56 protein-coding genes (2 of these 56 running past the window's edge) are annotated in these 54145 nt (G+C 66.5%); 24 read left to right on the top strand and 32 right to left on the bottom strand.

Annotated elements, in window-relative coordinates:
• The 3 genes in view from ACK6C6_RS16755 to ACK6C6_RS16745 are tightly spaced (each overlapping or abutting the next) and all read left to right on the top strand, a layout consistent with a single transcriptional unit that may run on beyond the window.
• Positions 1-877, top strand: partial view of a M24 family metallopeptidase gene (locus ACK6C6_RS16755; protein WP_409268259.1) — the 3' portion only. Its footprint begins 236 nt before the window's first position; the window shows 877 of its 1113 coding nt (coding positions 237-1113); its start codon lies beyond the left edge, outside the window; its stop codon occupies positions 875-877.
• On the top strand, positions 874-1959 hold the full coding sequence (gene galK, locus ACK6C6_RS16750; protein WP_409268258.1) for a galactokinase: 1086 nt from the start codon (positions 874-876) through the stop codon (positions 1957-1959). Before ACK6C6_RS16755 ends, galK begins: the two co-directional genes overlap by 4 nt.
• Positions 1959-3785 carry a glycoside hydrolase family 2 TIM barrel-domain containing protein gene (locus ACK6C6_RS16745; RefSeq protein ID WP_209588103.1) on the top strand — a complete coding sequence of 609 codons (1827 nt, stop codon included), beginning with the start codon at positions 1959-1961 and terminating at the stop codon, positions 3783-3785. The genes galK and ACK6C6_RS16745 overlap by 1 nt, the downstream gene beginning before the upstream one ends.
• A gap of 119 nt (positions 3786-3904) precedes the next feature.
• On the opposite strand, the gene ACK6C6_RS16740 is transcribed toward ACK6C6_RS16745, so the two are convergent.
• From ACK6C6_RS16740 to ACK6C6_RS16705, 8 genes are all read right to left on the bottom strand, one after another.
• The gene (locus ACK6C6_RS16740; RefSeq protein WP_409268257.1) at positions 3905-4549 is read right to left on the bottom strand and encodes a hypothetical protein; all 645 of its coding nucleotides are present in this window, start codon (positions 4547-4549) and stop codon (positions 3905-3907) included.
• Positions 4550-4712: 163 nt separating this feature from the next.
• Positions 4713-5114 carry a VanZ family protein gene (locus tag ACK6C6_RS16735; RefSeq protein WP_209588105.1) on the bottom strand — a complete coding sequence of 134 codons (402 nt, stop codon included), beginning with the start codon at positions 5112-5114 and terminating at the stop codon, positions 4713-4715.
• 105 nt (positions 5115-5219) lie between these two features.
• Positions 5220-5534: a hypothetical protein gene (locus ACK6C6_RS16730; protein ID WP_209588106.1), complete on the bottom strand. Its 315-nt coding sequence runs from the start codon at positions 5532-5534 to the stop codon at positions 5220-5222.
• Positions 5535-6120: 586 nt separating this feature from the next.
• Positions 6121-6885 carry an SDR family NAD(P)-dependent oxidoreductase gene (locus ACK6C6_RS16725; RefSeq protein ID WP_409268256.1) on the bottom strand — a complete coding sequence of 255 codons (765 nt, stop codon included), beginning with the start codon at positions 6883-6885 and terminating at the stop codon, positions 6121-6123.
• 72 nt (positions 6886-6957) lie between these two features.
• Positions 6958-7503, bottom strand: coding sequence for a type II CAAX prenyl endopeptidase Rce1 family protein (locus tag ACK6C6_RS16720; protein WP_409268254.1), 546 nt, complete (start codon positions 7501-7503; stop codon positions 6958-6960).
• 78 nt (positions 7504-7581) lie between these two features.
• Positions 7582-8091 (bottom strand): TPM domain-containing protein, encoded by a 510-nt coding sequence (locus ACK6C6_RS16715; RefSeq protein ID WP_313032534.1) that lies wholly within the window; start codon positions 8089-8091, stop codon positions 7582-7584.
• Positions 8091-8954: a TPM domain-containing protein gene (locus tag ACK6C6_RS16710; protein WP_409268252.1), complete on the bottom strand. Its 864-nt coding sequence runs from the start codon at positions 8952-8954 to the stop codon at positions 8091-8093. The genes ACK6C6_RS16715 and ACK6C6_RS16710 overlap by 1 nt, the downstream gene beginning before the upstream one ends.
• Before the next feature lie 13 nt (positions 8955-8967).
• Positions 8968-9579 (bottom strand): LemA family protein, encoded by a 612-nt coding sequence (locus tag ACK6C6_RS16705; protein ID WP_027866839.1) that lies wholly within the window; start codon positions 9577-9579, stop codon positions 8968-8970.
• A 154-nt stretch (positions 9580-9733) separates the two neighbouring features.
• Here ACK6C6_RS16705 and pyrF point away from each other — a divergent pair, with 154 nt between their 5' ends.
• Positions 9734-10555: an orotidine-5'-phosphate decarboxylase gene (gene pyrF / locus ACK6C6_RS16700; RefSeq protein ID WP_409268251.1), complete on the top strand. Its 822-nt coding sequence runs from the start codon at positions 9734-9736 to the stop codon at positions 10553-10555.
• 15 nt (positions 10556-10570) lie between these two features.
• Here the strand turns inward: pyrF and sbcB are convergent, their stop codons facing one another.
• Both sbcB and ACK6C6_RS16690 read right to left on the bottom strand, forming a co-directional pair.
• Entirely contained in the window at positions 10571-12019 is a 1449-nt protein-coding gene (gene sbcB, locus ACK6C6_RS16695; RefSeq protein WP_409268249.1) for an exodeoxyribonuclease I, read from the bottom strand.
• A gap of 98 nt (positions 12020-12117) precedes the next feature.
• Positions 12118-13083 carry a GGDEF domain-containing protein gene (locus ACK6C6_RS16690; protein WP_209588113.1) on the bottom strand — a complete coding sequence of 322 codons (966 nt, stop codon included), beginning with the start codon at positions 13081-13083 and terminating at the stop codon, positions 12118-12120.
• 121 nt (positions 13084-13204) lie between these two features.
• Here ACK6C6_RS16690 and ACK6C6_RS16685 point away from each other — a divergent pair, with 121 nt between their 5' ends.
• A complete protein-coding gene (locus tag ACK6C6_RS16685) occupies positions 13205-14011 on the top strand; it encodes a helical backbone metal receptor (protein ID WP_209588114.1) in 807 nt (268 codons plus the stop codon).
• Positions 14012-14060: 49 nt separating this feature from the next.
• Here ACK6C6_RS16685 and ACK6C6_RS16680 read toward each other — a convergent pair whose 3' ends face one another.
• The 6 genes from ACK6C6_RS16680 to ACK6C6_RS16655 form a co-directional block, all read right to left on the bottom strand.
• Positions 14061-14438: an HPF/RaiA family ribosome-associated protein gene (locus ACK6C6_RS16680; protein ID WP_036215500.1), complete on the bottom strand. Its 378-nt coding sequence runs from the start codon at positions 14436-14438 to the stop codon at positions 14061-14063.
• Positions 14439-14554: 116 nt separating this feature from the next.
• Positions 14555-15433 carry an alpha/beta hydrolase family esterase gene (locus ACK6C6_RS16675; RefSeq protein ID WP_409268247.1) on the bottom strand — a complete coding sequence of 293 codons (879 nt, stop codon included), beginning with the start codon at positions 15431-15433 and terminating at the stop codon, positions 14555-14557.
• Between the two features lie 75 nt (positions 15434-15508).
• Entirely contained in the window at positions 15509-16735 is a 1227-nt protein-coding gene (locus tag ACK6C6_RS16670) for a sensor histidine kinase (protein WP_409268246.1), read from the bottom strand.
• Between the two features lie 4 nt (positions 16736-16739).
• Positions 16740-17429 (bottom strand): response regulator transcription factor, encoded by a 690-nt coding sequence (locus tag ACK6C6_RS16665; protein ID WP_409268245.1) that lies wholly within the window; start codon positions 17427-17429, stop codon positions 16740-16742.
• Positions 17426-18685 carry an MFS transporter gene (locus ACK6C6_RS16660; protein ID WP_409268244.1) on the bottom strand — a complete coding sequence of 420 codons (1260 nt, stop codon included), beginning with the start codon at positions 18683-18685 and terminating at the stop codon, positions 17426-17428. Before ACK6C6_RS16660 ends, ACK6C6_RS16665 begins: the two co-directional genes overlap by 4 nt.
• 70 nt (positions 18686-18755) lie before the next feature.
• Positions 18756-19784: a CDP-6-deoxy-delta-3,4-glucoseen reductase gene (locus tag ACK6C6_RS16655; protein WP_409268243.1), complete on the bottom strand. Its 1029-nt coding sequence runs from the start codon at positions 19782-19784 to the stop codon at positions 18756-18758.
• A gap of 117 nt (positions 19785-19901) precedes the next feature.
• Between ACK6C6_RS16655 and ACK6C6_RS16650 the strand changes: the two genes are divergently transcribed.
• The 3 genes from ACK6C6_RS16650 to ACK6C6_RS16640 all read left to right on the top strand — a co-directional run bounded on the left by ACK6C6_RS16650 (position 19902) and on the right by ACK6C6_RS16640 (position 21554).
• Positions 19902-20822: an SDR family oxidoreductase gene (locus ACK6C6_RS16650; RefSeq protein ID WP_409268242.1), complete on the top strand. Its 921-nt coding sequence runs from the start codon at positions 19902-19904 to the stop codon at positions 20820-20822.
• Positions 20819-21049: a hypothetical protein gene (locus ACK6C6_RS16645; protein WP_036215950.1), complete on the top strand. Its 231-nt coding sequence runs from the start codon at positions 20819-20821 to the stop codon at positions 21047-21049. The genes ACK6C6_RS16650 and ACK6C6_RS16645 overlap by 4 nt, the downstream gene beginning before the upstream one ends.
• A 235-nt stretch (positions 21050-21284) precedes the next feature.
• Positions 21285-21554 (top strand): hypothetical protein, encoded by a 270-nt coding sequence (locus ACK6C6_RS16640; protein WP_209588121.1) that lies wholly within the window; start codon positions 21285-21287, stop codon positions 21552-21554.
• A gap of 20 nt (positions 21555-21574) precedes the next feature.
• On the opposite strand, the gene ACK6C6_RS16635 is transcribed toward ACK6C6_RS16640, so the two are convergent.
• The 4 genes from ACK6C6_RS16635 to ACK6C6_RS16620 form a co-directional block, all read right to left on the bottom strand.
• A complete protein-coding gene (locus ACK6C6_RS16635; protein WP_409268307.1) occupies positions 21575-22543 on the bottom strand; it encodes an IS1595 family transposase in 969 nt (322 codons plus the stop codon).
• Between the two features lie 147 nt (positions 22544-22690).
• Positions 22691-23635, bottom strand: a complete 945-nt coding sequence (locus ACK6C6_RS16630) for a glycine-rich domain-containing protein (RefSeq protein WP_409268241.1) — start codon at positions 23633-23635, stop codon at positions 22691-22693.
• Positions 23636-23949: 314 nt separating this feature from the next.
• The gene (locus ACK6C6_RS16625; RefSeq protein ID WP_409268240.1) at positions 23950-25779 is read right to left on the bottom strand and encodes a CHASE domain-containing protein; all 1830 of its coding nucleotides are present in this window, start codon (positions 25777-25779) and stop codon (positions 23950-23952) included.
• Positions 25780-26065: 286 nt separating this feature from the next.
• Entirely contained in the window at positions 26066-27823 is a 1758-nt protein-coding gene (locus ACK6C6_RS16620; protein WP_409268238.1) for a glutamine--tRNA ligase/YqeY domain fusion protein, read from the bottom strand.
• Positions 27824-27971: 148 nt separating this feature from the next.
• Here ACK6C6_RS16620 and ACK6C6_RS16615 point away from each other — a divergent pair, with 148 nt between their 5' ends.
• From ACK6C6_RS16615 to ACK6C6_RS16590, 6 genes are all read left to right on the top strand, one after another.
• On the top strand, positions 27972-28103 hold the full coding sequence (locus ACK6C6_RS16615; protein ID WP_267872346.1) for a hypothetical protein: 132 nt from the start codon (positions 27972-27974) through the stop codon (positions 28101-28103).
• A 96-nt stretch (positions 28104-28199) separates the two neighbouring features.
• Positions 28200-28490, top strand: coding sequence for a DnaJ domain-containing protein (locus ACK6C6_RS16610; RefSeq protein WP_027866825.1), 291 nt, complete (start codon positions 28200-28202; stop codon positions 28488-28490).
• A 16-nt stretch (positions 28491-28506) separates the two neighbouring features.
• Positions 28507-29016, top strand: a complete 510-nt coding sequence (locus tag ACK6C6_RS16605) for a hypothetical protein (RefSeq protein ID WP_409268236.1) — start codon at positions 28507-28509, stop codon at positions 29014-29016.
• Positions 29013-29795, top strand: a complete 783-nt coding sequence (locus ACK6C6_RS16600) for a hypothetical protein (RefSeq protein ID WP_209588124.1) — start codon at positions 29013-29015, stop codon at positions 29793-29795. Before ACK6C6_RS16605 ends, ACK6C6_RS16600 begins: the two co-directional genes overlap by 4 nt.
• 17 nt (positions 29796-29812) lie before the next feature.
• Positions 29813-30685, top strand: coding sequence for a hypothetical protein (locus tag ACK6C6_RS16595; protein WP_409268233.1), 873 nt, complete (start codon positions 29813-29815; stop codon positions 30683-30685).
• A 10-nt stretch (positions 30686-30695) separates the two neighbouring features.
• A complete protein-coding gene (locus ACK6C6_RS16590) occupies positions 30696-31910 on the top strand; it encodes an MFS transporter (RefSeq protein WP_409268232.1) in 1215 nt (404 codons plus the stop codon).
• 12 nt (positions 31911-31922) lie between these two features.
• On the opposite strand, the gene ACK6C6_RS16585 is transcribed toward ACK6C6_RS16590, so the two are convergent.
• Positions 31923-32414, bottom strand: a complete 492-nt coding sequence (locus tag ACK6C6_RS16585; protein ID WP_409268231.1) for a hypothetical protein — start codon at positions 32412-32414, stop codon at positions 31923-31925.
• A 168-nt stretch (positions 32415-32582) separates the two neighbouring features.
• Here ACK6C6_RS16585 and ACK6C6_RS16580 point away from each other — a divergent pair, with 168 nt between their 5' ends.
• On the top strand, positions 32583-32906 hold the full coding sequence (locus tag ACK6C6_RS16580) for a hypothetical protein (RefSeq protein WP_209588127.1): 324 nt from the start codon (positions 32583-32585) through the stop codon (positions 32904-32906).
• Here the strand turns inward: ACK6C6_RS16580 and ACK6C6_RS16575 are convergent.
• From ACK6C6_RS16575 to ACK6C6_RS16550, 6 genes are read right to left on the bottom strand one after another with little or no spacing between them, the layout of a single operon-like run.
• Complete coding sequence (locus ACK6C6_RS16575; RefSeq protein ID WP_209588128.1) at positions 32903-34156, bottom strand: CaiB/BaiF CoA-transferase family protein; 1254 nt, start codon at positions 34154-34156, stop codon at positions 32903-32905. The genes ACK6C6_RS16580 and ACK6C6_RS16575 overlap by 4 nt on opposite strands.
• Before the next feature lie 36 nt (positions 34157-34192).
• A complete protein-coding gene (speD, locus tag ACK6C6_RS16570) occupies positions 34193-34552 on the bottom strand; it encodes an adenosylmethionine decarboxylase (RefSeq protein ID WP_409268229.1) in 360 nt (119 codons plus the stop codon).
• Entirely contained in the window at positions 34549-34713 is a 165-nt protein-coding gene (locus ACK6C6_RS16565) for a hypothetical protein (protein ID WP_156923803.1), read from the bottom strand. The genes speD and ACK6C6_RS16565 overlap by 4 nt, the downstream gene beginning before the upstream one ends.
• 10 nt (positions 34714-34723) lie before the next feature.
• The gene (locus ACK6C6_RS16560) at positions 34724-36178 is read right to left on the bottom strand and encodes a DUF4178 domain-containing protein (RefSeq protein ID WP_409268228.1); all 1455 of its coding nucleotides are present in this window, start codon (positions 36176-36178) and stop codon (positions 34724-34726) included.
• Positions 36178-37218 (bottom strand): SPFH domain-containing protein, encoded by a 1041-nt coding sequence (locus ACK6C6_RS16555; RefSeq protein ID WP_209588131.1) that lies wholly within the window; start codon positions 37216-37218, stop codon positions 36178-36180. Before ACK6C6_RS16555 ends, ACK6C6_RS16560 begins: the two co-directional genes overlap by 1 nt.
• Positions 37219-37259: 41 nt before the next feature.
• Positions 37260-37646, bottom strand: a complete 387-nt coding sequence (locus tag ACK6C6_RS16550; RefSeq protein WP_209588132.1) for a DUF350 domain-containing protein — start codon at positions 37644-37646, stop codon at positions 37260-37262.
• 59 nt (positions 37647-37705) lie between these two features.
• Here ACK6C6_RS16550 and ACK6C6_RS16545 point away from each other — a divergent pair, with 59 nt between their 5' ends.
• Positions 37706-39217, top strand: coding sequence for a polyamine aminopropyltransferase (locus tag ACK6C6_RS16545; protein WP_409268226.1), 1512 nt, complete (start codon positions 37706-37708; stop codon positions 39215-39217).
• Positions 39217-40827: an NAD(P)-binding protein gene (locus ACK6C6_RS16540; protein ID WP_409268225.1), complete on the top strand. Its 1611-nt coding sequence runs from the start codon at positions 39217-39219 to the stop codon at positions 40825-40827. Before ACK6C6_RS16545 ends, ACK6C6_RS16540 begins: the two co-directional genes overlap by 1 nt.
• On the opposite strand, the gene ACK6C6_RS16535 is transcribed toward ACK6C6_RS16540, so the two are convergent.
• Positions 40824-41474, bottom strand: a complete 651-nt coding sequence (locus tag ACK6C6_RS16535) for a hypothetical protein (protein WP_409268224.1) — start codon at positions 41472-41474, stop codon at positions 40824-40826. The genes ACK6C6_RS16540 and ACK6C6_RS16535 overlap by 4 nt on opposite strands.
• A 182-nt stretch (positions 41475-41656) precedes the next feature.
• Between ACK6C6_RS16535 and ACK6C6_RS16530 the strand changes: the two genes are divergently transcribed.
• Positions 41657-42250 (top strand): hypothetical protein, encoded by a 594-nt coding sequence (locus ACK6C6_RS16530; protein ID WP_027866810.1) that lies wholly within the window; start codon positions 41657-41659, stop codon positions 42248-42250.
• 9 nt (positions 42251-42259) lie between these two features.
• On the opposite strand, the gene ACK6C6_RS16525 is transcribed toward ACK6C6_RS16530, so the two are convergent.
• Positions 42260-44029 (bottom strand): cation:proton antiporter, encoded by a 1770-nt coding sequence (locus ACK6C6_RS16525; RefSeq protein ID WP_409268222.1) that lies wholly within the window; start codon positions 44027-44029, stop codon positions 42260-42262.
• 136 nt (positions 44030-44165) lie between these two features.
• Positions 44166-46484 carry a family 1 glycosylhydrolase gene (locus tag ACK6C6_RS16520; protein WP_409268221.1) on the bottom strand — a complete coding sequence of 773 codons (2319 nt, stop codon included), beginning with the start codon at positions 46482-46484 and terminating at the stop codon, positions 44166-44168.
• 305 nt (positions 46485-46789) lie between these two features.
• Between ACK6C6_RS16520 and trpS the strand changes: the two genes are divergently transcribed.
• On the top strand, positions 46790-47818 hold the full coding sequence (gene trpS / locus ACK6C6_RS16515; RefSeq protein ID WP_027866807.1) for a tryptophan--tRNA ligase: 1029 nt from the start codon (positions 46790-46792) through the stop codon (positions 47816-47818).
• A 123-nt stretch (positions 47819-47941) separates the two neighbouring features.
• Positions 47942-48991, top strand: coding sequence for a serine endopeptidase (locus tag ACK6C6_RS16510; RefSeq protein WP_409268219.1), 1050 nt, complete (start codon positions 47942-47944; stop codon positions 48989-48991).
• Between the two features lie 133 nt (positions 48992-49124).
• Here ACK6C6_RS16510 and ACK6C6_RS16505 read toward each other — a convergent pair whose 3' ends face one another.
• Both ACK6C6_RS16505 and ACK6C6_RS16500 read right to left on the bottom strand, forming a co-directional pair.
• Positions 49125-49571, bottom strand: a complete 447-nt coding sequence (locus tag ACK6C6_RS16505) for a DUF3597 domain-containing protein (protein ID WP_409268305.1) — start codon at positions 49569-49571, stop codon at positions 49125-49127.
• A 615-nt stretch (positions 49572-50186) separates the two neighbouring features.
• Entirely contained in the window at positions 50187-50735 is a 549-nt protein-coding gene (locus ACK6C6_RS16500) for a hypothetical protein (protein ID WP_051996984.1), read from the bottom strand.
• 146 nt (positions 50736-50881) lie between these two features.
• Here ACK6C6_RS16500 and ACK6C6_RS16495 point away from each other — a divergent pair, with 146 nt between their 5' ends.
• The 4 genes from ACK6C6_RS16495 to alaS all read left to right on the top strand — a co-directional run.
• Complete coding sequence (locus ACK6C6_RS16495) at positions 50882-51232, top strand: DUF1294 domain-containing protein (RefSeq protein ID WP_036215987.1); 351 nt, start codon at positions 50882-50884, stop codon at positions 51230-51232.
• A 21-nt stretch (positions 51233-51253) separates the two neighbouring features.
• Positions 51254-52006 carry a glycerophosphodiester phosphodiesterase gene (gene ugpQ, locus ACK6C6_RS16490; protein WP_209588139.1) on the top strand — a complete coding sequence of 251 codons (753 nt, stop codon included), beginning with the start codon at positions 51254-51256 and terminating at the stop codon, positions 52004-52006.
• Between the two features lie 96 nt (positions 52007-52102).
• A complete protein-coding gene (locus ACK6C6_RS16485) occupies positions 52103-53773 on the top strand; it encodes a flagellinolysin (RefSeq protein WP_409268218.1) in 1671 nt (556 codons plus the stop codon).
• A 99-nt stretch (positions 53774-53872) separates the two neighbouring features.
• Positions 53873-54145: the start of an alanine--tRNA ligase gene (gene alaS, locus ACK6C6_RS16480; protein WP_409268217.1), read on the top strand. The gene runs 2337 nt beyond the window's last position; the window shows 273 of its 2610 coding nt (coding positions 1-273); it begins with the start codon at positions 53873-53875; its stop codon lies beyond the right edge, outside the window.

Below are 54145 nucleotides of genomic sequence, written 5' to 3'. Positions count from 1 at the left end.
GCGCGCCGAGGAACTGCCCGAGGGCTTCACCTTCCACATCGAACCCTGGACCGAGCCGGAGCTGCGCGAACGCTACGTGCAGAATGCCGCGGCCGGCCGCACCATCCTGTCCGACCGCCCCGCGAACGGCGAGCAACCGCTGCCGTACGCGCTGCGCCAGCGCCGCATGGTGCTGGAGCCGAGCGAGCGTGAACGCTACCGGCTGCTCGGCCGCGAGGCCGCCGAGGCGATGAGCGAAACCCTGCGCCGCGCGCGGCCCGACTGGACCGAATTCCAGCTGGCGGGCGCGGGCGCCGAGGCGCTGTGGCGGCGCGGCATCCACCCGGCCCTGGTGCTGGCCGCCGGCGAGCGGCGCCTGCCGGCCTGGCGCCATCCGACCCCGACCGGCGAACCGCTGGGCGCGCGCGCCATGCTGGTGTTCTGCGCCCGGCGCCAAGGCCTGTACGCCAACCTGACGCGCTTCGTCAGTTTCGCGGGCGCGAATTCGGCGCCGCTGGACGAGCAGCGCGCCCTGATGGAAGTCGAGGCCACCGGCCTGGCGGCGATCGAGCCGGGCAAGTCGCTGTCGGCCGTGTACCACGCGCTCGAGGCGGCCTACAAGCACGCCGACCGTGAGGCGGCGATCCGCGAGCACCACCAGGGCGGCATCACCGGCTACCGGGCGCGCGAAGTCGTCACCGGCCCCACCACCGCGACCCTGCTGGAAGAGGGCATGGCGTTCGCATTCAACCCGAGCTTCGCGGGCCTGAAAATCGAAGACACTTTCCTGCTCGGCCCCGACGGGCTCGAGAATCTCACGTTCGACCCCGGCTGGCCGGCGGCGGACGTACATGGCCGCAAGCGGCCCCTTTGGCTGGAGGCGCAAGCATCATCATGACGAACACCGACACCTTCTTCGGCGGCGCGCCGGAGGTGAACGCGTCGGCGCCCGGACGCGTCAACCTGCTCGGCGAGCATACCGACTACAACGACGGCTTCATGCTGCCGGTGGCGACCCCGCAGCGCACCCTGGTGGCGATGAGCCGCAGCGGCGACGACCACTTTCACTTCTATTCGCCGACTTTCGACAACACCGTCACCTTCGCGCAGGGCGGCAGCGCGCCGCAGGGCTACGGCAGCTACATCGAGGGCTGCATCCGGCTAGTACAGGCGCAAGGCGTGGAAGTGCCGCCGCTGCGCGTCTATATCACCACCGACCTGCCGGTCGGCTCGGGCCTGTCCTCGTCCGCCGCGCTCGAGGTGGCCACCCTGCGGGCCATGCGGGCGCTGCTCGGCTTCGAGCTCGACGACGTCAAGCTGGCCCGCATCGCCCAGCGCGCCGAGATCGAATTCGCGCACGTGAACTGCGGGATCATGGACCAGATGGCGTCCAGCCTGGCCGACGAAACGAACATGCTGTTCATCGACGCGCGCACGCTGGAACACCGCCTGGTCAAGATGCCGCCCGACACAGAGCTGATCGTGGTCGACTCCGGGGTGGCGCGCAAGCTCGCGGCCAGCAAGTACAACGAACGGCGCGCCGAGTGCGAAGAGGCCTCGCGCAAGCTGGGCGTGCAGGCCCTGCGCGACGTCACCGACCCATCGTCCGTCGAAAGCCTGCCCTCGCCGATGCGCGAGCGGGCCCGCCACGTGGTGCAGGAAAACCTGCGCGTGCTGGAAGCGGCGGGCGGCGTGAGCGCCGAGCGTTTCGGCGAACTGATGAACGCGTCGCATGTCAGCCTGCGCGACGACTACGAAGTTTCAATCCCCGAGCTGGACGAGCTGTGCGAGCACCTGCGTGCGGCGCCCGGCGTGCTCGGGGCACGCCTCACCGGCGCCGGCTTCGGCGGCGCCTGTGTGGCGCTGTGCCGGGCAGGTCAGGCACAGCAAGCGGCCGCCGCCGCGCTGGCGGCCTACAACAAGAACGGACGACAGGGCCGGATCCTGATTCCGGTTCCGACTGACCAGAAAGGACAATAATGAATCAGTTTGAATATCCCCGTCCCCAATTGGTGCGCGACAACTGGATCAACCTCAACGGGAAATGGCGCTTCACCTTCGACGACGAGCTGCGCTATGCGAAACCGGAAGACGTTGCCGAGTGGACCCATGAAATCAACGTGCCCTTCGCGGTCGAGACCGAACTGAGCGGTATTCAGGACACCGGTTTCCATACCGCCGTCTGGTACCAGCGCGAGTTCGAGCTGGCGCCCAACGACAAGCGCACCATCCTGCACTTCGGCGCGGTCGACTACGCGGCGCGGGTGTGGGTGAACGGCCGCCTGGTGGCCGAGCACGAGGGTGGCCATACGCCTTTCCAGGCCGACATCACCGACGTCATGAATGCGGACGGCAAGCAGGTGGTGACCGTGTTCGTCGAAGACGATCCGGCCGACCTGGCCAAGCCGCGCGGCAAGCAGGACTGGCTGCTGGAGCCGCACTCGATCTGGTACCCGCGCACCACCGGCATCTGGCAGACGGTCTGGGTCGAGCAGGTCGAGGACACCTACATCGCCTCGCTGCGCTGGACCCCGATCTTCGAGACCTACGAGATCGGCTGCGAGGTGTTCGCTACCGGCCACACCCACCAGGAGCTGTTTGTCGAGGTCAAGATCTGGCACGGCGAGCAGCTGCTGGCGGACGACTACTACAAGCTGCTGCAGGGCGAGGCGAACCGCAAGATCGCGCTGTCCGACCCCGGCATCGACGATTCGCGCAACGAGATCCTCTGGAGCCCGGAGCGACCGACCCTGCTGGATGCTGAAGTGACCCTGCGTTGCGGCGACCGCGTGCTCGACCGCATCCGCTCGTACACGGCGCTGCGCTCGGTCTCGATCAACCGCGACCGCTTCATGCTCAACGGCCGTCCCTACCAGCTGCGCCTGGTGCTCGACCAGGGCTACTGGCCCGAGTCCTTCATGACGGCGCCGTCCGACCAGCACCTGAAGCGCGACGTCGAACTGGTCAAGCTGATGGGCTTCAACGGCGTGCGCAAGCACCAGAAGATCGAGGACCCGCGCTTCCTGTACTGGGCCGACAAGCTGGGCCTGCTGGTGTGGGAAGAGATGCCCTCGGCCTACCGCTTCAGCTCGCGCGCGATCACGCGCATGGTGCGCGAATGGACCGAAGCGATCCAGCGCGACTACAGCCACCCCTGCATCATCGTCTGGGTCGCGTTCAACGAATCCTGGGGCGTGCCGAACCTCACGCTCACCCAGGCGCACCGCAACGCGGTCGAGGCCTTGTACCACCTGACCCGCACGCTCGACTCGACCCGGCCGGTGATCGGTAACGACGGCTGGGAAGCCTCGGCCACCGACATCCTCGGCATCCACGACTACGACTGCGACCCGGAGAAGCTGCAGGCGCGCTACGCGGTCACGGATCCGGTGCGCACCCTGTTCGACCAGCGGCGTCCGGGCGGCCGCATCCTGACCCTGGACGGCTTCCCGCACCGCGGCCAGCCGATCGTGCTGACCGAGTTCGGCGGCATCGCCTACGATCCGACCCAGGATCCGGACGCGGACAAGACCACCTGGGGCTATTCGCGCGCACACACGGCCGAGAGCTACCTGTCGCTGTACCGCGATCTCCTGAGGGTGGTGAACGAGACCTTCATGTTCAGCGGCTTCTGCTACACGCAGTTCACCGACACCTTCCAGGAAGCCAACGGCCTGCTCAACGCGGACCGCACGCCGAAGCTGCCGCTGGAGGTGATCAGCGCCGCCACCCGCAACGTGGCGCTGCAGCGCAAGGAGGTCGAAGCGGAAGGCGACGGCATCCCTGGGGGAACCGGCATGCCGTAAGCGCACGCGCAAGCGATAGAGACGCGCACCGGTGACGGTGCGCGTTTTTTTTTCGTGTGGCGGGGGCGGTGGGAACGCTGCAGCAAGTCCGTGCCGCAGCGCGCTCGGAACGAGGCGGCTTAGCGCTGGATGACGCCGCTGGTGACGTTCACGCGGTCGCCGCTGCGGAAGTCGGGCGTGCTGGCATGGTTGACTACCTGGGTGCTGCCGTCGTCCATGCGCACCGTGACGCGGTAGCTGTTGGCGCCGCTGGCCCCGGCTGAGCCGCTCGATCCGGTACTGCCGGCCGTGCCCGAGCTGCCCGAGCTCATGCTTTCGCTCGGGACGACCTCGATAGCGAGCACCGTGCTGTTGGGTGCGGCGCTGCCGGCGGCCGAGGTGCCGGCAGCTGCCGACGAGCCGGACGAGCCGGTGCTGCCCGATGCGCCGCTACTGCCGGACTGGTCCCAGCCCGAGGAGCCGCTGGTGCCCGAGGTGCCAGAGCTGCCCGAGGTGCCGGTGCCCATGGTGCCCTGGCTGCTCGAGCTGCCGCTGCTGCCGGTGGGGTTGCCGGAGGCGTCGGTGGCGCTGCCGGAGCCGTAGCTGCTGGAGCCGCCGGTGCCGGTCGCACCGGAGGTGCCGCTCGAACCACCCGTGGTAGTGCCGCTGCTGCTGGTGCCGCTCGATGACTCGCCGCCGCCGCCGCGCATGCCGGCGCACCCGGCCAGGCCCAGCGATACAGCCAGCAAGCCCGCCAGGAGCATGCTCTGGTGTTTTTGCTTCATGGTCAACTCCTTATGGTGGATGTTCAATCGGATGCGTGACGATGCCACGTGCCACTGGAGTGAGAGGTCGGAAAGCGCGTCAGCGTTCCAGCTGACACGGATTGAGCCTGATCTGTATCAAGCTGCCCATGAGGCTGGTGGATTTTTTTTGCGGTGCGGAAGGTCAGCGTTGGCGCACGCTGCCGTGCTGCGGCACGATCACCGCCAGCAGGGTGCTGGTCAGCAGCGCTGCGCTCACATCGACCATCCAGTCGCGCACGTCGCCGCTGCGGTAGGGCAGGAAGCTCTGCACCAGCTCGTCGGCGGCGCCCATCAGGGCGATCGCCAGTAGTGCCTTTGCGGCGCGCACGGGACCGCTTCCGGTGCTGCCGAAGAACCACAGCATGGTCAGGAAAGCGTAGGTCAGGCCGTGCAGCACCACGCCGGGCGCGAATTCGCCCACTTCGGCGCGCGCCCCCGGGATCGATCCGGCAACGACGACGCCCGCGAACAGGACGAGGGCGGTCTTGATGCGGGCGGAGCGCAGGCGGGGATCGAGCAACAGGAAGGACAGGAAAGCGGGCATGACGACGAAACGCTGGCAAAAGCGAACGATATCACAGCACTTGTCTTTCCTGTCGCACCGACCGGCTCGACGCACCGGTCGCCGGCATCCCGGCGGGTTGCCTGTTCAGATCGTCAGCGCGGGGGCGCCGTTCGTATAGTGGGCGTCGAAACAGCTTTCGCAGTCGGCGCAGAAAAGGTGTGCCATGCGGACGCTGTTCTGCCGCAGCACGAGCTTGAGGTGGGTGTGCTGGCACTTGGGACAGATTTCGCGCACGCTGCCGAAAGTCAGCAGGTTCAGCGGGGCGCTGTCACCGTCGAGCTGGTCGATGACGGCCAGGGGATTCAGTTCGCTCAGCACCAGGTTGCCGTCGGTATGGTGGCGGCGGCAGGCGCTTGCTTCAGGCGGATGCGCGTAGTTCTCGGATACACGTAGATTCATAGGACAAGCTCCCATTATCGTGTTGTCTCCACAAGCCTGCGCAGCAGGAAACGCAGGGCGGGAGCTTCATCATAGCGAAATCCTGCAGGGCTTCAAGCCCAGCGGGGTGATTTTTATGATTGTGTTGCCGATGTGAAGAAAAAAATGCCCGTCAGGAACTGACGGGCACAACCCAAGATCGGGCCAAGAGACGTAAATCGGTTGGTGTGTTGCACGCTTGGTGCAGCACACCTGCTGCCATCACGCATATCGGTTGCGTGTATTGCAGGTGATTCAAAGTATACGGGTTGAATGTGACCACGCTATGACGGCGATCAAACGTGAACCGAGACGACCGAACTGTTCCGGATGTCCGTGATCTCAACAATATCGCGCAGGACGCGCCGATCGGGTGCCCAGTAACCGTAAGCGACGTACGGGCAAAAAAAAGCCCGCTAGAGGCGGGCTTAAAACTATTTTCTTGGAGGAGAATAGTGGAGACAGGTGAGATTATGCTGCGTCGCCAAATATACGTCCAATTTAGAATACGGATACCAGACATTGATATTTCGAATATCTGTTTCATCAAGATGCCGGCGCGGCGCACTTACTCGCGCACGGGTACCGTGTAGTTCAACGCCATGCGGCCACCGTCAGCGTACAGGGTCTGGCCTGTGATGTAAGAAGCGTCGTCGCTCGCCAGGAAGGCGCAGATGGCCGCGACTTCCTCGGGCTCGCCGCAGCGTCCAAGCGGCGTGCGCGACAGGATCGTGTGGCGCGCCTCCGGGCTGCCGAGTACCGCTTTCTTTGCCAGTTCGGTCAGAATCGTGCCAGGGCCGATGGCGTTGACGCGAATGCCGTGCTCGGCCAGGCTGATCGCGGCCACGCGCGTCAGCTGGTTGACGCCGCCTTTCGAGACCACATACGGCACCTGGTTCGGGATGGTCAGCTCGGCATTGACGCTGGACATATTGATGATGCAGCCCGTCTGGCGCTTCACCATCTCGCGCGCCGCCGCCTGGCTGCACAGGAACATCGATTTCAGGTTGATGCGCAGCACGCGGTCGAAGTCTTCCTCCGCCAGCTCGAGGAAGTCCGCCGCATGCGTGACGCCGGCATTGTTGACGAGGATGTCGACCTGTCCGAATGCCTCCAGGGTGGCGGCGATCATCGCATCGACATCGGCCTTCAGGCTGACGTCGGCCTGGTGGAAGCGGGCGGCTTCCCCGAGCCTGGCTGCGGCATCCTGGCCTTCGGGGCGGATGTCGACGAGCATGACGCGTGCGCCTTCCTGTACCAGGCGCGTGGCGCAGGCCAGGCCGATGCCCTGGCTGGCGCCCGTTACGATGGCTGTCTTGTTGGCTAGTCTCATGGCGGCATCCTTGCTTGTAAAGCCGTCATTGTATCCAGCCCGCGAACGGCGCCGGCGTTTTGCCGCTGCCGCCTATGTCCATTCCGGAAACAGGGGCCCGACGACGAACAGGACCGTTCCATTCTGCACGGCGTGTGCCGTCGCCGCAGCCAGGGCGGCCGGCGCGATGCCGGCCCAGCGCATGTTCACGTAGGCGCAGGCAAAGATCATCCCGCCGAAGAAGGTCGTCATCCCGTGGGCGAGCCCGCCGTTCAGGTAGTGGCCGTAGGCGAACACCAGCGCGCTCAGCAGGACACAGGCGACGGGTGGCGCGCCGAGGCGGTGCGCGGCTTCAATCGGCAGGACCTGGCCGAGCATGGTTTCAATGATGGGGGCATAGACGACGGCCGCCAGGAAGATGCCGACCGGAGTGAGCCGGGCGAGACCGGCAGCAGCGGAATGTCCCCATAGCTCCGGAGGGAACAACTGCAGCACGAGCGCGGACACGCAAAGTGCGCACAGCGTTCCCGCAACGCCCAGGCATGTACCGAGCGCGAGCGCACTGCGGTAGCGCCGACGCTCGAGGCTGGCGCGCCAGCAAGCCATTCGTGGCGGGATGGTCGTGATCCGGTGGGCCATGGGGCGCTGCATGAAGTGCGTGGGTGCCCATGATAAGGCCGCGCCGTCGCCGGCGACAGCGCGGCATCAAAAGAATGCTCAAAGCATCAGCGGCTTGTCCGGCAATTCGTTGGCGCGGCTGCCGTTGGCCGGGAAGTGCTGGCGCAGCAGCTCGTTGACCTGCCCGATGGCGGCCAGGGTCGCGTCGTGGAAGCTGCCTTGCCTGAAGCCGTCCGTCATGGTGCGGCACACCCCCTGCCAGGTAGCGCTGTCGATCTTGCGGTCGATGCCGCGGTCGGCCACGATATCCACCTTGTGCTCGGCCAGGTTGATGTAGATGAGCACACCACAATTGTCCTCGGTGTCCCACACGCCGTAGTCGGCGAACAGGGCCAGCGCGCGCTGGCGGTTGCTGACGCCGTCCCAGGCGTCGTCGAAGGGCAGGCCCTTTTCGACGATCAGCCGCACTTCGCCGCGGTGGGTCTGCTCGCCGGCAGTAATCGCCTCGCTGATCGCGCTGAGCGTGGTTTCCGGGAAGGCGCGCTTGGCCTCGCTGTCGCTGCTGCGCAGGTGGCGCCAGGCGCGTTTGATGCGTTGCTTGAATCCCATTACCAGTCTCCCGAGGCGCCGCCGCCGTCGAAGCTGCCCCCGCCGCCGGAAAATCCGCCGCCACCGAATCCGCCTCCGCCGCCGCCGAAGCCGCCGCCGCGTCCCATGCCGCTCATGATGTTACCGAGGATGATGCCGGTCGCGACATCGCCCAGGCCGCTGCTGCGGCGGTGGCCCCAGTGGTGCGGGGAGAGCCGGCTGCGGCGCGGCCGGAAGATCGAACGCAGCACGAAAAAGCCGATCAGCAGAGGAATGATGCCGAACAGCGAAAACCCGGCGCCGCTGTCGACCTGCACTTGACGCTGTGGCGCCGGCTGCGGGTTTTGTTGTTGCGGGGCAGGAAAGCTTTCCTTGTTCAGCAGCGTCGCGATGGCGCCGACGCCGGCCACCAGGCCTTCGTGATAATGGTTCTGGCGGAAGTGCGGCGCGATCACGTCTTGCAGGATGCGTTTCGACTGGGCGTCCGTCAGCACGCCCTGCACGCCGCGCCCGGCCTCGATGCGCAGCCGGCGCAGCGAACTCGGGTTATCGCGCGCCACCATCAGGAGCACGCCGTCGTCGATGCCCTTGCGGCCCAGCTTCCAGGCGTCGGTGACGCGGATGCTGAACTGCTCGATCGCTTCGGGTTCAGTCGATTTGACCAGCAGCACCGCGATCTGGCTTCCGGTGCGCGCCTCGTAGTCGGCCAGTACCGCCGTGAGCCGCTCGCGCTGGCTGGCGTCGAGCATGCCGGCTTCGTCGACCACGCGCCCGCTCAGCGCGGGCACCGGCTTGAGCTGGGCGAAGGCGGGTGCTGCAAGCACAAAGGCCAGCAGCAGGGCCCACAGGCAACGAAGGAAACCGGCTCCGGTCGGCGCGTGCATCGCTGTGTGCCGCTTATTTACCAAAATCGACCGTCGGCGCCGTCGAGATCGCTTTTTCGTTCTCGACCGTGAACGAGGGCTTGGTCTCGTAGCCGAACACCATCGCCGTCAGGTTGGTCGGGAACTTGCGCACGGTGACGTTATAGTCCTGCACCGAGGCGATGTAGCGCTGGCGTGCGACCGTGATGCGGTTTTCGGTGCCTTCCAGCTGCGACTGCAGGTCGCGAAAACTCGTGTCGGCCTTCAGGTCCGGATATTTCTCGGCCACGACCATCAGGCGCGACAGCGCGCCGGACAGCTCGCCCTGCACCTGCTGGAATTTGTTGAACGCGGCCGGGTCGTTCAAGACCTCCGGCGTGATCTGGAAGCTGGTCGCGGCGGCACGGGCCCGGGTCACGGCCTCGAGCGTCTCGCGCTCGTGCGAGGCATAGCCCTTGACCGTGTTGACCAGGTTCGGGATCAGGTCGGCGCGGCGCTGGTACTGGTTGACCACCTCGCCCCAGGCGGCGATGGTTGCCTCGTCCTTGGTCTGGAACTCGTTGTAGCCGCAGCCGGACAGCAGTGTACCGGTCAGGACGGCCACGGCCAGGGTTCGGGTCCAGCGCGAGAAGAGGGTAGATGTCATGTTCGTTCCATGGCTATTGTCGAATGGTCAAAATATACATGATGTAAAGATATTTTGGCGCATCGTCCGGGGTTGAACCCGGGCTGCATCCGTCCAGCGCCACGGCTGGCGGTACAATATTGGGTTCGCAATCACTGACAAACAAGAGGCCCGGATGACTTTCATCGACAAACTTTCCGCAGCATGGACCCGCAACAATTCCCTGCTGTGCGTCGGGCTCGACCCGGACCTGGCGCGTTTCCCCGCGCACCTGCAAGGCCAGCCGGACGGCATCGTCCAGTTCTGCAAGGCGATCATCGACGCGACCGCCGACCTGGCCTGCGCCTTCAAGCCGCAGATCGCCTACTTCGCGGCGCTGGGCGCCGAAGCACAGCTGGAGGAAATCTGCCGCTACCTGCGCGAGCGCTACCCGCACATTCCGCTGGTGCTGGATGCCAAGCGCGGCGACATCGGCGCCACCGCGCACCAGTACGCGCGCGAAGCCTTCGAGCGCTACGGCGCCGACGCGGTCACGGTCAGCCCCTACATGGGCTTCGACTCGGTCGAGCCCTACCTGGAGTGGGCCGACCGCGGCGTGATCGTGCTGTGCCGCACCTCGAATGCGGGCGGCTCGGACCTGCAGTTCCTGGACGTGGGCGGACGCCCGCTGTACCAGCACGTGGCCCAGCTGGTGGCCGAGAAGTGGAACCGCAACGGCCAGCTGGCGCTGGTGGTGGGGGCGACTTTCCCGGAAGAAATCGCGCAGGTGCGCAAGCTGGTGGGCGACATGCCGCTCCTGATCCCGGGCGTGGGCGCGCAGGGTGGAGACGTGGAAGCGACCGTGCAGGCCGGGCGTACGGCGAACGGCACCGGGATGATGATCAATTCCTCGCGCGCGATCCTGTATGCGGCGCCGCAGGCGGGCGAAGATTTCGCCGCCGCGGCAAGGCGGGTGGCCACGGAGACGCGCGACGCGATCAATGCGGCGCGGGGGTAAGGAGGCGCCCCAGCCTCAATACCTGCTCGGCGCAATCGTCTCCGCATAGTCGTACAAGGCGCCGAGGATCTCCTCCGCGCGCTCGTCCGCATTCTCGGACAGCGCATCGATCTCCATGAACAGCTGGTCGACGGTGCGCGCCCCCGCAGCGCCCTCGAACAGCCGTGCCGCCCGGTGCGCCTCCCACAGTTCCCGCTCGTCTGCCGACAGGGTGTCGGGGAAGTTGCGCGCGCGGTAGCGGAAGAACAGCTCGCCCAGGCGCTCGTCCTCGAACGAGGGCCGCATGCCGGCCAGCGCCTGCGGCTTTTCGTGGCGCAGCGACTCCAGCTTGCGGCGGTCGCCGTTGCCGACAAAACCGCCGTACAAGTCCTCGTCGACGTCCACCACGCCGCCCGCGGCCGGCTTCTTGAACACCTCGGCCCAGACCGCGCTCATGTTGCGTCCGCCCGCAGCCAGCGCCGCATGGGCGCGCGCCTGCTCGACGTCGATGTTCCAGCGCGCCGCCATGGCGGGTTGCAGGGTCTTGAGGTTCCCGACCAGCATCGGTGACTTGTTCAGGTGCACGCTCTTGATCGGCAGGCGCGTCATCCCTTCCGGCATCTCGGCGCTGCGGGTGAACAGGCGGGTGCGGATCGTCTCGACGTCGAGCTCGAACAGCTCGGACGGGTCGTGGCGGCAATCCCAGACCAGGATCTCGTTCTTGTTGGTCGGGTGCTGGGCCAGCGGCCAGACCAGGCCCAGGCAGCCGTGCTCGACCGGGAACATGCCGGACACGTGCAGGAAGGGCTGGCGCTGGCCCGGGTCGAGGTGCAGGCCCATCTCGGCGGCCACCCGCTCCTTGCGGCGCAGTTCCAGGCAGAAGTCGAACAGCTTGGGCTGCTTCGAGCGGATGAGGCGGGCGAGGGCAATGGTGGCGCGCACGTCCGACAGCGCGTCGTGGGCCGCATCGTGGACCAGGCCGTTGGCTTTGCTCAGGTCTTCCAGGCGGAAGCTCGGCTTGCCGTCTTCCTTGCTCGGCCACTCGATGCCGTCCGGGCGCAATGCGTAGGTCATGCGCACCACGTCCAGTAGGTCCCAGCGGCCGCAGCCGTTTTGCCACTCGCGCGCGTATGGGTCGATCAGGTTGCGCCAGAACAGGTGACGCGTGACTTCGTCGTCGAAACGGATCGTGTTGTAGCCGACGCCGATGGTGCCGGGCTCGCTGAAGGCCGCCTCGATGGTCTGGGCGAACTCGTGTTCCGGCACGCCATGTTCCAGGCAATGCTGCGGGGTGATGCCGGTGATCAGGCAGGATTGCGGGTCGGGCAGGAAGTCCGGCGCCGGCTGGCAGTACAGCATGATCGGCTCGCCGATCTCGTTCAGCTCGGCATCGGTGCGGATGGCGGCGAACTGGGCCGGGCGGTCGCGGCGCGGGGTCGCGCCGAAGGTTTCATAGTCGTGCCAGAGGAAGGTATGCGTGCTCATCTATTGCTCAGGTATTGTTCTTGTGTCGCCGTTGGGGCGGGCAGGCGCCATGGTGGCACAGAATCGGCGCGGCGTCAGCCAAAGGGCTGGAAGCGTGACTAGATGCTGACGCGGTCGCGGCCTGCCTGCTTGGCACGATACAAGGCCGCGTCGGCCGCCGCCATCAGGTCCTGCTCGTCGCCGCCCGGCGCCAGGCTGGCCACGCCGAACGATCCGGTGACGTGGGGCAGCGGCAGGCGCATGTCGGGGAAGACCAGGGTCGTGCGCAGGCGCTCGGCCAGGCGTTCGGCCACCATCTCGGCCAGGGCGGTCGGGGTGTCCGGCAATACCGCCATCAGTTCCTCGCCGCCGTAGCGCACCGCGAAGTCCGAAGGCCGCAGCGACTCGCGGATCACGCCGGCGGCGCTCGACAAGGCGGCGTCGCCCGCCAGGTGGCCGTGGGTGTCGTTGAAGCGCTTGAAGTGGTCGAGGTCGATCATGATGACCGACAGCGGGCTGCCGTCCTGGCGCGCGCGCATCGCCAGCTTGGGCAGCATCTCGGCCAGCCAGGCGCGGTTGTACAGGCCGGTCAGGCCGTCGTTGAGCGAGAGCTGGCGGTAGAACTCGCCCAGTTTCTGGCGCCGCTTGAGCTGGGCGTTGGCCGCCCGCACGCGGAAGGACAGCAGGCGCAGCAGGTTGCGCGCGAGGACGTTGGAACGGTCGATCAGCTGCCACACCAGTTCCGGCTCGATGACCAGGAGCTCGCAGTCTTCCAGTGCGGTCATCGCGGCCAGGTTCACGGCGTCGTCCAGCACGGCCTGCTCGCCCACGCTTTCGCCCGGCAGCACGCGCGTGGTGCCGCTGTCCTCGCTGCCGCTATGGGCGTCCGGCGCCACCTCCAGCGAGCCCGACAGCACGATGTACAGGCGGGCGCGCAGTCCGTCCTCGACCCGGCGGCCGGCCGCCACCCGGATCACCGCGCACGGGGCGAGCGCCGCCGCGACGACCGGATCGTCGGCGTCGCGGAACAGCTGCAGGTCGCGCGTGGTATAGGGGGAAGCACCGAAGGTGCCGATCGGGTCCAAGGCTTGCTCGAGCGGGAAAAAGAAACTGGAGGTTAATGTCATTACCTTACGGCATGATAACTCATTGCAACTGCTGCGCGCGGGCTGGCGTTCCAGAAACAACAGTGGTCAAATGGCGGCCATGACAGATCCTGCCCACCTGGTCGACGCGCTCGGCCACCAACACCACCCCGCACCCGGCGCCCGCATCGTGTCGCTGGTGCCTTCGATTACCGAACTCCTGTGCGAACTCGGCCTGGCGGGACAACTGGTCGGCCGTACCGGCTTCTGCATTCATCCGCGCGAGGCGGTGGAGGCGATCCCGAAGGTCGGCGGCACCAAGGACGTGAACATCGAGAAGATCCGCAAGCTGGCGCCGACCCACCTGGTGGTCAACATCGACGAAAACGAAAAGCCGACGGTGGAGGAACTGGCGAAGTTCGTGCCGCACGTCGTCGTCACCCATCCGGTGGTCCCAGGCGACAACCTGGCGCTGGCGCGCCTGATGGGCGGCATCTTCGGTGCGCAAGCAGCAGCTGAACGCTGGTGCGAAGCCTTCGAGCAGGAATACGCGGCCTTGCGCGCATTGCCTTCGGCGCCGCCGCGCACCGTGCTGTACTGTATCTGGCAGGACCCGTGGATGAGCGTGTCGAAAGACACGTATATCGCCGCCATGCTGGCCGAGCTGGGCTGGACGGTGCCGGATCTGGGGGAGGCGCGCTACCCGCGCTTCGAGTGGTCGGCGCAGCTGGTGGACGGGCTCGACGCCGTGCTGCTGTCCACCGAGCCCTACCGGTTTACCGAGGCGCATGCGGACGCGCTCGAGAAGCAGCTCGGCATCCCGGTGTTCCTGGTCGATGGGGAAATGATGTCGTGGTACGGCAGCCGCGCGCTGGCCGGCCTGCGCTACTTGCGCGAACTGCGGGCGATGATGGAAGGCGCGGCTTGAATGGAAACGACAAGCGCACGCCCAGGAGCAGGGCGCGCGCTCGCACCGCTTACGAATCGGTCAGGTGCTTGTCCGCGAGGGCGTCGACTGCCGGGGCAGCGTGGCCGTGGCGGTCCTTGTCCTGCAGGCGGCCCAGGGCGCTGTCGAGGGCGCGCGCCAGCTTGCCGCCGGCGTTCTTGATCGACTGGCGCAGGTCGTCGGAATGCTCGTGGACCACGATCGGCTGGTAGCCGCGCACGCGTGCTTCCATCATGCACGAGTTGCCGCCGTCGGCGCCTTTCTGCCGGTTCTCGTTGCTCAGGTGTACTTCGACGCTGGTGATGTGGTCGCCGAAACGGTCGATCGAGCTGCGGACGACCGATTCCACGTGTTCGTCCAGGCCCTGGTGGTTGGTAATGGTGCGGTCGGTATTGACATTGATTTGCATACGATTGCTCCTGTTGTCATAACGGCTTGATCTTACCCGCGGCCGCGTTTTGGCCGCGTCCTGTTACGACAGGTGGGGCCGGTCCGGCAAGTTGCAAGGCCGACCACATTCGAAGCTCAGCGGCGGTGCTTGACGAAGAATTGCCAGATGAGCTCGTTCGCATCGACGTCGCGCGTGGTCTTGCCGATTGGCAAACCAACATTAAAGGCATCGGCGCCGGGCCAGGTATGGCCGCCGTCCTTCACCGTCACCAGGGCGACGCGGACGTCCGCGCTGCCCTGTTCGCGGTAGCCGACCTCGGTCCCGTCACCGGCGTCGCCATTGAAGCTGCGCAGCTGTTCGGGCACTGCTTCGAGACCGTTGCGCCTGGTCCAGTAACGATGGCTGTCCATGGCCGACAGGTAGCCGCTCGCCTTGCCGTCGTAGGCCACGACCTGGTCGGCCGTGCCGTGGATCAGCATCACGCCGACCTTGCCCGGCCTGGTATGGTGCTGGACCACCGGTTCCGGCATCGGTCCGCCCACCGAGGCCACCGCGGCGAATACATGCGGCAGCTCGGCCGCCAGGCGCAGGGCAAAGAAGCCGCCGCGCGACAGTCCGGTCGCATACACCCGCGACGTGTCGACACGGTAGTCCTTCTTGAGTTTCTCGAGCAGGGCCTCGGTGAAGCCGACATCGTCGCTGCCGCCCAGGTAGGGCATGTCGAAGCCGACGTTCCAGTCGTGCTTGATGCCCAGCGGGTAGACCACGATGAAGCGGTGGCGGTCGGCGGCCCGGTTCATGCCGGTGTAGAGCATCTGCTCGGCCATCGTCATGCCGCTGCCGTGGAAGTTGAACACGACCGGGTAGGACTGCTGCGCGTCGCTATGGTACGAAGCAGGCGTGTAGACGATGTAGCGGCGTTTTTCCTCCTTGTAGACCAGCGTGCTCCTCTGGGCGAAGGCGCTGCTGCAGATGCTGGACAGGACCAGCAGGGCGATCAGGATTTTTTTCATTGGATGCTCCCGAGTGAATGGAGCACCCAGCCTGAGGGGGAGGCGGTGAAATCGCGGTGAAATCCGCCGGCTTTTTCAGCGAGCGGGCGGCAGGGCGATCTCGACCCGGTAGCTGTTTGCCCCCGGCTGGAACGCGATCTCCCAGCCCATGCCGTGAGCCACCCGCCCCAGGAGGTTTTGGCCGTGCGCGAAACCCTGCACCCGGCCGGCCTGCGCCGCATCCAGGGTATTGGCGATGAGCAGACGCCCGTCGTCGTAGCCGATGGCAAGCCGGGTCTGCGGCCCGCCATGGAACAGCGCATTGCCCACGCAGTTGGTGACGAGCAGCTGGGCGAGCTGCGGGTTGCCCAGGACCTGCAGCCGCTCCGGCAGCGTGAGCGTCAGGCGCTCGTCGTCCCAGGCATCGGCTCCGGGAATGCGCAGCAGCGCCGCCTCGATGCAGGCGCGCAGGTCGAAGGTCTCCAGCCCTACGTGTTCGGCCCGCGCCAGCGCGAACAGCACGTCGATGGTGGCGCGCAGTTCGTCCACGCCGGCCTGGAGCTGCCCGAGCTCCTCGCGGCCCAGCGGCCGCGTGCTGGCGAGCGCCAGGGTGTTGTTCATGACGGTGAGGGGCGTGCGCAGCTCGTGCCCGACGTCGCGCGTGAAATCGTGCTCGCGGCGCAGGGCCGCCTGCAGCGCGCTGAAACTGGTCGCCAGGCGCTCCGCGAGGATGCCGATCTCGTCCGGCCGTCCGCGCGCGCTGAAGCCCGCCGTGCCGCCGGGACGCAGGGCCTGCGCCTCGTGCGCCAGTATCTGCAGCGGCTGTACCAGGCGCCGCGCCAGCAGCCAGGCCAGCAGCAGGGCCAGCGCGATCAGCGCCGCGGCAAGGAAGATCAGCACCCCGCCCACGTCCTGCACCACCTTCGACACCACCAGCACGGGAGCGACGTCGGCCAGCAGGTAGATGCGCCTGGCGCCGCCGGCCCCGTCGGGCAGTTCGCGTACCATCAGGTGGTAATGCTGGCCGGTGCGCGTGAACACCTCGGCGCGCAGGTCGCCGGGCGGGACGGCCGCGCGCACCACGGCCGGCAGCGTAGCGCGGCTGGTGTGGACGCTCACCAGGTCGCTGGCGGGGCGGGGCAGGCCGCCGTGACGGGCGGCCTGCGCTTCGATGGCGGCCGCTTCGCGCTCCAGCAGCCGCTCCACCAGCATGTCCTCGGTGACGTAGGCGATCACCACCGCCAGCCCGGTGTAGCACAGGCAGATCAGGACGGTGAAGCCCGCCAGGGCGGCGAACAGGCTGCGGCGGATCGACCTGGGCATGGTGCTAGGCCTCCAGGTCGAGCCGGTAGCCGAGCTGCAGGATGGTGGCGAGCAGCCTGCGCCCGGAGGCCGCTTCCAGCGTCTTGCGCAAGGTGTAGATGTGCGACTTGAGCGCATCGCTGTCGGGCGGATTCGCGCCCCACAGGTGCTGGACCAGGGCCGAGCGCGAGACCGGATGCGGATGCTCCCTGCACAGCAGCTGCAGGATGCTGAAGCCGGCCTGGGTCAGGACCAGGGGGCGGTCCTCGTAGAGCGCGCGCTTTTCCCGCGCCAGCAGGGTCAGCGGGCCGACCCGCATTTCCTGCTGCTGGTGCAGCGTCCCGCGGCGCGCCAGCGCTTCGCAACGCAGGGCCACCTCGCGCAGGTCGAAGGGCTTGGCCAGGTAGTCGTCGGCGCCTTCGCGGAAGCCCTGCGCCTTGTCCTCGAAGGCGTCGCGTGCGGTCAGCATCAGGACCGGCACGTTGCTGGGGGCATGCGCCTTGATCTCGCGGCAGACCTGCAGGCCGTCCATGTCGGGCAGGTTGAGGTCGAGCAGCACCACGTCGTAGCGATGCTCGGTGGCCAGCCGGACGGCCAGGGCGCCGCTGCCGGCATGGTCAAGCTGCCAGCCCAGTCCCTCGAGAAAATCGACCAGCTGGCGGGCGATGGTCGGATGGTCTTCGACCACCAGCACGCTCAGCACCGGGCGGTTCATGCGCGCTGCCTTTCGCTGTTATCTTCCTGATGGTGCGGGAAACGATCCATCCGCGACAGCACCGGGAACAGCAGCGCCCACAGGCCGGTGACGGCAAGGGTGGCGGCGCCACCCAGCAGGATCGCGCGCACCAGGCCGAGCCAGCCGGCGGTGACGCCCGATTCGAATTCGCCCAGCTCGTTGGAGGCGCCGATGAACACGGAATTGACCGCGCTGACGCGCCCGCGGATGTCGTCCGGGGTTTCGTACTGCACCAGGAGGTGGCGGATGTAGACGCTCACCATGTCGCCGGCGCCGAGGAGGAACAGGGCGCCCAGGGCTACGGGGAAGCTGCTGGTGAAGCCCATCACCAGCGTGGACAGGCCGAACACGGCGACGCCGCCGAACATCCACAGGCCGACGCGGCGCGTGATCGGGAAGAAGGCCAGCGCGATCGAGCACAGGGCCGCCCCCAGTCCCGGGGCGCTGCGCAGCCAGCCGAGGGCGGTGGGGCCGGCATGCAGCACGTCGTGGGCATAGGCGGGCAGCAGGGCGGTGGCGCCGCCGAACAGCACCGCGAACAGGTCGAGCGAAATCGCGCCCAGCACGATCGGGCGCGACCACACGAAGCGCAGGCCTTCCATCAGCGAATGCCAGCTCACCGGGCCCTGGCTGCGCGCCTGTCGGGTCGCGCGGGTGCGCGACATGCACAGCACCGCAATGCTCAAGAGGCTGGCCGAGATCACGTGCACGGTCATCGGACCGAAGGCGTACAGCAGGCCGCCGATGACCGGCCCGGCGATCACGGCCACGTGGAAGGTCGAGGAGCTCAGGGCCACGGCCTGGCTGAAGTCCTGGTCGGGCACCAGGTTCTTCAGCACCGCCTGCGAGGCCGGCATCATGAAGGCGCGCGCGGAGCCGAACAGCACCAGGATCGCGAACACCGGCCAGACGATGGTGCTGCCGCTCGCCGTGAAGCTCACCAGGAGCAGGCTGCACAGCAGCTGCGTGGCCATGCACAGCAGGACGATGTTGCGGCGGTTGTGGCGGTCGGCCACGTGGCCGGCCCACAGGATCAGCACCAGGAAGGGCGCGAACTGCGCCAGGCCGATCAGGCCCAGGTCGAACAGGCTGCCGGTGATCTGGTAGACCTGCCAGCCGATGGCGACGCTCTGCATCTGCACCGCGAGGGTGCCGAGGAAGCGGCTGGAAAGGTAGAAGGCGAGGTTACGGTTGCGCAGGACGGCCAGGCCGCTGGAAGGGGACAGCAGGGACATGAAGGGCTTTCGGGACAATGCTTGGGCTCGTTAACCCTGCATTGTGCCCGAATTGCGCCCTTGCCGTGCCTTAGGCTTGCGCCAGGTCCGCCTCGCTGGTGAAGGCGTCGGCGAAGAACTCGTCTTCCGGCAGTCCGCACTGCGCCACGTAGTCGCGCCGCGCCGATTCCACCATGATCGGGGCGCCGCAGGCATAGACCTGGTGGCCGGAGAGGTCCGGGAGGTCCTGCATCACGGCCGCGTGCACATAGCCGGTGCGGCCCTGCCAGGCGTCTTCCGGCAGCGCGTCCGAGATCACCGGGACGTACTGGAAGTCCGGCAGCGTGGTTTCCCATGCGCGGCACAGCTCGTCCATGTACAGGTCCTGGGGACGGCGGCCGCCCCAGTACAGGCGCACGGGGCGCGTCGACTTCAGGTGCATCAGGTGCTCGACCAGCGCCTTGACGGGCGCGAAGCCGGTGCCGGAAGCCAGCAGCACGATCGGCTTGTCGGATTCTTCGCGCAGGAAGAAGGTGCCGAGCGGGCCTTCGAAGCGCAGGATGTCGCGCTCCTTCATGGCGCCGAAGACGTGATCGGTGAACAGGCCGCCTACTAGGTGTCGGATGTGCAGCTCGAGCGGGCCGCTGAACGAGGGCGCGCAGGCGATGCTGTAGGCGCGGCGCTTGCCGTCCTTGAGCAGGAATTCAATGTACTGGCCGGCGCGGTAGGCCAGCGCTTCGTTGGCCGGCAGCTGCAGCGTGACGATGGCGACGTCCGGCGCGGCCCGCTTGACGCCCGCGATCCGGGTCGGCATCTTGCGCACCGGGTACTCCGAGCTGCCGCCGACTTCGCGCGCTTCGATGACCAGGTTCTGCTGCGGCACCGCGCAGCAGAACAGCGACATGCCCTGGGTCTTCTCGATGTCGCTCAGGGCGCGCTGCTGGTGCGGCTTGTGGGTCAGCTCACCATCGAGGACCTTGCCCTTGCAGGAACCGCAGGCGCCGTTCTTGCAGCCATAGGGCAGGCCGATGCCGGCGCGGATCGCGGCGGAGAGGACGGTTTCGTCGGCTTCGCAGGTGAACTGGTGGCCGCTGGGCTGGACGGTGATCTGGAAAGTCATGCAGGGTCTGAATGCCGATTGTGAATGGCCGGTATTCTACACCGGGGCCAGCGGGGCCGGGAAACGCCAGGACGGCGCTGTGCTAGAGTGACGGGCTTCCCAATCCGCACCCTCGCCATGACCCAGCCTTCCGCTTTCCTCCGTCCGCGCCTGCTCATCGTCGGCTGCGGCGACGTCGGCATGCGCCTGCTGCCCCTGCTTGTGGGTCGCTTCCGGGTGTTCGCCCTGACCAGCCAGCGCGAGCGCTGCGCCGAACTGCGGGGCGCGGGCGCGGTGCCCATCGTCGCCGACCTGGACCAGCCCGATACCCTACGCCGCCTGCGCGGACTGGCCGACTGGGTCGTGCATTTGGCGCCACCCCAGCCGCAAGGAGCGCTCGACCGCCGCACCCGCCACCTGGTGGCGGCGCTGGGCAAGGCGGCGCGCCTGGTGTACGTGAGCACCAGCGGCGTCTATGGCGACTGCGGCGGCGAGCTGGTGCACGAGACGCGTCCGGTGGCGCCGCGCAATGCCCGTGCGCAGCGGCGCGTCGATGCCGAGCGGGTGCTGCGCGCCTGGGCGCTGGCGCGCGGCGCGCGGCTGGCCATCCTGCGCGTGCCCGGCATCTATGCCGCCGGGCGGCTCCCGCTCAAGCGGCTGGAACAGGGCACCCCGGCCCTGCGGCCGGAAGACGACGTGTACACCAACCACATCCATGCCGACGACCTGGCGCGCATCGTCCTGCTGGCGCTGTTCCGCGCGCGCGGCGCGGGCCGGGTGGTGCACGCGGTGGACGACACGCGCATGAAGATGGGCGACTATTTCGACGCCGTGGCCGATGCCTTTGGCCTGGCGCGTCCGCCGCGCCTGCCGCGCGCCGAGCTGCAGGCGGTGGTCACGCCGACGCTGCTCTCCTTCATGTCCGAATCGCGCCGCCTGGACAGTACGCGCCTGAAGCGCGAGCTGCGCGTGCGGCTGCGCCATCCGGACGTGCCGGCGGCGCTGGCGCAACTTGCCGCGGCTCCCGTACAATCGGGCACCCAAGGAGAACCAGCATGACCTATGAAGAATACCTCGACGAAGTGACCACCCTGATCGTCGAAAAATACGGGATCGCGGACGCCGCCGCGATCAAGATCGTCGTCGACGCGCAGGACAAGGAATTTTTCGTCGCCCACGACGACAAGCCCGAGATGCGCACCGTCGAGCGTGCGCATGCCGACGCCCGGACCCTGTACCAGGCCAGCGGCCTGGCAAAGAAGGCCGCCCCCGGCAAGAAGAAGTAAATCCTTCCGCCGCCCTGCGCCCGGGGCAGCAATCTCCCTCTCCACCGATGCGTCCGGCCTTGCCGGAGGCATGCGCACGCGTCGGGCAGCAGCTTGTGCAAATGGCTTTCCTAATGTGTATCATTTCGTCCCACGCGAAAAATGCCATACAAACGATGCAATATCGGACCTGTGTGCAAAGAATTCGCGATAGATCACGCAAAGTGACAAATATTTAACAATCCTGAAAGAAACCATGCCAATCAGACGCCTTCCGCCCGGCGCGGAATACGACCCCAACCGGCTCCTCGACGCCATCATTGCCAGGCTCCGCCTGAAGAACGACGCCGCCCTGTCGCGCGTGCTCGAAGTAGCGCCGCCGGTGATCAGCAAGATCCGCCACAACACGCTGCCGATCGGCGCCACGCTGCTGCTGCGCATGCATGAAGAGAGCGAGTTCAGCATCCGCGAATTGCGCGAGTTGATGACCCGCCCGCAGGGAGCGGGGCCAGCGCTGGCAGCCTGAATGAAAAGACGCTGTCCTCCTTAGCTATGGATGACTCCGATCGAGAGGCGCAGCAATTGCTCCACCGTCGTGATCCGTTCGCCATCGAGCGCCCGGCGCCAGCCTAGGTAGTTTGGCAAGTAGCGCGAAGCGACCCCGCGGAAGCGGCTCAACCATTGCCGGAAGCGCTGGTGGTAGGCATTCACATTCTGCACATGGATGGCTCCGGCAACGCCGCGGCGTACCCGCACGCCTGCACGTAGGTTCACCGCTTGGTGTGCAATGCCATGCTTGCGGGCGAAACTGCGGTAGGCCCCATGGCCGTCACTGACCAGCAGCACCTGCCGGTCAAGCCGGGGCAGCAGGTGCTGCTCCAGCTGCGCCGCCGACAAGGCACCACGCCCGACCACGGCATCGATGGTCTGGCCACTGCGGTCGCGCGCTACCAGAATGCAGTCGAGCTCGCGTGAGATGCCGCGCTTGCCGGCGCGGCCGCCGCGCCGACGCGCCGGTCGATCCAGCTTGCGCGCGCCCTTCTGCGATTCCAGCATGAACATTTCGTCAGCTTCGGCAATGCCGCCCAGGCGCCTCGGCTGGGCATACCTGGGTCGCTCCAGGAAGCGGTGGCGCCAGCGGAAGGCGGTGTTGCGGTGTACGCCGACCTCGCTGGCAGCTGCGCGCACCGACTTCGAGTCGAGCACGGTGCCCAGGTAATCGAGCCATTTTTCACGCAGCCGCAGCCGCGCCAGCGGCGTTCCGCTCAGGTCGTTATAGGTACGGCCGCAGGCACGGCAGCGATAGCGCTGCAGGCCGTTTGCTTGTCCATGCCGGTAGTAAGCTTCGCCGGCGCAACTGGGGCAGCGACGTATCGCTCCGCCGATCTGGCCGATGAGGGCGCTCACCTGGTCCAGCCCGGCAGCGGGATGCAGGGCGGCCAGCGTCTGCAGGCGCTGGGGCAGGTTCAGTGCAGCGAGTTTGGCAAACCACTTCTTGAAATAAGGCGCGCGCATGGTCGTTCCCGTCTGTGGTGACAGGCGTTCGACCAGGAAGCAGCTCAGCAGTTCCGCGCTCATCCATAGTTAAGGTTGACAGCGCCAATGAAAAAACGGCCGGCGGGACGCAAGCGTCGTCCGGCCGGCCGTTCGAGGGAAGGAGAATCAGGCGGCGTGCGCCAGCTCCTTGCCCGGTGCGGCGCAGCGTTCCGTGCTCCCAGCCTGCATCAGCGAAGGCTTTCCCGGTGCGGAGCAATAGGCGTACGCGGCGTTGGCGGCTTCGTACGGCTTGCCCGGTGCGGAGCAGTATGCGAATGCGGTGCTGGCGGTGTTGTGCGGCTTGCCCGGTGCTGAGCAGTAAGCGTGGGCGGCGTTGGCGATTTCGCGCGGCTTGCCCGGTGCTGAGCAGTAAGCGTGGGCGGCGTTGGCGGCTTCACGCGGCTTGCCCGGCGCCGAGCAGTATGCGTGCGCGGCGTTGGCGATATTGCGCGGCTTGCCGGGTGCTGAGCAATATGCGTACGCGGCATTCGCGGCTTCGCGCGGCTTGCCCGGTGCGGAGCAGTAAGCGTACGCGGCGTTGGCGGCTTCGCGCGGCTTGCCTGGCGCGGAACAGTATGCGTACGCGGCGTCGGCGGTGTCGTGCGGCTTGCCCGGCGCGGAGCAGTAAGCGTATTCGGCATTCGCGGCTTCGCGCGGCTTGCCCGGCGCCGAGCAGTATGCGTACGCGGCCTTGGCGGCCTCGATCGGCTTGCCCGGCGCGGAGCAGTATGCGTAGGCAGCGTAGGCGGCAGGCCCGGTGCCGAATTCCGCTTCGTAGATTGCGCGCATGCGCTCGCCACCAGCCGCATGGTCGCCATCGTTGGCGCTGGCGCTGATGCCAACGTAGGGATAGTGGTGCAGGAAGTAGCCGAACACGGCTTCGCAATCCTGGGCGTACTTCATCGTATCGAGGATGTGGTAGTGCCAGAAAATGTCGACGTCGACGGTCGGCGATGCCTCCGCGTCCGGGTACTTCTTCATCAGGAACAGGAAGCGGCGGTATTCCGTTTCCACTGCATCGGCCCGCAGGGCGGACCAGCCTTCGCCGGATTCCACATGCATCAGTTTCATTTTGATCGGGGCAAGATCAAGTGCTTCAAATGCTGCGAATTCGTTGGTCGACATAGTTATCACCTTTTGTTGTAGATCTGTTTGTGTAGATCTGTTTGTTAAGGCATTCTTTTTTTATCCCTAGTGTTGAAGCGGTACGTCAGAGAATCCTCCTCAAAGAACGTGACGCGGTTAATCGGAAGTCAGGAACTGCGTCTTGACCGGTGGCAGTGATAACAATTGTCCTGCGACCGGTCAGGCTTAATGTTGAGTTCTGTCAACCGAGTAACTGCTGTGCTGAAACGAGACAACATGGGCGCACATCCGCTCCATCTTCAGGCGATGGCCGGCAGCGCGGCATCGCTGTCGTGAGTTGGGACAGCGGGTGGTTCGGATGAATGCCCGCCTACGGGAATGGTGACGACGATGGTGGTGCCGGTGTCCGGGCCGCTGCTGATCGAGAAGCTGCCGCCCAGGATGTTGACACGCTCTTCGATGCCCACCAGCCCGAAGGATCCGTTGCGGTTGCGGCTGCCCGGCTGCATGCCGATGCCGTTGTCGCGAATCGTCATGGTCAGCATGTCGGCGTGCTGGTGCAGGTCGATGCGCACCTTGGTCGCGCGTGCGTGCCGCGCCACGTTGTTGAGCGACTCCTGCAGGATGCGGAAGAAGGCCGTGGCGCAACCGTCGTCGAGGTGGTGCTCGGTTTCGTCCTCGACCAGTTCGCATTCGATGCCGGTGCGGCGCGAGAAGTCCGCCACCTGCCAGTCCACCGCTGCGTTCAGGCCGAGGTCGAGCACGTTCGGCCGCAGGTCGTTGATGATCTGGCGTACGCTGCGGATGGTCAGGTCGATCTGGCGTACGGTCGCGCTGGCGCGTTCGTACAGGCGGCCATGGCGGTCGCGCGTGCGGTTGGCGAGGATCTCGGCCTCGATCTTCAAGGCCAGCAGGTTCTGCGCGAGCTCGTCGTGGATCTCGCGCGCGATGCGCTTGCGCTCGCCTTCCTTGATCTGCTCCGCGTGCGCGGCCAGCTGGCGCAGCTTCTCGTTGGTGGCCTGCAGCTTGGCCTGGCTGGCGCGCAGCTCGCGCGTCATGTCCTCGGCCATGCGCAGGGCGCTGCGGCGCGACGAAGCCATGGTCTGGAACAGCGCGTAGAGCAGGGCGGTGCTGAGCGTGCCTGCCAGCGCGGCCAACCAGGGATAGAACAGGTCGAAGCGCGTGTACAGCGCCGATTTGGCGATGCTGAAATCGGCGCGCCACTGGCGCTCGTTGTATTCGATCGGCAGGCTGGCGTGCAGTACGCTGTCCTCGTCCTTCGGGAGCGACGACGACCCCTTGGCCGCCACATTACTGTCGTACAGCACCGCGCTGAGCCGGTGCTCGCCCGGTTCCAGCGGCACGTCGTTGAGGTCGGTGAGCACCAGGCGCACCCCCTCTGCCGGGAAGCCTTCGAGTGCGCCGTTGACCATCTTGTTGACGCCAAAGCCGATGCCGACGGAACCGATGTAGGCGGCGCGGCGCTGGGCGACATTGCTGATCGGCATACCGCTGCGGTACACCGGCAAGCGCATCGCCAGGATGTTCTGGGTGGGGCCGGAGCCGGGCAGGATGTTGACGCGCAGGCCGGAGGCGGCGATCGTGTTGTTGTCGCGCGATTCGGCCGCGGTGCGGCGGATATAGCTGCGCGCTTCCAGGTCGACGCCGAGCTTCTTGAGCGATTCCGGAATGGCGGGTTCCATGTAGACGAGGACCGTGTAACTGTCGCGTCCCGGCACGGCTCGCAGCTTCGTGGCAGGCTCGGGCATGCCGTACTGGCGGAGGCGCCGGAGAACGTCGGCCTCTACCGCCGGCAGCTCGTCCGCGCCGACGGTGCGCGCATAATTCATCGCTTCGATGCCCGGGAAATTGCGCGGCGTGTCGAGCTGCTCGACATAGTGGCGGAAATCGTCGGCGCTGGCATTCGGGTTGGCGTGGAACAGTCCGGCCATGCCGCGCAGGACGTCCGTATAACTTTTTACGCGGGCGACGATCGCATGCTGGGCGGTGCGCGCCATGCCGCGAAAGCGCGTCTGGGCGTCGCTTTCGATCGCCTTGGCGGTAGCCAGGTAGAGGGCAGCGCCGACCGCCACGGACAGCAAGGCCCCGGTCAGCATCGCCGTCGGCATGACGACATGATGGTTGGAGGAGCTGCGGGGAGGCATGATCCGTAATCTCGCTTGCTAGGTGAATGCGTCGCGATAATGCGACATACATGCCTACACTAAGCATCTTTACGGAACGAGGAACCTATCAGGATGAATAGGTATCGTGGATGTGCAACGATGTGGACGGAATGTAAACGTTTTCGGTCAAGAACAAGAAATTCGGGGGAGCAATGCCACGAGCATTGCTCCCCCTCAAATACCTGCAAAACGCAGAAATGGTTGCCTTAACAGTAAGGCGTAAGAGGAATTACTTCCCCCAGCTGTCCTTCAGCGTCGTCACGCGGTTGAACACCGGCTTGCCCGGCTGCGAATCCACACGGTCCGCCACAAAATAGCCGTGGCGCTCGAACTGGAAGCGCTGGTCGGCCACCGCGTCCTTCATGCCCGGTTCCAGGTAGGCGGTCACGGTCTCGAGCGCGTTAGGGTTGAGCGCGGCCTTGAAGTCCTTGCCGCCGGCGTCCGGCTGCGGCTCCGTGAACAGGCGGTCGTACAGGCGCACTTCGGCCTCCAGCGCGGTGGCCGCGCTGACCCAGGTGATATTGCCCTTGACCTTGTAGTTGTCCGCGCCCGGCGTGCCCGACTTCGAGTCCTCGAAGTACTTCACGTGCACCGCCGTGACCTTGCCGTTCTCGTCCTTGTCGAAGCCGGTGCACTCGACCACGAAGCCGTACTTCAGGCGCACGCGCGAACCCGGCTGCTCGCCCACCGGCGGGGTGAAGCGGTGATAGCCCTTGGTCGGGGTTTCCATGAAATCTTCCTGCTCGATCCACAGCTCGCGCGTGAACGGGAAGCTGCGCACGCCCATCTCCGGGTGGTGCGGGTGGACCGGCGACGAGCACTCGACCGACTCGCCTTCCGGGAAGTTGTCGACGATGAGCTTCAACGGACGCAGCACGGCGATGGCGCGCGGCGCCTTCGGATCGAGGTCGTCGCGCAGCGCGCCTTCCAGCGTGCTCATGTCGATCCAGCCGTCGGCCTTGGAGACGCCGATGCGCTCGCAGAACAGCTGGATCGATTCCGGCGTGTAGCCGCGGCGGCGCAGGCCGACGATGGTCGGCATGCGCGGGTCGTCCCAGCCGGTCACCACACCTTCATCCACCAGCTGACGCAGCTTGCGTTTGGACGTGACCACATAGGTCAGGTTCAGGCGCGCCATCTCGTACTGGCGCGGCACCGGGCGCGGGAAGAAGCCGCCGTCGGCCAGGGTGTCCACCAGCCAGTCGTACATCGGGCGGTGGTCCTGGAACTCGAGCGTGCAGATCGAATGGGTGATGTTTTCCAGCGCGTCCGAAATCGGGTGCGTGTAGTCGTACATCGGGTAGATGCACCAGGCGTCGCCGGTACGGTGGTGGTGCGCATGGCGGATGCGGTACAGCGCCGGGTCGCGGTTGGTCATATTCGGCGAGGACATCGCGTCTTCCGACATCTTGGCGCGCAGGATGTGCTCGCCGTCCTTGTACTTGCCGGCCTTCATGTCGCGGAACAGCTGCAGCGATTCTTCCACCGGACGGTTGCGGAAGGGCGAGTTGGTGCCCGGCGTGCTGAAGTTGCCGCGGTTCTTCGCCATCTCTTCGGGACTCTGGCTGTCCACGTAGGCCTTGCCTTCGCGGATCAGGTATTCCGCCATCTCGTACAGCTTGTCGAAATAGTCGCTGGCGTAATGCAGGTATTCGCCGTCGCCCTGTTCCCAGGTAAAGCCGAGCCACTTCACGGAATCCATGATGGTGTCGACGTATTCCTGGTCTTCCTTCTCCGGATTGGTGTCGTCGAAGCGCAGGTGGCAGCGGCCGTTGTAGTCGCGCGCCAGGCCGAAGTTCAGGCAGATCGACTTGGCATGGCCCACGTGCAGGTAGCCGTTCGGCTCCGGCGGGAAACGGGTAATCACGGGCGGCATGCCCTCACGCTTGTGCGTGCCTGCTGCCAGATCGTTTTCGATAATGGCGCGCAGGAAATTGGACGAGGGGGGATTGCCCGCCGCCGTCGGGGTATTCTTTTCGTTGCTCATGAAAAAGAGATGGATAGGTTATTCCGGACATTTTACCGTAAGGCAGGGGCTACCCTCCTAGTATGTGCAGTATGTGGTGAAGCGCACGGTACGCACTGTCAGGCAAATACATACTTGGGGTAACTCCGTCCATTCGCAAGGTTCCACCATGAAAACCCTCGCCACCCATCCGGAACTGGTCCGCGCCTGGTTGCTGGCCCTGGCCGGCATGCCGCTGCCGCCGCTGCAAGGAGCGCCGCGCCCGCAGCCGGCGCCGCCGGTCCCGCCCCACCGCCACTGACACCCGTTCTCGCCAACTTGTCGTTTTCTATAGGATAATCTCGTCCTTGCCGTTTTGCGGCTGCAGCTGTGCGGCTTTGCCTTAAGAGAGTTCCAATTGGAAAATTTATACGCGATCCTCGGTGTCGCCCCGAATGCCGGCGACGACGAGATCAAGAAGGTCTATCGCTCGCTGGCCATGCGCTACCACCCGGACCGCAACCAGGCGCCGGGCGCCGAAGCGCGCTTCAAGGCCGTTACCAAGGCCTATGAGATCCTGTCGGATCCGGTCAAGCGTGCCGAATACAACCAGAGCGTCAACCACCGCATCGTGCTCGATGCCGAGGCCGAAGCCTTCGAGCTGTGGCGCTCGCTGTTCGCGCTGAACGGCGTGAACCTACAGCAATGAATCAACAGGACACACAATGAAAAACGTACATCCCGAATTCTCGTTCCAGTCGCGCGAACTGGACGGACAGATCGAGGGCACGCTGGGCGACCCGCCCAACAAGAAGAATTACGACATGATGGTCGGCGCCCTGGTCTCGGAATACGCGAGCGGATCGGGCCTGGACGACGTCAACCTGATGGCCTTCGCGCTCGTTGATTGCATCAGGTTCAAGGATCCGCGCGGCCTGCTGCGCGAGGCCGCCGACTACGAGGGCGACGACCCGGCGCGCGTGTTCGCGATGGCCGAGTGCGAAGGTGAACAGGGCCGCGCCATGTACGAAGCGATGACGGCCAATTATCCGGAGCTGGCGCGCCAGGCCATCATCACGGCCTTCCTCTACAAGAACCAGGGCCGCTGGGAAGACGAGGACCGCGACTTCGCCCGCCTTGGAGAAGGCGACGAAGGCGACGACGAGGACATGGACGACACGGCTGCCACCGACGACTTCACCCAGCTGTTCGATGCGGACGGAGAGCGCGAATGAGCGACGAAAACAAAGCCAACCTGCCGGCGCTGACCAGGCAGGTCAGCGAACTGGTCCTGGCCGGCTCGCTCGAGCACGCCGAAGAGGCGTTCTCGCAGGCGGCCGACGAGCACGGCGACTATGCCGTGGTCGAAGTGCTGTCGACCCTGCCGCCCCAGGTCACCGCGCTGCACCTGTCCGGCTTCGACGGCGCCAAGACCTCGCTGGCCACCATGCTGGTGCCGCCCAAGGCCTGGGCCGAGAGCCTGGCCTACATCGCCGCGACCTGGCCGGACAACCTGATCGAGGACGATCCGGAGCGCATCGCCGAGAACCTGTTCAACCACGTGCACGGCATCGTCTACGCGAACGACGACGAAGACCGCCGCCACGAGCTGCTGCAGGAAGCGTCCGCCACCGACCATGGCGCCACCGTGTTCGCCATCCTGTGGTCGCTGGCCCCGAAGGAAATCCTCGAGCTGGCCGGCGAAATCCTGTCGAAGGGCCGCTACGTCACCGCCCAGACCAGCGGCGACAGCGACATCGCGCCGCTGGCGGTCGACCTGGCCAAGGCCAGCGAGGACGGCTGGGAGCGTTCGCTGCTCGAGCTGTTCCCGGAATTCCGCCACAGCGCCGAGATGGCCGACGTCGAGCTGCCGGACGACCCGGACGAGGAATCGCCCTTCATGCAGCGCACTACGCGTGAACTGCTGTACCGCCTGCGCAAGCAGGTGCCGTCGGTGCGCAGCATGCCGCGCCGCGGTACCCGCCGCAGCATGGGCACGGATATCTTCTCGTGAGCGGAGCGCCAGGAACGATGCTGCCTGCAATCGTCATCGAGAAGCTGCCGCGCCTGGTGCGCGCGATCAAGTTGCTGCCCACCGAGGCCACGCCGGACGAGGCCGCCTTGCTGGCGGAGGAACTGTCCGGCATCACCGCCATGGTGGCCGAGAAGTTCACCAACGACCGCACCGCCGAAGGCATCCAGCGCGCGCTGCTGCTCACCGTGGGCGGGGTTTCGCTCGGCCTCGAGCACCTGGTCGACAGCGACGACGATCTCGACGCGCTCGACATCCTGATCGAGGAGGGCGCCGAATTGGTGTTCCAGCAGGGCTTCCGCCTCGTCAAGGACTTGTCCGCGCTGCCCGAGGACAGCCTGGTCGGCGAGTACGACGTCGACCCGATCTATTCCCAGCGCCGCCTGAAGGAGCTGTTCGTCGACCTCTGCACGGCCGACCCCGGCGAGAGCTGGACCGGCTACGAGCGCTACATCGGCCAGCTGAAGCAGCGCCAGGGCGTGCAGGCGATCGTGCGCGCGGCCCAGTGGATCCGCCGCCACCATTACGAAGGCCCGATCAACGACCCGGACCTGAACGCCGAAGGCGTGATCGCGCTGGCGATCATCTTCGCGGTCGAGGGTGGCGGGCGCATCACGGCGCGCACCGGGCAGAAGGAGTTCGAGCGCCTGGTGAAGTCGGTGCGCAAGAACGATCCTGACTTCGAAGCCGGCTGGGCCGCGCTGATGGCGCAGGTCCCGGCGCAGCACCAGCCCATCATCGCCGAGCGCATCGCCACCTACCGCGAGCACTGCACGGTGCTGCAGCACATCAAGACCAAGGCAACGATGAAGCAGCTCTTCACGGAGCTGGAAAACTACGCCGGGTCCGAACTCGATCCGGACCTGCCGTAACGGACTCGCTGTGGCAGAAGCGCGCAGTCCGATCGCGGCGGGAAGTCCCGCTTTCCGCCGCATCAACCGCGCGATGGCCTTCGGCGGCTTCTCCGTCTTCGCGCTGCTCTACTGCGTACAGCCGCTGATGCCGCTGCTGGCGCAGGACTTCTCCCTCACGCCCGCCCAATCGAGCCTGGCCTTGTCGGTCTCCACCGCCACGCTGGCGGTGGCGCTGCTGCTGTCGGGCAGCGTGGCCGAGCGCATCGGGCGCAAGCAGCTGATGGTGGCCTCGATGGTCGGCGGCGCGCTGCTCACCATCCTTTCGGCCTTCGCGCTGGACTACACCCAGTTGGTCGGCGTGCGCATGCTGCTCGGCCTCGTGCTGGGCGGCCTGCCGGCGGTGGCGATGGCCTACCTCAGCGACGAGATCGAAGGGAGCTCGCTCGGCCTGTCGATGGGCATGTACATCAGCGGCAGCGCCTTCGGGGGCATGAGCGGGCGGGTGCTGTCCTCGGTCATCAGCGATTTCGTCTCCTGGCGCATCGCGGTCGGGATGCTGGGCGCGGCCGGACTGTACGCGGCCTGGGAGTTCTCGCGCAGCCTGCCGCCCTCGCGCCATGGCGAAGCGAAGCGGGCGAGGGGACCGGGCTTTCTCGACGGCCTGCGCACCCACCTGGCGGACGAGGGCCTGCCCTGGCTGTTCGTGCTGCCCTTCCTGCTGATGGGCTGTTTTGTCAGCCTGTACAACTACATCAGCTACCGATTGCTTGCGCCACCGTTCGGCCTGAGCCAGAGCGCGGTGGGCGCGGTGTCGCTGCTCTACCTGCTTGGCATGTTCAGCTCGATGTGGGCCGGCAAGCTGGCCGACCGGCTCGGACGGCGCAACGTACTGTGGCTGTTCATGGGGGTGATGATCGCGGGCCTCCTGGTGACGCTGCACGATTCGGTCCTCGCCATCGTGCTCGGCACCGGGCTGGCCACCTTCGGCTTCTTCGCCTCGCATTCGGTGGCCAGCAGCTGGGTCGGGCGGCGCGCCCGGCCGCCACAGGCGCTGGCCTCGGGCATCTACCTGTTCTGCTACTACGTGGGCTCGAGCGTGGTCGGCTGGTTCACCGGCTACGTGTGGGAACACTGGGGCTGGCCAGGCGTGGTGGCCGCGCTCGGGGCGCTGCTCGGGGTGGCGATGCTGATCGCGCTGCGGCTGCGGCGGCTGGCGCCGGTGGCTGCCGTCGGTTCGCCGTGATACGGGGCAGGCCTACGCGTAGCCGTGATAGTCGAAACGGCTGAGACGTTTTTCCAGCGGATCGTATTCGGCATCGAAATAGCACTTGCCGCCATCGCTCACGTTGAAGAAGGTCTCCGACAGCTGCCATGGGGGCGTGTCGTGGACATTGCAGGCGCCGGCCAGCCGGACAACACGCCTGCCGTCCCTGGCCTCGCCGCGAAACTGGATGGCGTAGGTCGCGATGCGGGCCTTGTTCCCAAACAGCTCGTTGGCGCTTAACCTGGCGTCGACCATTGCCCGTATTTCCTGCACCGTTTCCAGCGGCACCTGCCAAGCGCCGGCGCGCACCTCATACCAGTTCGGTAGCGGGCTGATAGGCGGAGCGTACGCCGCCGCGCCCGAAGGCTTGCTGGCGGCCCAGCTTGGCGGGGCGATTCGGATGTCCTGGGCATCAGGCGTGGCTTGTGCCGGACCGGCAAGCAGGAGGGCTGCGAACAGCAGTTGATGCGATGGACTGAGCATGATCCGTCAAGGAGGTGGCGAGGATTGCATGACTCTACCGTATTTCGCCTGGCGGCAGCCGCCCCGGGCTTGACGCGCGCACGGCAGAAACGCGTGCTTGATATCCCTGCTGGGAGGACTAAAGTGATTGATCCGAGCGGTTCACCGCCTTACTTTCAGGAGGTCATCATGTTGCAAGCTGCCGAAATTCAACAACGCTTCAGCCAGATCCAGCAGACGATCAACCAGGCCGAAGAAGTCACCCGGAACGACCAGGGGGCGCCCAGCGAAATCCGCGACTGCATCCAGAAGATCGCCCACGAAATGCCGGAAGCCCAGCGTGTCATGCAATCGAACGACCAGATGCGGATGGTGCAATGCATCGACCGCCTGGAAGAGATGGGCGACGAAGCCAAGCGCATGTGCCGCAGCGCCCAGCCTTCGCCCCAGGTCGCCTCGGTGGTGACGCGGGTGCATGACGTCCTGTCGGACCTCAAGCACCAATTACATTAAACCACCCCTTTGCCGCGCAAGGCGGCAATCTCCGCCTCGCCGAGGCCCAGCATGTCGTGGAGCACTTCGATGGTGTGCTGGCCCAGCAGGGGCGGGGCCTTGTCGCTGGTCGCGGGCGTGGCCGACATCCGGATCGGATTCCTCACCAGTTTCACTTTGCCCGCGGTCGGATGCGGCAGCTCGATCGCGACTTCGCGCGCCTGCACCTGCTCGTTGGCGAACACCTCGCCAATGTCGTTGATCGGCCCGCAAGGCACGCCGACCGCTTCCAGCAGGGCGATCCATTCGTCGCGGCGCTTTTCCTTGACCATCCCGGCCAGGATCGGCACCAGCAGGTCGCGGTTTTGCACGCGCAGCGGATTGGTGGCGAAGCGCGGGTCGCTCCCCAGCTCGGGGCGGCCGCCCGCTTCGACGAACTTCTGGTACTGCCCGTCGTTGCCGGTGGCGACGATGATGTGGCCATCCAGGCAGGCGAAGGTCTGGTAGGGCACGATGTTGGCGTGCGCATTGCCCCAGCGCTTGGGTGGCTTGCCGCTGTTGAGGTAGTTGCTGCCCATGTTGGCCAGCATCGCCACCTGGGTGTCGAGCAGGGCCATGTCGATGTGCTGGCCGCAGCCAGTACGGTCGCGGTGGGTCAGGGCAGCCAGCACGGCCACCGTCGCGTACATGCCAGTCATCAGGTCGGTCAGGGCCACGCCCGCCTTCTGCGGGCCGCCGCCCGGCAGGTCGTCGCGTTCGCCGGTGACCGACATCAGGCCGCCCATGCCCTGGATCAGGAAATCGTAGCCGGCCCGATGGGCGTAGGGGCCGTCCTGGCCGAAACCGGTGATCGAGCAGTAGACCAGGTCGGGCTTGATCGCTTTGAGGGTATCGTAGTCGAGGCCGTAGCGCTTGAGGTGGCCGACCTTGAAGTTCTCCAGCACCACGTCGCAATGCTTCACCAGCGCGTGCAGCAAGGCCTGGCCTTCGCTGCTGGCGATGTCCACCGTCACCGAGCGCTTGCCGCGGTTGGCCGCCAGGTAATAGGCCGCTTCGCTGGTGTCGTGCCCTTGCGCATCCTTGGCGTAGGGCGGGCCCCAGGCGCGGGTATCGTCGCCGTTGCCGGGACGTTCGATCTTGATCACGTCGGCGCCGAGGTCGGCCAGGTTTTGCGAGCACCACGGGCCGGCGAGCACGCGCGACAGGTCGAGCACGCGGATGTGGCCGAGCGCCTTCGGCAGCGCGCTAGAAGGAGAAGCAGCTTGCGTCATTCTGTTCCTGCTGGGTTGTTCTTGCCAAGTCCCGGATTATAGCTGTCCGCGCGCGATGGTCTGGACCGAGCGCGTGTTCGGCCTGAAGGCCGCGTCGATGACCGCGAGCGCGCGCTGCGGCTGCGATTCTCCGCACATGAAGATGTCGGCCGCGGCAAAGCCATGCTCTGGCCAGGTGTGGATCGAGATGTGCGACTCGGCCAGCAGCAGCACGCCGGTCACGCCCATGCCCGGTCCGAAGGCGTGGAAGTGGCTGTGCAGGATGCGCGCGCCAGCGGCCAGCGCGGCTTCGCGCAGCAGGGCGTCGATCGCGTCCGCATCCGTCAAGAGAATTGCATCGATGCCGGCCAGGTCGGCCAGCAGATGGATGCCGGCAGGGCGGTGCGGCGTGCTCACTTGTGGCCGCCGCCGGAATAGCTGCCGCTGCCGCTGCCATAGCTGTGGCTGCGCCAGCTGTTGCCGCCGCCCGTGCGGCTGCTCGATGCCATGCTGACCCAGCACACGATGGTGGTGACCAGGGTGACGACGATGGCGTAAAGGAGGAAGTTGCGGTTCATGCGATGGAGGTCAGGATTTCTTCTTCTCGGGTGCCAGCATCATCGGCAGGAACAGTGCCACGAGGCCGGCCGCGAGCAGGAAGATGGTCGCGGTGAAATTGAAGACGAGCGGGATGACATTCAGGCCCAGGATCCAGAGCAGGGCGCGCCAGGCGATGTCCGAATTCGTCAGGCTCTTGCCGGCTGCCGCTTTCGCCGCCGGCTTCGCCAGGCCGAACCAGGTTCGCACCTGATCCTCCGCCACTGGCGAGGAGCGGGACCAGGTCAGCTCATCCGGCGTGTGCTCGGCCGCCAGCCCGTTCTGGCCGTGTTCGTACTCGGCGACCTGCACGCTGTCGCCCGCCTTGACGCGCCAGTTGAAGGCGCCCGCGGCATACAGCACCCGCGCCTGGTAGACCCAGGTGCGCTTGTACTCCACGCTGTCGAGCTGCACGGCGGGCATGGCCGGCAGCGCGGGCGCCGGCCAGTCGTCCAGTACCTGCGAGCGGAACCAGCCTTCGCTGCTCTCCACCAGCCAGAAGAAGGGGCCCTGGGTCGAGTACAGCAGGTATTCGTCCCAGGTTTCGCCTTCGTCGTCCTGGCGCCGCATCGCGCCCAGCACGTGGTAGGTCTGGGCGCCGATCTTCGCGACGGAACCGAGCGAGAGGGTGAACTGGACGCGCTCGTGCTCCTCGCCCTTGAGCAGCACCTCGACCTTGGGCGAGGACGCATCCATGCGGGTCGAGCAGGCCGGGCAGACGCAGTTGGCCGCCAGGCCGGGCAGATAGCGGATCGAGGTGCCGCAGGAGCGGCACTGCAGCACGTCGACCTTGCCGCGGTACTTGCCGGCGCTGGCCTTGATCTGCTCGTCGTCGCGCAGCAGCTGGCACTTCATCTCCTCCAGCGTCGCCGCCGTACCGGCGTACAGCAGGGGCGGCGTGCCATCCGAGTAGTCGAGCGTGGCGAAGCTCGGGCCGCGCCGGAAGTCGGCCACGCGCGCTTCCCAGCCTTGCCCGACACGGAAGGGCAGCTCGCCCTGGCCGCCGGTGCAGCTGGCCACGCGCTTGTCGGAAGCCACGTAAGGGCCGAAGCCGACGTCATACTGCTGCGTGACCCGGACAGCCTCGAACGCGGGCCAGCCGGTTCCGAGCTCGCGCTTCGTGGTCATCACGTACTGGCCGGAGGCGTCCCCCAACCAGCCGTCAAGGCCGTCGTCGAACAGCACATACCACTCGTTCCACATGCCGGCGTCATAGCGCAGCTGGATGCGGCCCACGACCGTGAAGCCGCGCCCGCCGTGCACGCCGGCCGTGCCGATCTGGATGCGCGAATAGTCTTCCAGCACCTCGGACATCTTGCCGAGGTCGCGCACCGCATCGAGCTCCTTCACGACGGTCGCGCGGCAGTACTCGCACACCGCCAGGACCGAGGCGTGCGAGCGATAGCTGACCGGTGCGCCGCAGGAAGGGCAGGAAACGGTCTGCATCAGCCGATCAGCTTTTTGAGCAGCTCGGCCTTGGTGCTGTCATAGTCGCCTTGCGAAATCAGTCCCTTGTCCAGCAGGCCTTTGAGCTTGGCGAGGCGGTCTTCGATCGATTCGCTCGCGGCCGGCACCGCGGCCGGCTGCGGCTGCGTGGCGACGCCCGGGGCGAACGCCCCCTGCATGCCCTGGGCCATGGCCTGGCCGATGGCGATGCCCGCACCGGCGCCGGCGCCGATGCCGGCGACGCCGCCCTCGTTCTGGGCCGCCAGCGGGATGCTGCTGGCTACCTGGAACTGGGTAAAACCGCCCATCTTGTCGGCGCCCAGACTGGCCTTCATGCCGGCCGAGATGCGCTCGTCGAGCGCCGCCTGCAGTTCTTCCGGCAGGCTGACGCTGGCGACGTTGAATTCGTCCAGCCCGATGCCGTAGCGGCCAAATGCCGTGGCCAGGTCGCCGCGGATCTGCTGCGCCATCAGGGTCTGGTTGGCGGCCATGTCGAGGAAGGCGATCTTGGAGGCGCCCAGCGAGTTGGCCATGGTGGCCAGCATCAGGCCGCGCAGCTGGTCTTCGACTTCCTCGCGGGTGTAGACGGCGCGGGTGCCGCTGATCTCGGTGAAGAACAGGCGCGGGTCGGCGATGCGGTAAGAGTACATGCCGAAGGCGCGCACGCGGATCATGTCGAAATCCTTGTCGCGGATCGTCACCGGCTGCGGCGTGCCCCACTTGCGGCCGGTCTGCACCCGCGTGGAGAAGAAGTACACATCCGACTTGAAAGGCGAGGCGAACAGCTTGTCCCAGTTCTTCAGGTTGGTCAGCACCGGCAGGGTGGACGTGGTGAGGCGGTGCGTGCCCGGGCCGAACACGTCGGCCACGCGGCCCTCGTCCACGAACACGGCGACCTGCGACTCGCGCACGACCAGGGTGGCGCCGTTCTGGATTTCGTAATCCTCCATCGGATGGCGCCAGGCCAGCACGCCTTCGCCTTCCTCGTTCCATTGCAGGACGTCGAGAAACTGCTTCTTGATGAATGAGCCGAGAGACATGGTGGTTCCTCTTTATGCGCGTTGAATGAAGCCTGGTGAAATCACGAGATGCTGCCGGCGTTGACCAGGCCGATCGACAGCGAGATCGATCCCAGCAGGATGCCGAAACCGACGTTGTTGTGCTCGATCTGGTCCTTCGACATGCGCAGTAGGCGCGTGGCGATGACGAAGACCAGCACCTGGATGAGCATGGCCAGCGCGGCCCAGCCGCAGAATTCGTAGTAGTTATCGGTGTGCATCAGCGCCGAGGCGATCGTCACCGAAAAGCCGAGCAGGGTGCCGCCCAGCGAAACCGCGGCGGCGCAGTTCCCCTGGCGGATGAGCAGTACTTCGTCGTAGGGCGTGACCCGCGTGTACACCACAAAAAATGCCAGAACCAGCGCGATTGCCGTCGCAAGATGCAGCACATAGTTTAGGATGGCGGGCACAAGCTTCTCCAAAGAAAGTAGTCAAGATTGCAGCAGCGATCTTAGAACAAATTTGTTTCATGACCAAAAAAATTCTGATCCTGTCGGTATTTGTTGTCGCTTCCTGCGGACTTGCTTACGAACTGATTGCTGGTGCATTGTCCAGCTACCTGCTGGGCGACTCGGTCCTGCAGTTTTCCACCATCATCGGTTGCTACCTGTTCGCCATGGGTGTCGGCGCCCACTTCTCGAAGTATGTGCGCGACGAAGACGTGCTGTCCCGCTTCATCGACATCGAACTGGCCGTCGGCCTGATCGGCGGGGTCTCGGCGGCGGTGCTGTTCATGACCTTCACCTGGATGGGCGCGCCCTTCCGCACGGTGCTCTACGTGACCGTGTTCCTGATCGGCGCCATGGTCGGCATGGAAGTGCCGCTGGTGATGCGCGCCCTGAACGAGCGCCGCACCGAGTTCGCCGAGATCGTCAGCCGCGTGCTCACCTTCGATTACCTGGGCGCCCTCGCCGTGTCGCTGCTGTTCCCGCTGGTGCTGGCGCCGCACCTCGGGCTGGTGCGCACCGGCTTCCTGTTCGGGATGCTCAACGTGGGCGTCGCGATGTGGACCCTGTACGTGTTTCGCGCCGAGCTCGCGCACCTGCGCGGCAAGGCGATCCGCGCCAGCGCGGTGCTGTTCACCCTGGTGCTGGGCTTCGGCTTTTCGGACCGGATGGTGGAGTGGGGCGAGCATGGCCTGTTCGGCGACGACGTCGTGTACTCGACCACCACGCCCTACCAGCGCCTGGTGATCACGCGCTTCAAGGACGACCTGCGCCTCTACATCAACGGCAACCTGCAGTTCTCCTCGCGCGACGAATACCGCTACCACGAAGCGCTGGTGCATCCGGCGATGCAGTCGCTGCCCTGGGCGAAACGGGTGCTGGTGCTGGGCGGCGGCGACGGCCTGGCGCTGCGCGAAGTGCTGCGCTATCCGCAGGTGGAAGAAGTCACGCTGGTCGACCTCGACCCGGCCATGACGCAGGCCTTCGCAACCCGGCCGGAGCTGGTGAAGCTCAACGCCGGCGCGCTCAAGGACAAGCGCGTCAAGATCATCAATGCGGACGCCGGCATCTGGCTGCAGAAGGAAGCCGGCATGTACGACGTGGCCATCGTCGACTTCCCCGATCCGTCCAGCTTCGCGCTCGGCAAGCTGTACTCGGTGCCCTTCTACGGCATGCTGCGCAAGCACGTCGCGGCCAACGGCCTGATCGCGGTGCAGTCCACTTCGCCCTTCTTCGCGCCGAACGCCTACTGGACCATCGAGGCGACGCTGCGCGAAGTCGGGCTGAAGACCTGGCCCTACCACTTGTATGTCCCCTCGTTCGGCGAGTGGGGCTTCATCATGGCCTCGCCCCAGGGCCGCTTCGTGCCGCCGACCTCGTACCGCCTGCCGATGCGTTATCTGACCGGCGAGACCACCCGCGCCATGTTCGACTGGCCGCCCGACATGCCGCGCCGCCAGATGGTGCCGAACCGGCTCGATACCCAGTCGCTGGTGCGCGAGTTCGAGCAAGACTGGAACCAGGTGATCCGCTGATGGACCGCCGTTCCTTCCTGCTGACGGCGGCGGGCGCCGGCGCGGCCGGGCTGGCCACCAGCGCCGGCTTCCTGCGCTGGCAGGAGATCACGCCCGCCGTGCACACGCCGGGCAGGGCGGAAGGGCACTTCCTGCGCGATCGCGGGCAGTTGCCGCCCCCGAGCGAAACGATCGAGACCGACGTCATGATCCTTGGTTCCGGCATCGCCGGCCTGAGCGCCGCATGGAAACTCGGGAAGCTGGGTCATGACGATTTCCTGCTGCTCGACGGTCCCGAAGCCTTCGGCAACGCCGCCGGCAGCCGCTACGGCGACCTGGCCTGCCCGACAGGCGCGCACTACCTGCCGCTGCCCGGCCCGGAATCGACCCACGTGCGCGAGATGCTGGCGGACCTCGGCATCCTGCTGCGTGACGCGGACCAGGATAAGCCCTATTACGACGAGCGCTTCATCCTGCACGGGCCGGAGGAACGCCTGCTGCGCGACGGCGTTTGGCACGAGGGTCTGGTGCCCACGGACGCCTCGGATGCGGCCGAGCACAAGGCCTTCTTCGATGAGATGGCGCGCTTGCGCCACGTACGCGGCAAGGATGGGCGGCGCGCATTCGTGTTCCCGCTGGCCTTGTCCTCGAACGATCCGGCGTTTGCGGCACTGGACCGCGTCAGCTTCGCGCAGTGGCTGGGCGGGCAGGGCTATCGTTCGGCCACGCTGCGCTGGTACCTCGACTACTGCTGCCGCGACGACTACGGCGCGGGCATCGAGCGTGTGTCCGCCTGGGCCGGCATCCATTATTTCGCCGGACGCTGGGGGCAGGCGGCAAATGCGGAGGAGAACGCGCTGTTGACCTGGTCGGGAGGGCTGGCGCCGCTGGCCGAAGCGCTCGCAGCCAAGGCGGGGCCGCGCCGGCGCGCGGGGACGGCGGCGCACGTGGCCGAAGTGGACGGCAAGGTCGAAGCGCTGTGCTTTACGCTGGAGCGGGGCAAACCGCGTTCTTTCCTGGTGCGGGCACGCCGCGCGATTCTAGCCATGCCGCTGTTCGTTGCCAGCCGCGTGGTCGAGGGCATCGAGCGCTATGGCTTCGATCCGCGCCGGCACCTGCCGGACTACGCGCCCTGGATGGTGTCGAACTTCCTGATGCGCGACTTCCCGCGCGAGCTGCCCGATGCGCAGCTGGCCTGGGACAACGTGGTCTACGGGGGCAGGGGACTCGGCTACGTCGTTTCGACCCACCAGGACATCCGTTCGCGCCCGCCCGAGAAGACCGTGTTTACGGCCTATACGGCCTTATCAAACCGCACGCCGCTGGAGGCGCGGCGCTGGCTGCAGTCGGCCAGCCCGGACGCGTTGCTGGAACTGGCCGCAAGCGACCTGAAGGAAGCCTATGGCTGGGCCTTTGCCCCTTGCGTCGAGCGTGTGGACATCACGCTGCGCGCGCATGCGATGGCGGTGCCGCAGCCTGGCTTTCGCGGCAACGCCGGCCTGACGGCGCTGCGCGAGGCGGATGGCCCGCTGCTGTTTGCCCATGCCGACCTGTCCGGGCTGTCGGTGTTCGAAGAGGCCGCGTGGTGGGGATGCCTGGCGGCAGGCAGGGCGGCGCGCGTGCCCGCCTAGGCCGGCATGCGACGGCGCCACCCCGCAATGAGGAGGACGGCCAGTCCCAGCGGCAGCACCTGAACGGCGCGCGCTTCCGGCACCGGACTGATCGACAATGAAAAGCTGTCCACCGTGCCGTACCACTGGGCGATGCGTTCGCCGCCCATGAGCATGTTGATGACCAGGCTGGCCCGGTCGGGATCGGTCACCGTGAAGGCCTGGGGAACGAAATCCAGGGATCCAGGAAACGAGCCTCTTGGCGTGCTCAGCGAGATGCCTCCTTCCGCCCCATAGTTGTCGCGGGTGAGCAGGAAGCGGAAATCGTGCGAGAACGTGTCGCCGGTATTGAGAATGGAACTGCCGGGAGACATTCTTCCCGAGGTCTGGCCCATGCCGGGATCCCAGGCGTCCGACCAGACTTCGGTCCGCCCGTTGTAGCTCAGGGTGAAGGTCGCAGGACCGTATTCGCTGAACACGATGTCCCCGGACTGGCGCCCGACCGACGCCGGCCGCAGCTCGGAAGCGAAGTCCAGCGAGTAGGCGTATCCCGGGGAGCCGGGAAGATACAGCGTCCCGGTCGCGCGGCTGTTGACGACCAGGATGTCGGCCGCGCCGGCCAGCAGGGGAAAGGCGACGAGCAACATGCAGACGAAACGGGCGAACATGATGCACCTCCAGGCGGTGAGCCGGTCCAGTATAGCGAGGCTGTGTTCACGCGCGCTGCGCTTGTCTGGCGTGCGCAACTCAGCAGATTATTGCGCAGTTGCAACTTTTTCAATAGACTGCGTATGGAACAGCTGCCGCACGGGGACGGCACTGATGCGACACAAAAAGGAATGAGCGAGGCATGAAGCTGGCAGTCATCGAAGGGAAATGGTTTAGAAAGCAGAACACGTCCGTCAGGGGCATGTTCGATTTGCTGAGTGATATTTATTGTGACTCGCCACATCACTATCACTATGAGATGTTCAATGACGGCCGGGCGTTCAGGGAGATTCTCGTCCGCCTGAGCGCCGCCGACGGAATCCATAATATCTATGTCGCCGGCCACGGGGCCGAGAACGCCATCTACGGTTCGAATGGCGATTCGATCTCCAAGACCATCATCAAGAACACGATCAGCGAGGCGGCCGGCAACGCGGGAAGGCTGGATTCCCTCTATTTCGGCAGCTGCCTGTTCGGGAACGTCGACGTGTTGAGCGAGCTTCTCGAAGCGGGCACGAGGATCAAATGGATTGCCGGATATGAGAAGAGTATCGACTTTATCGATTCCTCTTCATTCGACTGGCTGTTCTGGAACCGGTATGTCCGTACCGAAGGGACTGCGCTCGAACGGATCTACAAAACCGTCGACAGGCTGCAAAAGGATGCGCCGGGCCTGATCCAGCGGCTCGGCTTCAGGGTCTGTGCCTGGGATGCGCGCCTTGTCGAGTTGATTTAGGCCGGCCGTTCAGGCTTGACTCGCACTCGTGCCCTCCGGCTCCAGCAGCTTGGCCGTGACCAGGTCGCGCTCGTGGTCGACGATGCCGTCCACAGTGCGCGCGTCCAGCCCCATCGCCTCCAGCACGAAGGCCGACAGCTGCAGGCTCGCTTCCAGCGTTTCCGGTACCACCACGCTGGCGCCGGCCAGGCGCAGGGCGCGCGCGTGCTTTTCGTCGCGCGAGCGCACGAACAGGCGCGCGTGCGGGAACTCGCGGCGGATGCCGCGCACCGCCTGCATGCTTGACGCCGGGTGGTCCATGGTCAGCACGATCGCCGGCGCTTCGTCGGCATGCACGCGGCGCAGCAGTTCGGGGCGCGCGGCGTTGCCGAAGTAGACCGGCTGGCCTTCCGCATGCAGCTTCGAGACCAGCTTGGCGTCGCATTCGAAGGCCACGAAGGGAATGTTCTGCTCGCCCAGCAGCTTGCCCAGCTGCTGCCCCACGCGGCCGAAGCCGGCGATGATGACGCGGCCGCGCGCCGAGCCCAGGGCCCCGGTGTCGGCCTGTGCCGCATGTTCGTTGCGCGCGTGTTCGCCGCGCTCGCCGATGGCGCGTCCCAGGCGCGCCAGCAGGGGCGTGATGAACAGCGACAGGCCGACCACCAGCATGACCTGTCCGCCGAGCGCCGGGTCGAGCACCCGCGCGCTCATGGCGTAGCCGATCGCCACGAAAGCGAATTCGCCGCCCTGGCCCAGCAGCAGGCCGCCTTCGAGCGCGCGGCTCCAGGGCTGGCCGCCGATGCGCAGCAGGCTTGCCGTCACCAGTGCCTTGATCAGCACCAGCCCGGCCAGCGAGGCGGCCAGCAGCAGGGGCGCCGCCAGGATCTGGCGGGTGTCGATGCTCATCCCGACGGTCATGAAGAACAGGCCCATGAGCAGGCCCTTGAAGGGCTCGATCATCAGCTCGACTTCGTGCTTGAACTCGGTCTCGGCCAGCAGCAGGCCGGCGATCATCGCCCCCAGCGCCATCGACAGGCCGGCGGCGGCCGAGAGGCCGGCGATGCCGAAGGTGCTCAGCAGGATCAGCGCCATGAACACGTCCGGCTGGCGGTGCTCGGTAAACGCGCGGAACAGCTTGTGGACGACCCGTCCGCCGACCAAGTAGATCAGGGTGATGGCGATGCCGGCCTTCAGCAGGGTGGTGAGCGCCAGGACCGCGACGCTGTCTCCGCCGCTGCCGCCGAGGGCGCCGATCAGGAGCAGGATCGGCACCACGGCGAGGTCCTGCAGCATCAGGATGGCGAAGGCGGCCTGGCCGAGCGGGGAACCGGTGGCTCCCTGCTGGGCCAGCAGCTGCATTACGACCGCGGTGGAGGACAGCGACAGCACGAGGCCGACGACCAGGGCCGCCTGCGCGTCGAGGCCGTAGGCCAGCAGCAGGACGCCGCCGAGCAGCGCCGCGCTGGCCAGCACCTGCGCGGTGCCGGCGCCGAACACCCAGCGCCGCATCGCCCATAGGCGCGCCGCCGAGAGTTCGAGGCCGATCATGAACATCAGGAACAGCACGCCGATCTCGGCGAGCGCCGCAATGCCCTGGTCGCGCGGGAAAGTGAGGAAGGCCAGCCAGGGGAGCTCGCCGGCCAGCAGGCCCAGGCCGAAGGGGCCGACCAGCGTGCCGACGGCGAGGAAACCGATCACCTGGTTGATGCGCAGGCGCTGCAGGATGGGAATCAGGATGCCCGAGAGGATCAGGAAGAGGAGGATTTCTCGCAGGAAAGGGAATGCGTGTTGCTCTTGCACGATGGGCGGGCGGTGGCGTTGTTGTTTGCCCGGGATTGTAGCGTGGGAGCGGCGCTGTCAGTACAGTGCCGGCCCGGGAATCAGGGGCAATGCCGGTAGCATTGCCCCCAACGGGACTAGCCTCGTCCTTCCATTATCAGCAATTGCCGGCCTGTATCGCCTCCGGCGGCGTTTCCTCCTGCTGCCGGTGCCCGCTGGCCACCGGCTGGCGGCTTTCGGCGGTGTGCTGGAGTTCCTCGATCTCCGGATCGTGCACGTTGCGCAGTTCGAGGTAGCGGTCCAGGGCCTGGTCGAGGCGCGGCAGCAGGATGCCGCGCTCGCTCGTCAGGGCGCAGTAGGCCGGGCGCGCGGCCGCATAGGCGATCGATCGTGCCTCCAGCCGGCTGGCATCCACGCCGGCCCGCTCGGCTGCCTTCAGGGCCAGTTCCGCCCAGGTCAGCTCGCCGCCGTTGGCCAGGTGCCAGATGCCGGCCTCGCGGTCGATCGCCAGGTCCAGGCAGGCGTGCACCAGGTCCGGCACGTAGGTCGGCGTGATCGTCAGATCGTTCGAGGCCACGAAGGGCTCGCCGCGCTCGAGCGCGTTCAGCGCCAGGGTGACGAAGTTGTACTGGTCCCAGGGGCCGAAGAAGGCACTGGTGCGCACCACCAGCGCGCCGGGGTGTTCGTCCAGCACCGCCACCTCGGCCTCGGCCTTGCTGCGGCCGTAGACGTTCAGCGGGGCCACTGGGTCCGACTCCACGTAGGGGCGGCTTTGCTTGCCGTCGAACACCAGGTCGCTCGAGAAGGTGGTCAGGTGGATGCCGTGGCGCGCGCAGGCGGCGGCCAGGATCGCCGCGCCGGCGGTGTTCTCGCGCAGGCAGCGCTCGGCTTCATTCTCGGCATCGTCCACGCGCACGTAGCCGCAGGTATTGATGACCGCCCAGGGCTGGTGCTCGGCGAGGGCACGCTCGACCGAGCCGGCGTCGGCGATGTCCATCTCCTTGCGCGACAGCAGGCGGTAGGACAGGTTGCGCTTGCGGCAGACGCGCGCAAAGGCGCGGCCCAGGGTGCCGGTGGCGCCCAGGATCAGGATCGGGGCGGCAGCGGTGCCCACCAGGCGGTGGCCGTCGGCCGAGATCGAGGTGAGCGCCGCGGGCGTGGCCACAGGCGGGTGGCACAGGAAGCGGCCCTGGCGGCGCCACCAGCCCTGGCCGCGCAGCACCGGGTGCGACAGCGGCTTGCCCGAGGATAGTTCCTGCATCATCCGCGCCAGCGCGGTCGGGCGCGGCATGGGCGAGCGCACGTCGAAGGGGCCCGGTTCGTAGTAGCCCTTGTTCTGGGTGACCAGGCTGTTCCAGTCGAAGGAACCGAGCAGCGACCAGACGGTGACGGCGCGCACGTCGACCCCGTTCTGTTGCGACTGCTGGGCCGCTTCCCAGATCTCGAGCAGCCAGCGCAGCTGGTCTTCGCGGTTGGCGTCGATGTGGGCTTCGGTGATGGCCAGCGGGATGCCGTAGCGGTCCCAGGTCTCAAGCAGCAGCGGAGCGATGCCCGGGGTCGGCGTGGCCAGCACGCGCGAGGCCTCGATGTCGGCGCAGGGGATGCCGTCGGCCACGCCGCGGTGGTGCTCGGGGAAGCGCTCGGGACGGTGATCCAGCCAGCGCTCGGAGGTGACGTAGTAGTTGACGCCCATGATGTCGGGCGGGCAGGGGTTCTCGCGGAACCACAGGAATTCTTCGGCCGCGATGCCGGTTTTAGTCAGGTATTTCCACAGCTTGTGGTTTTCATCGACCATGCCGCACAGCAGGTCCCAGGCCAGCCAGCGGCGCTCGTTGTAGAACTCGGCCACGTGGGCGAGTTCGGGCGTGCCGTAGGTCTTGCCGAGGTCGTCGGTCTGGACCAGCTTGGCGTTCGGGTTGACGGCGCGGATCGCGCGCATCGACAGCACCACGGCGCGGCACTGGACCAGCAGGGCTTCGATGAAGGTGCGGTCGTCGCGGCCGTGCGGGTACCAGACGCCATACAGGCCGGCGAAGCGGGCGGTGGTGCAGGGCTCGTTGACCGGGGTGTAGTACTCGATCCACGGATAGCGCGCGGCCACCGCGCCGGCATACTCGGCCAGGCGTTCGGCGAAGGCCGGGTCGACCAGGCTGGTGTCGCGCGGGCCGCTGCCGTGGTGGACCAGGCCGGCGATCGGCGTCACGCCGGCTTCGCGCAGGGCGTTCAGGCGCTCGTCGGCCCAGCTCCAGTCGGCGCTGGCCAGGCCCTCGGGCGCGGTGCGTTCCCATAGCACGGGATAGCGGATTGCGCGGATGCCGGTGGACGCGAAGCGCTTGATGTCGCAGGCGCGGCCGTGATGGCCGTTGCGCTCGAGCTGGCTGAAGTATTCGTCGCGGACACGGTTGACCGTGCATTCGAGGCCGCCCCAGAGTTCCAGGGGACGGATTTGGCTGTTCGTGCTCTTTTGTGGATTCATCAGTTTCACCAATTATTAATTTTCTAGCAACAAGTTCCCTACAGCTCGGCGTCCCAGGAAAGAAATCGTCGAAAGGGGAGAGCCGGCCGCAGGCCAGGGACTCGGTAGCGGTTGACATCCTTGCGCCAACCTGCAACCATGCGGTCCATGAATTTTCCGAAAGCACATCACTTTTTGTTGACCTGGTGGCGCCGCTCCTAGCGTGCGGCCACAGGAATGATGTGCATTTCGACTAACGCCGCCTCGATCCGGGTGGCGTTTTCGCATCCAGCGCAGGAGGATCGGGGCAATAACAAGGAAACCCGATGAGCTCCCCAACCCCGAACACTTCCACGCCAATCATCCTCACCGGCGACCGACCTACCGGTCCGCTGCACCTCGGCCACTTCGTCGGCAGCCTGCGCAACCGCGTCGAGTACCAGAATACCTACCGCCAGTTCGTCATGCTCGCAGACGCCCAGGCGCTGACCGACAACATGGATGACATCGGTAAGGTACACCGGAACGTGGTGGAAGTGGCGCTCGATTACCTCGCCTGCGGCATCGATCCGGCCCGTACGACCATCCTGATCCAGTCGCAGATCCCGGAACTGACCGAGCTCACCTTCTACTACCTGAACCTGGTGACCGTGGCGCGCCTCGAGCGCAACCCGACCGTGAAGCAGGAGATCATCCTGCGCGGCTTCGAGCGCGACATCCCGGCCGGCTTCCTGACCTACCCGGCCAGCCAGGCCGCCGACATCACCGCCTTCAAGGCCAGCGTGGTGCCGGTGGGCGAGGACCAGATCCCGATGATCGAGCAGTGCAACGAGATCGTGCGCAGGTTCAATCGTACCTACAGCCCGGAAAAGGACATCCTGGTCGAGTGCAAGGCGATCGTGCCGGAAGTCGGCCGCCTGCCGGGCATCGACGGCCGCGCCAAGATGAGCAAGTCGCTCGGCAACACCATCAACCTGGGCGCCAGCGCCGACGAGATCCGCGCCGCGGTCAAGCAGGTGTATACCGACCCGCTGCACCTGAAGGTGTCCGACCCGGGCCACCTGGAGGGCAACGTCGCCTTCATCTACCTCGATGCCTTCGATACCGACAAGGAAGGCCTGGCCGAGATGAAGGCCCACTACACCCGCGGCGGGCTGGGCGACAGCGTGGTCAAGAAGCGCCTGGAAGGCATCCTGCAGGAGCTGCTGGCGCCGATCCGCGCACGCCGCGAAGAGTTTGCCAAGGACCGCGGCCAGGTGCTGCAGATCCTCAAGGAAGGCACCATGCGGGCGCGTGAAGTGGCGGCGCAGACTACCGACGAAGTGAAGAAGGCGCTGGGCCTGTCCTACTTCTGATCCTCCGCGGTATCGTGTGCCGGTACCCCGGGTATCGGCACACCTCTCCCTTGCGGCCGGCACTGGCCCGCGACTCCCTCCAGTGGCACTCTTGGGCCATCACCGTCACTGGAGGACTGTTTCATGAGCAAAGGCCTGCGCCTGACCGAACAATGGATGCAACGCGCCCTGTGGCTGGTCGCGTTCGCGTTCGCCGCCTTCCTGATCGGCCTGGGCGGCAAAGTCGTCGATAACCTGTGGGACGTCGAGCGGCCCCTGAGCATCGAGCAATTCATGGACCGCAACGCGGTCGATGCCCTGCGCGCCGGCCAGGAAGCGGCGCGGGCCCGGCGCGATACTGCCCAGCTCGACCTGGAGCAGGCCACCCAGCAGCACGAGGTGGCGCGCGCGAATACCCGCTCGGCGCGCGAGACCTTCGATAACTGGCTGGCCACGCGCCGCGCGACCGCGCGTCCGGACCAGGATCCCGAGCTGCTCGAACGTACCCGCGGACTGGACAAGCTGGAGGCCGACGAGCGCCGCGCGCTGGCGGCCGTCCAGGCCCAGCAGCAGGCCCTGCTCGATGCCGACCAGGCCCTGCAGCGCGCCCAGATGCGCTGGGAACGCATGGAAAGGCCGGCGCGGGCCGCTTACGAGCAGGCGGCCACGTCCAAGGAACTGCGGGTCTTCCTGTACCGCCTGGCCCTGACCCTGCCGCTCCTGGTGCTGGCCGGCTGGCTGTTCGCGCGCAAGCGCCAGAGCCAGTACTGGCCCTTCGTGTGGGGATTCATCTTCTTCGCACTGTTCGCCTTCTTCTTCGAACTCGTGCCTTACCTGCCGAGCTATGGCGGCTACGTGCGCTACCTGGTCGGCATCGCCGTCACGGTGCTGGTGGGGCGTTACGCGATCGTCTCGCTGCAGCACTACCTGGCGCGCCAGCGGCAGGCCGAAGCGCTGCCGGACGTGCAGCGCCGCCAGACCCTGCGTTACGACGCCGCCCTTGCCCGGCTGGGCAAGGGCGTCTGTCCGGGATGCGAGCGGCCGGTCGACCTGAAGGATGCGAGCGTCGACTTCTGCCCGCACTGCGGCATCGGCCTGTTCGACCGCTGCGGCTGCTGCAGCAGCCGCAAGAATGCCTTCGCCCGCTTCTGTTTTTCGTGCGGGACGGCGGCCAACACTTCGCTGGCCGACTAGATAGCGGTTTTGTAGGGTGGGCGGGTCCTCCCGCCCACGCGGTGATCACTATCGGCTCCGCTTTCGTGCCGGATAATTTAGCCGCCAGCTATCACCGCGTGGGCAAGGAACTTGCCCACCCTACGGCCCGTATTCAGTCGCGCAGGTCGGCCGGCACCTTGCCGCCGTTGGCCGCCAGCTTGTTCATGACCTGGCGGTGCAGCCAGATGTTCATCGAGGCCGAGTCGCTGGTGTCGCCGGTGTAGTGCAGCTCGGCGGCCAGTTCCTTGCGGGCCTGCAGGCTGCTGTCCAGGCCGAGCAGCTTGAGCAGGTCGACGATCGAGCTGCGCCAGTTCAGCTGCTGGCCCGACGACTTCTGCATATTGGTCAGGATTTCCTCGACGTCGACCTGGTCCATCATGGCCGGCGCGGCCTGCGGCTGGGCCTGAGGCTGTGCTTGCGGCTGCGCCTGGGGAGCAGCCTGTGGCTGGGCCTGCGGCGCCGGGGCCTGGGCTTGCGGTTGCGGTTGCGCCTGCGGGCCCTTGTTGGCGGCGTGCGCCTTCGGGAAGATCTTGCCAAAAATATTGCTCAGGATGCCCATGTCATCTCCTTGGTGAATGGTGGATTGGGAACGCATGCGTTGTGCCACGTGGCCGAGCGCGAGCGCCAGCGCGGCGCCGCCGATCGCCTTGACCAGGGTCGGGTGTTCGGCATAGAAGGCGCTCATGCGGTCGACGATGCCGGGATTCTGCTGCTCGGCTTGTTCGGCCAGCTCGCGCACCTGCTCGGGGGAGACCTGCGAGGCCTGTTCCGGCGTCACTTTGCCGCCGCCGAACAGCTTGCCGAACACGCCGCCTGCCACCGAGGACAGCTGTGCCGGGTTCAGGGAACCCAGCAGCTGGTTCAGCATGCCGGCGCGGCCGTTCGCATCGCTTTGCCCGAACAGCTGGCTGACGACCTGCGGGAAGGGTGGGGTCTGGTCGGAACGCAGGGCATTGGCGACGCCTTCGGCGACCGTTGCGCGCGGCGCGCTCTGGGCCACGCGGTCGAAATCGTCGGCCGCCCGGTCCTGGTTGCCGCCGCCCAGATACTGCGATAACAGATTGCCCAAATCAAATGCCATATTCGTTCTCCTGACTGCATACGGTTGAATAGCGAGCGTAGGCGTTTTGCCAATGCTTGCTCTGTTCGCTATTCAACGGTGAAGCGCCATGGATCACTGGCGGCGCATGTTTTGCGCCATATGGCCCAGCGCGATGGCCAGCGCGGCGCCGCCGATTGCCTTGACCAGGGTCGGGTTCTGGGCATAGAAGTCGCCCATGCGGTCGACGATGCTCGGGTTTTCCTGCTCGGCTTTTTCGGCCAGTTCGCGCACCTCTTCGGGCGAGACCTGCGAGGCCTGCTCCGGGGTGACCTGGGTGGGTGCACGGCCCCCGCCAAAGATGCTGCCCAGGCCTCCAAGGCCACCTTGGCCGCCGGCCCGGCTGGCGAGCTGGGACAGCACGGCCGGGCCCAGTGTGGCCAGCAGCTGGTTCAGCATGCCGGCGCGCTGGTTCGGATTGCTCTGCCCGAACATCTGGCTCACCATCTGCGGGAAGGGCGGGGTCTGGTCGGAGCGCAGGGCCCCGGTCACGCCGCGCGCCAGCACGTCGGGCGGCGCGTTCGAGGCCACCCGGTCGAAGTCGTCGTTGGCCTGGTGGGGGTTGCCGCCGCCGGCGCCGCCGCCCAGGTACTGGTTCAGAAGACTGCCAAGATCGAAAGCCATCTCGTACTCCTTGCTGTGACACGTAGAAGATCAAGGGTAGGCGTTTCGACATCGCGCCCTCTGTTCGTTATCCCACGGTCACCGGCCAAAAGCAGTATTTCCTTTCCATGTAGACACCAAGGTATTTGCCGGGGTAAGCTCACCGTATGCCTTACCTGTCGCTCCTGCTGTTTGCTGTCCTGTACGCCGCTGCCACCTGGAAGTGGGACCTGCCGCTGCAGGTCGGCGCCGCCTACCTGGCGATGAGCCTGAGCTGTTTCGTGGCCTACGCGATCGACAAGTCGGCGGCACGCAAGGGCAACTGGCGCACGCCGGAGTCGACCCTGCTGCTGCTCGGCCTGGTCGGCGGCTGGCCAGGCGCCGTATTGGCGCAGCAGTGGTTGCGGCACAAGACGTCGAAGACCTCGTTCCAGTGGAAGTTTTACCTGACCGTCGTGCTGAATCTCGTACTCTTCCTGTACCTGTCACGGCAGCTCGGCACACCGGCAGTTTCCTGATTCCTGCAAAAGGAGGTGGGCATGTGGCGATATCCCCGGATCCTGGCGCATCGCGGCGGCGGCACCCTGGCGCCCGAAAACACCTTGGCCGGCTTGCAGCGCGGCATCGACTTCGGTTTCCGCGCCATCGAGTTCGACGTGATGCTGGCGCGCGACGGCGTGCCGGTGGTGATGCACGACCCTTACCTCGGCCGCACCGTGAGCGGCGCCGGCCACGTGTTCGACTACGATGCGCATGAGCTGGCGCGGATGGATGCCGGCAGCTGGTTCGGCGCCGACTACCGCGGCGAGCCGGTGCCCCTGTTCGTCGAGTTCGCGCAGTACTGCAAGGCGCAGGGCATCTGGATGAACATCGAAGTCAAGCCGGCGCGCGGCTTCGACCGCGAGACTGGCGAGACCGTGGCGCGCATCACCCGCGCCATGTTCGCGGACGAGATCGCGGAAGGCAGGCTGGAGCGCGTGCCGCTGCTGTCCTCGTTCAGCCTGGCGGCCCTGGAAAGCGCGCGCGACGCCGCCCCCGACCTGCCGCGCGCCTTCCTGATGAGCGAGCTGCCCCCCGGCTGGGAACCGCTGGCGCGCTCGGTCGAGGCGGTGGCGATCCACGCCAACCACAAGCACCTGACCCCGGCGCTGGCCAAGGCCGTGCGCGATGCCGGCTTCGGCCTGTTCTGCTACACCGTCAACGAGCCGGTGCGGGCGCGCGAACTGCTGGACTGGGGCGTCGAAGCCTTCTGTACCGACCGCATCGATTTGATCGGTCCCAAGCTGGCCTAGCTTGCAGGCCGGTTCCATATAAATATTTCAAGAACGCCCTTCAGGAAATTGACCGGTTGTCGATAAAGGCTGACAACTGCCAAAACGGATGACTTCATGTCATTGTCAATCAATAATAATTCGCTGTCGCTGAATGCCCAGCGCAGCCTGCGCCTGCACGTCGCCGCGCAGGAAACGCTGCTCACGCGCCTCACGGGGGGCACGCGCATCGACAAGGCGGCCGACGACCCGGCGGGCCAGGCAATCGCCGCGCGCATGGATTCCAGCATGCGCGGCCTCAGCCAGGCCATGCGCGCCATCAGCGACGGCGGCTCGATGCTGCAGGTCGCGGACGGTGCGCTGGCGAACGTGATCGACAGCCTGCAGCGCCTGCGCGAGCTGGCGGTCGCCTCCGGCAACGGCAGCTACGGCAGCGGCGACCGCGCCAAGCTGCAGCAGGAGGCGATGGAAATCCTGAACCACATCAACCAGGTCGGGGCCGAGACCCAGTTCAACGGCGAGACGCTGTTCTCGCAGGACCGGGTCAGCATCGGCGGCGAGGACGAGCAGAAGCGGGCGGTGCTCGACGGCCTCAAGACGGGCTGGCTGAGCGCCTCCGAGAAGATGGTCAAGGACTTGTTCGGGCTCGAGGCGGATGGCGTCAAGCTCAAGGTCAACCTGGTTTCCCCGGGCACGCCGAGCGGCGTGCTGGCCTGGGTGGCCGGCAGTGGCCCCGGCAAGCTCGACAACCTGTCGCTGAACATCGACATGGCCGACTTCGGCAGCGCCGCCACCGCGGACGGTGGCAGCGCGCCGATGTACAGCGACCGCATCATCGCGCACGAGATGGCGCATGCGATCATGGCGCGCACGATGAACTACGCGAACCTGCCATCCTGGTTCAGGGAAGGTAGCGCCGAGTTGATCCACGGCGCCGACGAGCGCGTGCGCAGCGCGCTCGCCGGCGCCGATGCCGCGACGATCGTCGGCGGCATCGGCGTCTCCGGCGGCACCTACGAATACGAGAGCGCCTACGTCGCCGCCCGCTTCCTGCACCAGCGCCTGAAGGACCTGGGGGTGGAAGGCGGGATGAAGGGGCTGATGCAGCACCTGAGCAGGAACCAGGGCGCGACCCTGAGTACCGCGCTCGATGCGATCACGGGAGGGAAGATCGCGAGCGAGGCCGACTTCCTGATGGAATTCGGGGCGGACGGCGACGAATTCCTCTTGAACAAGATGAACCTGGCCAACCGCGACACCGGCGCCATCGGCGGCCTCGACGCCGACGGCGGACCCGAGTTCGACGCCCGCTCCGTGGTCGCGGACGCCGGCGACAACAATGCCGACGATGGCCTGGGCGGCTTCGTGGTCGAGTATCCGGAACTGGGCGGGCACACCGGCGTGCGCCGGGTGCAGGTGCAGGCCGGCGACAAGGCGGGCGACCTGATCGAGCTGCAGTTCGGCGCCATCAATGCCGCGGCGCTCGGGCTGGCCAAGCTGGACATGCAGCGCGGCGCGGTGGCCCTGCTGCACGTGGACGAGGCGCTGGCTTATGTGAACCAGCAGCGCGTGGTGGCGGGCGCCTCCAGCAACCGCCTCGACCTGGCGGCCGGCGCGCTGCAGGCGGGTTCCGCCAACATGGCGGCCGCGAAGGAGCGCATCGCGGGCGTCGACTACGCCGGCGCGGCGGCCGGGCTGACGCGCGCGCAAATCCTGCAGCAGGCGGCATCGGCGATGCTGGCGCAGGCGAACAGCCAGCCGCGCGCGGTGCTGTCGCTGTTGCGCTGAGCGGCGCGCCCGGCCGTCAATATCGGCCGGGCCGATACGGGCCAGCTACGCTATAATCGATTTTTTATAGCGCATGCTCCCTCATTCCGCCCTCACGACATGAAATCCTCCGAAATCCGCGAAAAGTTCCTCAAGTTCTTCGAGTCCAAAGGCCACACCATCGTCCGTTCCAGCCCGCTGGTGCCGGGCAACGACCCGACCATGCTGCTGACGAACAGCGGAATGGTGCAGTTCAAGGATGTGTTCCTGGGCCTGGATACGCGCCCGTACTCGCGCGCCACCACCGTGCAGCGCTGCGTGCGCGCCGGCGGCAAGCACAACGACCTGGAAAACGTCGGCTACACCGCGCGCCACCACACCTTCTTCGAAATG

Origin of the sequence: Massilia sp. BHUDP2 (genome assembly GCF_046236355.1) — a bacterium.
Taxonomy (GTDB): domain Bacteria; phylum Pseudomonadota; class Gammaproteobacteria; order Burkholderiales; family Burkholderiaceae_D; genus Telluria; species Telluria varians.
This window is presented reverse-complemented; position numbering and strand designations above follow the sequence as displayed.

What these genes read in the sequence shown, in the direction of transcription:
- galK (WP_409268258.1), top strand. Translation starts at nt 874, where the DNA reads ATGACGAACACCGACACCTTCTTCGGCGGCGCGCCGGAGGTGAACGCG.
- ACK6C6_RS16745 (WP_209588103.1), top strand. Translation starts at nt 1,959, where the DNA reads ATGAATCAGTTTGAATATCCCCGTCCCCAATTGGTGCGCGACAACTGG.
- ACK6C6_RS16740 (WP_409268257.1), bottom strand. Translation starts at nt 4,549, where the DNA reads ATGAAGCAAAAACACCAGAGCATGCTCCTGGCGGGCTTGCTGGCTGTA.
- ACK6C6_RS16735 (WP_209588105.1), bottom strand. Translation starts at nt 5,114, where the DNA reads ATGCCCGCTTTCCTGTCCTTCCTGTTGCTCGATCCCCGCCTGCGCTCC.
- ACK6C6_RS16730 (WP_209588106.1), bottom strand. Translation starts at nt 5,534, where the DNA reads ATGAATCTACGTGTATCCGAGAACTACGCGCATCCGCCTGAAGCAAGC.
- ACK6C6_RS16725 (WP_409268256.1), bottom strand. Translation starts at nt 6,885, where the DNA reads ATGAGACTAGCCAACAAGACAGCCATCGTAACGGGCGCCAGCCAGGGC.
- ACK6C6_RS16720 (WP_409268254.1), bottom strand. Translation starts at nt 7,503, where the DNA reads ATGGCCCACCGGATCACGACCATCCCGCCACGAATGGCTTGCTGGCGC.
- ACK6C6_RS16715 (WP_313032534.1), bottom strand. Translation starts at nt 8,091, where the DNA reads ATGGGATTCAAGCAACGCATCAAACGCGCCTGGCGCCACCTGCGCAGC.
- ACK6C6_RS16710 (WP_409268252.1), bottom strand. Translation starts at nt 8,954, where the DNA reads ATGCACGCGCCGACCGGAGCCGGTTTCCTTCGTTGCCTGTGGGCCCTG.
- ACK6C6_RS16705 (WP_027866839.1), bottom strand. Translation starts at nt 9,579, where the DNA reads ATGACATCTACCCTCTTCTCGCGCTGGACCCGAACCCTGGCCGTGGCC.
- pyrF (WP_409268251.1), top strand. Translation starts at nt 9,734, where the DNA reads ATGACTTTCATCGACAAACTTTCCGCAGCATGGACCCGCAACAATTCC.
- sbcB (WP_409268249.1), bottom strand. Translation starts at nt 12,019, where the DNA reads ATGAGCACGCATACCTTCCTCTGGCACGACTATGAAACCTTCGGCGCG.
- ACK6C6_RS16685 (WP_209588114.1), top strand. Translation starts at nt 13,205, where the DNA reads ATGACAGATCCTGCCCACCTGGTCGACGCGCTCGGCCACCAACACCAC.
- ACK6C6_RS16680 (WP_036215500.1), bottom strand. Translation starts at nt 14,438, where the DNA reads ATGCAAATCAATGTCAATACCGACCGCACCATTACCAACCACCAGGGC.
- ACK6C6_RS16675 (WP_409268247.1), bottom strand. Translation starts at nt 15,433, where the DNA reads ATGAAAAAAATCCTGATCGCCCTGCTGGTCCTGTCCAGCATCTGCAGC.
- ACK6C6_RS16670 (WP_409268246.1), bottom strand. Translation starts at nt 16,735, where the DNA reads ATGCCCAGGTCGATCCGCCGCAGCCTGTTCGCCGCCCTGGCGGGCTTC.
- ACK6C6_RS16665 (WP_409268245.1), bottom strand. Translation starts at nt 17,429, where the DNA reads ATGAACCGCCCGGTGCTGAGCGTGCTGGTGGTCGAAGACCATCCGACC.
- ACK6C6_RS16660 (WP_409268244.1), bottom strand. Translation starts at nt 18,685, where the DNA reads ATGTCCCTGCTGTCCCCTTCCAGCGGCCTGGCCGTCCTGCGCAACCGT.
- ACK6C6_RS16655 (WP_409268243.1), bottom strand. Translation starts at nt 19,784, where the DNA reads ATGACTTTCCAGATCACCGTCCAGCCCAGCGGCCACCAGTTCACCTGC.
- ACK6C6_RS16650 (WP_409268242.1), top strand. Translation starts at nt 19,902, where the DNA reads ATGACCCAGCCTTCCGCTTTCCTCCGTCCGCGCCTGCTCATCGTCGGC.
- ACK6C6_RS16645 (WP_036215950.1), top strand. Translation starts at nt 20,819, where the DNA reads ATGACCTATGAAGAATACCTCGACGAAGTGACCACCCTGATCGTCGAA.
- ACK6C6_RS16640 (WP_209588121.1), top strand. Translation starts at nt 21,285, where the DNA reads ATGCCAATCAGACGCCTTCCGCCCGGCGCGGAATACGACCCCAACCGG.
- ACK6C6_RS16635 (WP_409268307.1), bottom strand. Translation starts at nt 22,543, where the DNA reads ATGCGCGCGCCTTATTTCAAGAAGTGGTTTGCCAAACTCGCTGCACTG.
- ACK6C6_RS16630 (WP_409268241.1), bottom strand. Translation starts at nt 23,635, where the DNA reads ATGAAACTGATGCATGTGGAATCCGGCGAAGGCTGGTCCGCCCTGCGG.
- ACK6C6_RS16625 (WP_409268240.1), bottom strand. Translation starts at nt 25,779, where the DNA reads ATGCCGACGGCGATGCTGACCGGGGCCTTGCTGTCCGTGGCGGTCGGC.
- ACK6C6_RS16620 (WP_409268238.1), bottom strand. Translation starts at nt 27,823, where the DNA reads ATGAGCAACGAAAAGAATACCCCGACGGCGGCGGGCAATCCCCCCTCG.
- ACK6C6_RS16615 (WP_267872346.1), top strand. Translation starts at nt 27,972, where the DNA reads ATGAAAACCCTCGCCACCCATCCGGAACTGGTCCGCGCCTGGTTGCTG.
- ACK6C6_RS16605 (WP_409268236.1), top strand. Translation starts at nt 28,507, where the DNA reads ATGAAAAACGTACATCCCGAATTCTCGTTCCAGTCGCGCGAACTGGAC.
- ACK6C6_RS16600 (WP_209588124.1), top strand. Translation starts at nt 29,013, where the DNA reads ATGAGCGACGAAAACAAAGCCAACCTGCCGGCGCTGACCAGGCAGGTC.
- ACK6C6_RS16595 (WP_409268233.1), top strand. Translation starts at nt 29,813, where the DNA reads ATGCTGCCTGCAATCGTCATCGAGAAGCTGCCGCGCCTGGTGCGCGCG.
- ACK6C6_RS16585 (WP_409268231.1), bottom strand. Translation starts at nt 32,414, where the DNA reads ATGCTCAGTCCATCGCATCAACTGCTGTTCGCAGCCCTCCTGCTTGCC.
- ACK6C6_RS16580 (WP_209588127.1), top strand. Translation starts at nt 32,583, where the DNA reads ATGTTGCAAGCTGCCGAAATTCAACAACGCTTCAGCCAGATCCAGCAG.
- ACK6C6_RS16575 (WP_209588128.1), bottom strand. Translation starts at nt 34,156, where the DNA reads ATGACGCAAGCTGCTTCTCCTTCTAGCGCGCTGCCGAAGGCGCTCGGC.
- ACK6C6_RS16565 (WP_156923803.1), bottom strand. Translation starts at nt 34,713, where the DNA reads ATGAACCGCAACTTCCTCCTTTACGCCATCGTCGTCACCCTGGTCACC.
- ACK6C6_RS16560 (WP_409268228.1), bottom strand. Translation starts at nt 36,178, where the DNA reads ATGCAGACCGTTTCCTGCCCTTCCTGCGGCGCACCGGTCAGCTATCGC.
- ACK6C6_RS16555 (WP_209588131.1), bottom strand. Translation starts at nt 37,218, where the DNA reads ATGTCTCTCGGCTCATTCATCAAGAAGCAGTTTCTCGACGTCCTGCAA.
- ACK6C6_RS16545 (WP_409268226.1), top strand. Translation starts at nt 37,706, where the DNA reads ATGACCAAAAAAATTCTGATCCTGTCGGTATTTGTTGTCGCTTCCTGC.
- ACK6C6_RS16540 (WP_409268225.1), top strand. Translation starts at nt 39,217, where the DNA reads ATGGACCGCCGTTCCTTCCTGCTGACGGCGGCGGGCGCCGGCGCGGCC.
- ACK6C6_RS16535 (WP_409268224.1), bottom strand. Translation starts at nt 41,474, where the DNA reads ATGTTCGCCCGTTTCGTCTGCATGTTGCTCGTCGCCTTTCCCCTGCTG.
- ACK6C6_RS16530 (WP_027866810.1), top strand. Translation starts at nt 41,657, where the DNA reads ATGAAGCTGGCAGTCATCGAAGGGAAATGGTTTAGAAAGCAGAACACG.
- ACK6C6_RS16520 (WP_409268221.1), bottom strand. Translation starts at nt 46,484, where the DNA reads ATGAATCCACAAAAGAGCACGAACAGCCAAATCCGTCCCCTGGAACTC.
- trpS (WP_027866807.1), top strand. Translation starts at nt 46,790, where the DNA reads ATGAGCTCCCCAACCCCGAACACTTCCACGCCAATCATCCTCACCGGC.
- ACK6C6_RS16510 (WP_409268219.1), top strand. Translation starts at nt 47,942, where the DNA reads ATGAGCAAAGGCCTGCGCCTGACCGAACAATGGATGCAACGCGCCCTG.
- ACK6C6_RS16505 (WP_409268305.1), bottom strand. Translation starts at nt 49,571, where the DNA reads ATGGGCATCCTGAGCAATATTTTTGGCAAGATCTTCCCGAAGGCGCAC.
- ACK6C6_RS16500 (WP_051996984.1), bottom strand. Translation starts at nt 50,735, where the DNA reads ATGGCTTTCGATCTTGGCAGTCTTCTGAACCAGTACCTGGGCGGCGGC.
- ACK6C6_RS16495 (WP_036215987.1), top strand. Translation starts at nt 50,882, where the DNA reads ATGCCTTACCTGTCGCTCCTGCTGTTTGCTGTCCTGTACGCCGCTGCC.
- ugpQ (WP_209588139.1), top strand. Translation starts at nt 51,254, where the DNA reads ATGTGGCGATATCCCCGGATCCTGGCGCATCGCGGCGGCGGCACCCTG.
- ACK6C6_RS16485 (WP_409268218.1), top strand. Translation starts at nt 52,103, where the DNA reads ATGTCATTGTCAATCAATAATAATTCGCTGTCGCTGAATGCCCAGCGC.